The organism is Iamia sp. SCSIO 61187 (genome assembly GCF_019443745.1).
Lineage (GTDB): Bacteria > Actinomycetota > Acidimicrobiia > Acidimicrobiales > Iamiaceae > Iamia.
On the sequence record NZ_CP050948.1, the window covers coordinates 1,585,781 to 1,643,451 of the forward strand.

Genomic DNA, 57,671 nt, shown 5'->3' on the forward strand with positions numbered 1-57,671 from the left:
CTCGTCATCAAGCAGATCATGGGCGAGCCCTGCGTGCCGGTGGACTACGGCCGGGTGCCGTGGTGCATCTACAGCCACCCCGAGGTCGCCTTCGTGGGCCTCACCGAGGAGGCGGCCAAGGCCGCCGGCCACGACGTGGTCGTCTCCAAGCACCGGTGGGCCGGCAACGGCCGGGCCATGATCCTGGGCGAGACCGAGGGCCTGGTGAAGATCATCGCGGCCAAGAACGACGACGGCACCGGCGGCCAGGTCCTCGGTGTCCACATGGCCGGGCCGTGGGTCACCGAGCAGCTCGGCATGGGCTACCTCTCGGTCAACTGGGAGGCCACGATCGACGAGATCGCCCAGTTCATCCAGCCCCACCCGAGCCTGTCGGAGAACTTCGGCGAGACCGTGCTCACCCTCACCGGGCGCGGCCTGCACGGGTAGAGGTTCCCCGGCCACGACCGGCCTGCGGAGCCGATACGGTCGAGCGAGGAACCGACCCGCACGAGGAGCCCCCCGCCCATGGCCGAGATCCAGATGCCCCAGCTCGGGGAGACCGTCACCGAGGGCACCATCACGAAGTGGCTGAAGTCCGTCGGCGACGAGATCACCGAGGACGAGGCCATCGTCGAGGTCTCCACCGACAAGGTCGACTCCGAGATCCCCTCGCCGGTCAGCGGCACCATCACCGAGATCAAGGTCGAGGAGGGCGACACCGTCGACGTGGGCACCGTCCTCGCCGTCGTCGGTGACGGCGCCGCCCCCTCCGGCGGCGACGGTGGCGGGGCCGAGGCCCCCGCCGACCAGGCCGAGGCCGACGAGCCCGAGGCGGCCGAGGCCCAGGAGGCCCAGGCCGAGGAGGAGGCCGGCGACCCGACCGAGCCCGAGGCCCCCGCCCCGGCCGCCGAGGCCGGCGGCGACGCCGACGGGTCCGCCGCCACCGGTGCGTCCGGTGACGAGCAGCCCGCCGAGCCCGAGCCGGCCCCCGAGCCCGCCCCCGAGCCGGAGAAGGCCGCCGAGAGCGCACCGAGCAGCACCGAGGGCATGGTGCTGTCGCCCGTCGTCCGCCGCCTGATCGCCGAGCACGACCTCGACCCGAGCTCGATCACCGGCACCGGCGCCGGTGGGCGCATCACCCGCAACGACGTCCTCGCCGCCGTCGAGGGCCCCGACGGTGGTGCCGCCCAGGCCCCCGCCGCCCCGGCCGCCAAGGAGGCGCCCGCCCCCGCCGCCAAGGCCGCGCCGGCCGCCGTCCAGCCCGCCGCCCCGGCGGCCAAGGCGGCCCCGGCCCCGCAGCGGGTCACGCCGTCGACCCCGGGCGAGACCGACTCGTCGGTCCCGTTCAACAACATCCGCCGCCGCACCGGCGAGCACATGGTCCGGTCCAAGGCGACCTCGCCCCACGTGCTGACCGTGATGGAGGTCGACCTCGAGGGGGTCGAGAAGGTCCGCCGGGCCCACAAGGAGCGGTTCAAGGCCGAGGCCGGCATCAGCCTCACCTACCTGCCGTTCATCGCCCGGGCGCTCGTCGACGCCATCGACGAGTTTCCCCACATGAACGCCAGCGTGGGCGAGGGCGAGCTGGTGGTGCACCACCAGGTGAACCTGGGCATCGCCGTCGACCTCGACTACGAGGGCCTGATCGTGCCGGTCATCCACGGTTCCCAGGACCTGCGCCTGCCGGCCATCGCCCGCTCGATCGCCGACCTGGCGGGCAAGGCCCGCACCCGGAAGCTCTCCGCCGACGACATCAGCGGGGGCACCTTCACCATCACCAACGCCGGGGCGTCGGGCACGTTCGTGCAGATGCCGGTCATCAACCAGCCCCAGGTCGCCATCCTCTCCACCGAGGGTGTGACCCGCCGGCCGGTGGTGGTCACCGACAGCGCCGGCAACGAGGCCATCGCCATCCGCTCGATCGCCAACCTGTCGCTGACCTGGGACCACCGGGCCTTCGACGGCGCCTACGCCGCCGCCTTCCTCCGCAAGGTCGTCGACATCCTCGAGCAGCGCGACTGGGAAGCAGAGCTGTAGTGGAGCGACCGCCTCTCCACATCAGGTGGCTGGGGCGGGTCCGCTACCGCGACGCGCTCGCCCTCCAGGACGGGCTCCACGCGACCCCGGGTCACGACCACCTGCTCCTCGTCGAGCACCCCAAGGTGTTCACCCTCGGCGTGCGGGCCGACATGGCCCACGTGCTCGTCCCCCCGGCCGAGGTGGGGGCCGAGCTGGAGCGGGCCGACCGGGGGGGCGACGTCACCTACCACGGGCCCGGGCAGCTGGTCGGCTACCCGATCCTCACCGTGCCCGGCGCCCGGGGCGGCTCGAAGCCCGACACCGTCGCCTTCGTGCGCTCGGTCGAGCAGCTGGTGATCGACACCCTGGCCGAGCTGGGCCTGCCCGCCGGCCGCCTGCCCGAGTACCCGGGGGTGTGGGTGGGGCTCGACACCCTGGAGCCCCGCAAGATCGCCGCCATCGGCGTCCGCCTCACCCGGGGCCGCTCGAAGCACGGCTTCGCCCTCAACGTCGATCCCGACATGGAGATGTTCCGGGGCATCGTGCCGTGCGGCATCGCCGATCGGCCCGTGACCTCGCTGCGGGCCGAGGGCGTCGACGCCACCATGCACGAGGTGGCCGACGTGGTGGCCCGCCTGGCCGCCGAGCGGTGGGGGAGCGGCGGGGTCGACCGGGCCGACGTGGTCTGGCGGGAGCGGGCCGACGACCTCGCTCCGTTCTCCCGCGGCGAGGGCCCGGGCGAACGCGTGCCTGAGGGCCACGAAGTGGCGGCGGCCGAGGGCACCTCGGTGCGGCTGCTCGGGCGGCTCGCCGAGGCCGGTGTGGGCCAGGGCGTGGCCATCGCCGAGCGCAAGCCCGAGTGGATGAAGGCCCGGGTCAAGATCACCGACGACTACGTCCGGCTCAAGCGCACGCTCCGCGACCTCGACCTGGTCACGGTGTGCGAGGAGGCGGGCTGCCCCAACATCTTCGAGTGCTGGGCCGACGGCACGGCCACGTTCATGATCAACGGCGAGCGCTGCACCCGGGCCTGCGGGTTCTGCCTGGTCGACACCCGCCACCCCCAGCCCCTCGACCCCGGCGAGCCGGCCCGGGTGGCCGAGGCGGTCGAGCGCATGGGCCTGGCCCACGCCGTCGTCACCGCCGTCGCCCGCGACGACCTGGCCGACGGTGGGGCCGAGGCCTTCGCCGCCACCATCCGGGCCATCCGCACCCGCCGGCCGGGCACGGCGGTCGAGGTCCTGATCCCCGACTGCAAGGGCGACCCCGACGCCCTGGGCATCATCTTCGACGCCCGCCCCGACGTGCTGAACCACAACCTGGAGACGGTGGCCCGCCTCCAGCGGGCGGTGCGCCCGTCGGCGTCGTACGCCCGCAGCCTCTCGGTCCTGGCCCGGGCCAAGGCCGACGGCCTGACCACCAAGTCGAGCCTGATCGTGGGCCTGGGCGAGACGATCGACGAGCTGGTCGAGTCCCTGGCCGACCTGGCCGCCATCGGCACCGACATCGTCACCATCGGCCAGTACCTGCGGCCCACCACGCACCACCTGCCGGTGGCCCGCTGGTGGACCCCCGCCGAGCTCGACGAGGTCGCCGCCCGGGGCGAGGCCATGGGCATCGGCCACGTCGAGGCCAGCCCCCTCACCCGCAGCAGCTACCACGCCCGCGACGCGCTCGAGCACTCGCGCACCGGCCGGGCGACCGGGTCCCTCCCCGAGACCCCGGTCGCCCTGGGCTGAGGGCGCTCAGCCCGCCGCGCCGGCCATCTGCGACCCTGCCGCCCGGGAGCCGGGTGCGTGGGTCCAGTCGGTCCAGCCCATGTTCTTGCCGGTCGAGGTGGCCGGGGACGTGGCGAAGCTGGTGCCCCGGATGCTGTTCATGAGCCACGGCTGCCAGGTGTCGTCGCCCTCGGCCGGGTTGGCGTTGGGGCCCGAGAGCCACCGGAAGGCGCGCAGCAGGGCGTCGTCGCCGGCGGTGAAGGGGACCTCGCCGGCCCGGTCGAGGAGGACGGCGGTGACCATGGCGCCCTGGAGGGCCTCCCACGGGTAGCTGCCCTGCGGGGCGGGCCAGGTGAGCTCGGCGGTGCGCCGCTGGTCCTCGGGGATGATGCCGTCGGCCGAGCGTCCGGCGAGGACGACGTCGCGGCGGTTGATGCCGGCCTGGTCGTCGGCGTCGCCGTGCCAGGTCGTCGAGCTGTACACCAGCTGGTTGGGGACGTCCTCGCCCAGGTAGGCGCGGTGGGCGTTGGCCACGGTGGTCAGCTGGGTGCGGTCGTCGATGTAGATGTCGATGGCCACGAGGGCGGCCCGGGCCATGGTCCCCCAGTTGCCCGGCGAGCGCAGGGCCGTGCCGACGAGGCTGTTGCCGCCGGAGTGCCCCTGCAGGGGCTTGGTCCGCACCTCGGAGAGGAACCGGCGGAAGCGGGCGTCGTCCGTGCTGGGGAGGCCGACGAGGTCGGCGGCGATGACGTAGGAGGGGATGTTGCGGCTCATCTCCAGGACCCGGGCGAAGCGGGTCGTCGTCGCCACCTCGTTCAGGGCGGTGCGGACCCGGGCGGTCAGGCGGGCGTCGCCGGTCCGGACGGCGACGAGGGCACCGGCCAGGACCGAGGTGTCGTGGCGGCTGTTGTTGTCCACAGTTCGACCTGGCCCCAGTCGGCGTGGGCGGTGGCGCGCACCCTGTCCCACGCCGCCCCGGACATCGGCAGCGCCATCACCTCGGAGGGGTCGAGCCACATCCCGGAGCGGGTGGTGGGGGTGGCGGGGGCGGGCGGGGGCGTGGGGGCGGGGATGCAGGCGGCCGTGGTCGCGGCTAGGGCCAGCATGATCGCCGCGACGAAGGAGGAGCGAAGTCGTCTCATGACGCTCTGTCGCCATCCTGCTACGGAGAGTAAGAGCATGGGGCCAGAGTGGGCCGTCTGGGGGAGGCGGCCTCACCCCCGGCCGACGGCGAGGACAGGGAGCTGCTCATCGGCCCAGCGGGCAGGTCGGGTGACGGCCGACACCCCCGACCCCCGGGGCGTGTCATCGCAGGTCAGTGTGGTCGGCCAGGATGCTCCCGTGATCCGGTCGTCCGTGGCGAAGCGCTCCCGAGCGACGGGGGAGGGCCGTGGCTCCCGCTGAGGTCGTGGCCACCGCCCCCGTGCGGGTGGCCGACGTCGGCGGCTGGACCGACACCTGGTTCGCCGGCGGCGGGGCGGTGTGCAACGTGGCCGTCGGCCCCGGCGCCCGGGTCGAGGTCCGGCGGCGTGACGATGCCGAGGTGCGGCTCGTGCACCCGCAGGTCGGCGACGGTGCCCTGCTGCGCCACGCCGTGGCGGCCTGGGGCGGCGAGGGGGTGGACGTCCACGTCAGCGCGGCCGTGCCGCCAGGGTCGTCCCTGGGCACCTCAGCGGCGGTGCTGGTCGCACTGGTGGCGGCGCTGGCCGCCATCGACGGCGAGACGCTCGCGCCCGACGAGGCGGCGCGGAGGGCCCACGAGGTCGAGACGCAGGCCGCCGGGCGGGAGAGCGGGGTCCAGGACCACGTTGCCGCCGCCCACGGGGGCGTGTCGTGGATCGAGGTGGGCCCGTTCCCGCAGTGGCGGCGGTCGGCGGTCGCGGCCCCCGCCGGGCTGGCCGAGCGCCTGGTCACCGTCCACCTCGGCGGCGCCCACGACAGCTCGGCCCGCCACCGGGTGGTCATCGCCCGGGCCGAGGCCGGCGACGGCCACGTCCACCGGGTCCTCGCCGACCTGACGGCCCTGGCCGGCAACGCCCGCGACGCCCTGACCGCCGGGGACCTCGACGCCTGGGGCGCAGTCCTCACCGAGGCCACCGAGGCCCAGGCCCGCCTCCACCCCGACCTGGTCAGCGCCGACGCCCGAGCTGTCGGCGCCGCCGCCCTGGCCCACGGAGCGGCCGGCTGGAAGGTCAACGGCGCCGGCGGCACCGGCGGCAGCGTGACGATCGTCGGACCGGGTGACGGCAGAGCTCGTGAACGGCTGGTCGCTGCGCTGCCCTTGGGCCCGACCGTGCTCCCGCTCGCTCCCGCCGTGGGTCTCGCAGTGCGGGTCTAGGGAGCGGCGATCAGCTGCGGTAGACGTCCTCTTCGCTCGAGGGGAGCGGTGCGGCGGCGACCTCGGCGGCGGAGGCATGCGATCGGACCCCGCGACGGCGACTGAACAGGCCCCGTCCGGCCGAGTGGTCGGGGCTGCCGTTGGCCTGGCCGTAGTAGCCGTACCCGTAGGCGTAGGCGTAGGCGTCCTCGGCCTCGAGGCCGTTGAGGACCACCCCCACGAGGGGGGCGTCGACCTGGTCGAGCAGCTCGAGGGAGCGGCGGAGGTTGCGCTTGGTCGTGCTGCCGACGGTGGTGACGAGGACGGTGGCGTCGACGGTCCGGGCGATGATCACCGAGTCGGCCACGGGCAGCAGCGGCGGGGAGTCGATCAGCACGTAGTCGGCGTGGTCGGCGAGCGAGCCGAGCAGGGCCTGGGCGCTGCGGGTGGACAGCAGCTCGGAGGGGTTGGGCGGCGGCGGGCCCGACGCCAGGACCGCGAGGCGGGGCACCTCGGGCACGGGCTGGATGGCGTGCTCGAAGTCCCGCTCACCGAGGATGATCGAGGTCAGCCCGACGTGGTTGTCTAGCCCGAAGAACTGGTGCAGCCGGGGCCGGCGCAGGTCGCAGTCGACCACGATGACGCGGTGGCCCGCCCGGGCGAGGGCCACGCCGAGGTTGGCCAGGGTGGTGGTCTTGCCCTCCGACGCCGAGGCGCTGGTGACCTGGATCAGCCGGAGCGGCCGGTCCACGCCGATGAACTGGAGAGACGTGCGCAGTGCCCGGTAAGCCTCGGCGACAGACGACTTCGGCGCCGACATCGAGACCAGCTGCGTCTCGCTCCGGTTCCGCCAGGTCTCGACCTTGGGGATCAGGCCGAGGACGTCGGTCCCACCGGTGGTGGCGTCGACGTCGTCCTTGGAGCGGATCCGGTCGTCGAGGTACTCCCGGAGGAAGGCCAGGCCGGCGCCGAGGAGCAGACCGAGCACGAGGGCGACTGCTGCGTTGCGGAAGGGGTCGGGGGCGAAGGGCGAACCGGGCACGGTGGCCTCGGAGACGACCTCGCCACCGCCGGTGCGGGCGGCGTTGAGCGAGAGCTGGAGCTGGCCCAGCTGCTCGGCGTAGCCCGCCCGCTGGGTCTGCAGCGAGAGCCGGGCGGCGTCGCGCTCGGCGATGGCCTGGTCCCGCTGGCGGGTGAGGGCGTCGACGTCGACGAACGCCGGGTCGGCGGTCGCGATCTGGGCGTCGAGCTCCTCGACCACGGCGTCGGCCTCGTCGAGCTGTGTGTCGAGGGAGCTGACCTGCTCGGTCAGGATGGCGATCGCCTCCTCGAGCGTGCTCACGTTGGCGTTGCGCCGCAGGTCGATAAAGGTGCTGGCGAAGACGTTCACCTCTTCGGCCGCCCGCTCGGGCTCGGTGTCGGTGGCGCTGAGGCTGACGACCGCCGTCTCGCCCTTCTGCGAGATAGACACCGACGGGACGTAGCCGAGCTCGTCGCGCACGGCGTCGCGGACCGAGCGGGACCGCATGACCTCGATCTCGGTGAGCACCCGGCTCTGCAGCGTCTGGCTGTTGGCCGCCTGGTTCTCCGATCCGCTGAGCAGGTCCTCGGCGTTCTCGCCCTGGAGCAGGACCTCCGCCGTCGCCCGGTAGGTGGGCGTCTGGAGGAACGAGTACACCAGGGCGAGGACCACGACGATGAGCGTCGTGAGCGCGATGGTGAGTCGCCGGCGGTTGAGGACGGCCAGGTAGTCGCGGAGCTCGAGCTCGTCGGGCTCACGCGGGTCGATCATCGGTTGCATGGTAGAGGGCAGGTCCTTGCGGTCATGGGTCGGCGGCGCGCTGTCGAGCGGCCGAGCTCGGTGAGAGGTCCCCCCGAACGCGAGTCGACCCGGTGCCGGGAGGGCACCGGGTCGACTCAGCGGGTTCTGGGTGTTCAGGCGGTGGCGGTGCGCCGCTTGGTGGCGAGCAGGGTGGCCGCTGCGCCGGCGACGAGTAGGCCGCCACCGACCTTCAGGAGGCCGTCGATGCCGGTGCCGGTGCGGGCCAGGGCATCATCGCCGGTGGAGCCGGGCCCCATGGCGCCGGGGCCGCCAGGCCCGGGAGTGACGCCTGCAGCCGAGACCGTGATCTCGATCGAGAGCACGGTCTCGCCACAGATCGCCTCGAGCGTGTAGGTGCCCGGGTCGGTATCGGAGGGGATGGTCACGGCGCCGCCGAAGGTGCCGTCGTCGGCAACGGGCAGGCTGCCGATCTGCTCGCCCTCGAGGAGGACGGGCACGCTGTCGGTGTCGAAGCAGTTGTCACCGGTGATGTTCACGACGCCACCGGCGAGGACGCTGGTGGAGTCGATGACGGCCGTCGGGGCGTCGGGGTACTGCGCCGAGGCGGGCCCGGCGAAGAAGGCCAAGACACCGACCACGAGGGTGGTGAGGAGCAGAAGCTTCTTGGTCATAGGAGTGAAGAGTCCTTCCGGGACAGCCCGCCGAGCGCTCGCCCGGGTCAAGGGGACAGTGTGGTGTGCGGAGGGGTGCTGTGTCCAGCACCCTCGAGTTGGCGCCCCTGCCCTATCGGCTCCTGGTCACCCAGATGAAGGTCGGATGCGGAGGCTGCCGCGACCGAGCACGTCGATGGGCCCTTCGGTCTCGACCTCGCCGGAGCCCGGGTCGAGGTTCACCGTGAGCTCGTCCGAGGTGACGGTGGGCTGCGGGGCGAGGTCCAGGATGTACTCGCCACCACGGCCTGTGCCCGGGGCGCCGCTGAGGGTGAGTTCGAGGGTGGTTTCGCCGCCCGGGGGGACGACGACCTCGGCGGTGTAGACCCGGTACCCGCCCTCGGAGTGGGACTGGATCCCGACAGGCGAACCGTCGACGGTGGCCCCCTTCAGCAGGTGGGGCGTGTGCACCGACAGGAGCATCCGGTTGGTTCCGATCGGGTCCCCTTGGCTGTTGCCGACGACGTAGTCCGGGACCGACCCGTCGAGCGGCGGGTCGTTCCGCACCGTCACCGCAGCGGTGGCCTCTAGCCCTCCGTCGTCGTCGAGGCTCACCGAGTAGTCGATCGAGCGGCTCTGGTAGACGTCGATCTTGTTGTTGCCCGAGTTCTGGCTCGAGACGGCGAGGAAGTCGTGATCGGAACGAGGCTCGGGGAACGCACCGGTCGCGCCGACACGCGCCAACAGCCCCTGCTCCGCAGGATTAGGCGACCACATCCGGAGCCGGCCCTCGCGGGTGACAGGGGAGAGGACGTCTGCGATCCGGCGGGGACCAGGGAGGTCGCCGGTCGTGAGCTGATCGAAGGTGGTCTCCACCAGCTGGGCGAGAGCGTCGTTCTGGGTGTCGCTGTCCGGGAACAACCGGTAGTTGTCTCGGAGGAGGAAGTCGGCGGCATTGTCGGCGTCGAGAGGCTGGCCGAAGCCATCCACCGTGACGGGCCCGGTGAACTCGAGGAGGGCGGCGAGGGCGATGGGGTCGATGCTGATGACGGCGTCCACCTCCGGACCTCCCACCTGCGGGTAGGTCTGGGCCATCACCTCGGCGGAGTTGGGGAAGTGGGCGGCGTAGCCGAAGTCGCCGATGAAGAGCGGTCCATCCTCCACGTAGGGGCCGAAGCGGGACAGGTAGTCCTCCGGCCCGGTGAGCTGGATGCCATCGGGTGGGTAGCGGTCGTACAGCTCACGTACAGGACCGGAGTTGGTGAGCCGCAGCTGCCCACCGTCGGCGGTGACCTCGGCCCAGCTGCCCATGAAGCCGCCCGACCCACGCAGCTCGGCCGGGGTCACGAAGGCGATGAAATAGTGCCGGGGACCGTCGGCCCCCAGCATCCCCGGCGCCACCTCGATGGCCTGGCTGGCCAGCTCGCCCTCGTCCTGGGCGTCGCGCAGCTCGGCGTCGAGCTCGGCGAGGGCGTCGTCCAGCGGGGGGAGGAGCCACGGCGAGTCGTCGTCGGCAAGAGAGCCTCGCGCCGACGTCAGGGACGCGAGCGTGCGGGAGAGGGGCTCCTGGACCGACTCGATGCGGGCCAGGTCGAAGCGGCCGCTGGCGTAGCGGAGATTCTCATAGTCGGCCGCGACCAAGGTTTCGTCGGCGGTGACGGAGAGTTCCCGGCCTTCTGATGCTGCGCCGCCAAGCGCGCGGGCGTGCTGCGAGAGAATAGGAACGGCACGAGTAGGGGCAGCCCACCAGGCGTTGAGCAGCGAGTCAGCGTTATCGAAGTCAGTGGCTGCTCGCCGAAAGGCAGCCCGGGCCTTGCCGGTCTCGCCTTCCCGGGTGGCCGTGAGCCCCTGGCGGGCGTCGGCGGTGGCCCGATCGACGTCCCCAACCACAAATGCGACCAGCCCCCCGTACGCCAGGCAGACCAGGGCCGTTGCACCGGCGACGCCGAAGGCGATGCGGCGGTAACGGCGGCGAGTCGACGGCTGAGAGATCTGGTAGGCCGAAATGACAACCGGGGTGACGGCGAGAGCCACGATCATCGTCGGCAAGCCGAAGGGGCCGAGCTCGCCGCTGCGCAGCATGGACTGGAGGGCCAACGCCGCGGTGGCTGCGCCCCACACCCGCTCCCGGCGCTTGCGGCTGCCGCCGACAATCGCGGTGGCCGCCGACGCAAGAGCCGGCACGACGGTCCACCCCGAAGCCAGGACCACGGCTGCGACCGGAAGGGAAAGGACGGGCCAGCGGCGCGCCTTTCCGGCAGCGAGGGTCACGACAGCGGCGAAGGCAGCGGTAAGAAGCGGGTCGATCCCAGCAGTGCCGGTTGGCGCCGCACCGGCAAGAACTGCCCCCACAGCGGCCAAGGCCGCGATAAGCCTAGCGGTCCAGCGCTGCTGGCGCCGTGATCGACTCCTCTTTCGAGGACCTGCCTCTACGGCGACCCCGCCGTCAAATGTGGTCATGCAACTTGAAACCTCGAGATGATCCCCGGTGGGCAGAGAGCCGCCGACGTTATCGCCAATGCCACCCGGAGCAATGCTCGCCCCCGGTTGCCGACCTTTGTGATCATTCGGGTGGCACCGGCACGTGGGGTAGCGCACGGCGCTCGATTCGACCGTTGGAGTCCCGCCGGAGAAGCGCCTCGCCGACGGCCATCGACACTCCATAGGAAGCGGCTGCGCTAAAGGAGACGGCGAGTAGCGATGCATGGAACACGGTGACGCCGAGCACCAGGGCGGCTGCACCGCTTGCCTGCGCCAAGGCGGCCGCCGAGGGGCGGGCAGCTCCGAGCAGTCGGCCGTTCGCCGCCGCGCTGCCATAGCCAAGGACCCCGCCCAAGAGAAGGACGCGAGCGATCGGGACAGAATCGGCGAAATCGGCCCCAAAGACCAGCGGGACAGCCACCGGTGCAATAGCTGCTCCGATCAGAGCGATCACGCACACTGCGAGAATGCCCGCGATGTCGAAGCGCTTAGCAGCTCCGGCGAGCCCTCTGGCGATCCCGGCCGACCCCATGAAAACGAGGGCCTGACCGGCCGCGGCACCAACGGCGTAGATCCCGACATCTCGTTGGTTGAACAGAACTGCAACAAGGAGAACGTCTAGCCGGGCGTTGAGGTACTGAAAGACAGTGCTCGCATGTACGGTCGCACCAAAACGCAGGACTGAACGCCGGAGTGAGCGCGAGGGAATAGGTCTGTCCCAGAGGCGCCGTCCTGCAGCAATATAGGCCGCCCCAATCGACGCTGCGGCTGCGAGTCCGCACACGACCACACGAAGCTGAACCGGCGCCGAGGCCGTCAGAAGCAGTGCCGCGACGGTAAACGCAAGATAGGTGATCGGCTGGACGATCCGCAGCAGCGAGTAACGGGCAAGGTTCCCGTCGGTGAGCGGCTGGCTCAATCGCATTTCATATCCCGCCCCGGCGGCGCCGCCAAGCGCAAGGGCAAGTGCGAGAAGCGCTTCGCCAGTCCAGAGTGCGAATCCGACTGTCGCCACAGGGAGTAGCACCGCGGACACCGCCCGAGCCGACGAAGATGCGGTCGCGTAATAGAGGCGCTTGTCTCTGCCTGTAGTTCGGGAGAGGATCGGAACGGCTTTGTCAAGCGAGAACGACATTGTCCAACCCAGAAGCTGGGTGCATAGCATCAAGACAACAAGGGCCCCCCTTCCCTCGGGACCTAAGGCGCGGGCGAGGATGACGCTGACGACGACGCTGGTTGCTTGGGTCAGGACGAGGGACGCCTCCAGCAATCGGGTCTTAGTTCCCCTGCCGACTATGGCCGCAATCTTCACCACCGCGTAGGTCGCTGCCGTGCTGTCTGTGCTATACGGTCTACGCAGGAGTACACCGGAATACCCAGTTGGTGCCGAAGCGGTGGCCGAGCCCGGGCACTCGCATCAAGGTCTCGAGGTAGCCCTCGAGACGAAGCCGCCCTGCCCCCGGCAGCGCACCGATGCGGCCGGGAGCGTTGTTGAGGGTCCACCCGCTGCTGTCGACGAGCGTAGCCACGGCTCTGGCGGTGAACCCACGTACGTGCGTGGGGTCGTCCCATACGACTCGCGGGATCGCACGCGGGACAGTTGCGACCAATAGGCAATTGTCTTGTGCTACGCGTCGAAGTTCGCGCATGGCCCCGATGGGGTCGCTGACGTGTTCCAACACGTCTTTGGCCAGAATCATTGAGCAGATCCCACTCTTCAATGGAGTGGAATTGACCTCGCCCACTACAAACCGCGTCGACCGATTGGAGGGCACCACTAGGTCGAAGTCCACTACGCACTGCCCGGGGCGCTGGGCAGAAACTAAGTCGACGCCAGCGCCAACGTTAAGTATCAAGCCGTCAGGACCCTCCGCGATGAGCCGCTCAATTATTGACCGACCTCCCGGCCGAGCCGTGGACACCTGGCCGACATGCCCTTGAGCTTCCATCGCCGATTCTCCTCAACCTCCGCTGACCGTGGCTCAGTCAACTAACGTTCACCCTTGCGCACCGGGGGCCGGCCCTCCAAAGCACGGGGCCGGAGGCTGGCCGGACGAGAGGCCCGAGGTGTGCACGATGGCACGCCGTCGGCCAGGTCAAGCCGTGCGTTGGGGTTGCGCCGGTCCCTTCAGTCGAGTCGGCGGCGCCTCGAAGGTGGGCAGTGCATCAGGCAACGGACGGCAGGTCATGGAGGCCTCAGCGCTCAACTCGCACCGCCAGCGTCGCACCACCGGCGGCTTATGGACAACGTTTGGCCGAGCGATCTCCCCGGTCCACCTGCTCAGGGGGAACTCACACGAAATAGGGCGTGATCCATCGTTCATAGACGGGACCGTGCTACGACGGGCAGTGGATGCGGCGTCGACGTCATGCGGGCGCTTCGGCGATCCCGGCCGTGGCTCGAGCTGGCGAAACATCGCATGACCTGGATCGGGGACACGGTGACCCCTGCGCGGTCTGCTCTAGCAGGCGGGTGCCGAAGCCACGTCTAGCAGGCGGGTGCCGAAGCCACGACTCGAGAACGCCAAATCCGGCTCGAGAACGCCAACTCCTCGGCGAGCGCCCAGGAAGTAGCCGAGCAACGACGAGGTGGCCGTTCAGCACCCTCCGGAGGCACATGCATGCTTTCGTACAAGCGCTTGAGCGGACTCGAGACAACTGAAACTTGACCCAAGGCGGTCGGGTGACGCATGCTTCCGTCCATCGTTCAAGATAGCGCCGCTACATGACGCCTTGGCCTAGCGCATTGTTCGCATTGCCCTATTTCAGCCAGGGTGTGCGTCTGGCAGACGTTCTCGCGCCCCTTCTCTTCATCGTAATGCTTCCAGCAATGGCCGCACGACTGACACGATGGACAGTACCCGCCCGCCTCTTCGCAATTGCGCTTCTATTGCTTTTCTTGGGCTCGACGATAACCGCAATCGCCAGTACCGCCCTGCTAGACGTGTCGGTGACAACGACTCCGAACAACCGGTACTCCGCTGCACTAGGATATATGCGCGTTCTGTCGATCTTTTGTGTGTCCTACTTCATCTTAGTGAGGTCTAGGGATAGCCGCATGCGGGGACTATCGCTAGCAAGCGGCTGCGTACATCTGCTCGCGGTCAACTCAGCAATAGCAGTCCTTCAATCCGTCCTAGGCTTCAACGACTTCTTATCAAAATGGTTCTGGAGTGGGGCAGTAGAGGATAACGTCGCAAGCCGGGCGGCGGCTCAGGGCCGCTACAGTGGCATCTTCAATCAACCGCTCGAAGCCGGATTTGCCTACGGGCTGGGAGCAATCGTAATAGTATGGCTGTTGCAGCGTGGCTCATACTCCTCGTGGCGGGCCTCGCTACTAATGGCGGCCATGGCAGTTGGAAGTGCATTGTCGTTGACGAAGACTGGATTTCTCGGCATTGGAGTCGCAATTGCGTGGCTCAGTTGGAGTCGATTGCGAAGCCGACGCCACCCACTCAGCGCACTTAGTTGGTTGCGGTTCGTAGGGCTGCTTGCGTTTCTAGCCTGGGGGGCAGTGGTCCTCTTGGACCCAAGCGGCGTGGCCCAGCTCCAATCTTGGGCAATCGGAGTGGTCCGCGGTGACACAGGCACCCTCACTGCGGGTCGAGGGGCCGTCGGGTCTGAGTCGCTGCCTCGTCTGGCGATTGACTCGATCAGCGCGTCGGCAGGCCTTGTCGGAGGAGGGGTTCACAACACTACTCAGGCACTCGACAATGGATACATGGACGTTGCCATCGCTAGCGGTCTATTGTGGGGGCTGGGCGCTGCCGCATGTGTCTTTGGTAGTTGGCGCTCGATCCCGAGGTCGTGTGAGCGGTCTGGGGTTGGTGCAGTACTCCTGTTTGTGGCGATAGGAAGCTTCGGTGGGCCACTCCTGCGTTCGGCACGTGCTGGTGACGTTTTCGCTCTAGCCGTCGCCTGCATGTTTGCGGCGGCCGTAAAGGAGGTGAGTTCGCTCCACCGGCCGTCGTCTGCATCTAGAGCCTTGTCGATGGGTCCTGACGAGGCGACTTCAACGGTCGTCGGACCAAGCGCGCCCACTCGACAAGAAGGTGGAACCCATCCGTCGCTGCGGCGAAAGTGGTCCATCTCGCATACGAGAGGTCCGATTCAGGCTACGCCGCAACGATGACGAACGGGAGATCCGAACACGGCGAGGCAAATGTCGATAGCTGCCCTCCGAGCATTCAAGTCGCCGTTGTGATGCGTCGTCCACTGCCGGGCCAAGTCAGCATCGAGCGCTCGTTCGAGGCGATGTTTCCTCCGTTACGAGAGCTTGTCCGGCTGGAGGTGGAGGTGGCACCTCACCACAGCAGCGGTGTCATTGCGCGGTTGCGGAACATACTCTTTGTGGCGCGACTCGATGCCCAGGTCGTTCACGTCGCTGGCGACATCCAGTACTGTGCCATTGGTGTTCGAAAGCGCCGCTGCTTGCTTACCGTCCTAGACCTAGCCTCCTTGCATCGGTTGTCCGGAGTTCGCCGGAAGGTCGTGTCTGCGATTTGGTACCGCTGGCCGCTCCGACAAGCGGCTCGGGTGACGGTACTCTCAGAGTCGGTATCTAATGAGATTGGTCGCGAGTATCCGGCGTCCCTGAAGAAGGTCGCCGTCGTGCCCTGCGCAGTCCCGCGGCTCAATATCGATAGAGAGGGCACCGGAGAGCAGGCCGAAATCGATAGGGACGAAGCGCACTCGCCGACGGTCCTCATAGTGGGGACCGCACCGAACAAGAACGTCGCCGCCATGTTGCGAGCGATATCTGACGTCGGCGTGCGTGTGCGCATTGTAGGCAAACTCTCGGAGAGTGATGCAGCGCTCCTACGCAGTTTGGAGCTCGACGCCACGGTCGTCTCCGACTTAACTGACTCGGAGATCGTTAACGAGTATCTGGGTACTGATGCTCTGCTGTTTGCGTCGACGTACGAGGGCTTCGGTTTGCCGATAGTCGAAGCTCAGCAGTTGGGCCTTCCTGTGGTGACCTCAAGACGCGCCCCGATGGATTCCATCGCAGGTACCGGCGCAGTGCTGGTGGATCCGGATGACGTCGCCAGCATCGCCGAAGGCCTGCGATTGGCACTCTATGACGAGGACGAACGGCTACGACTTGTTGCTGAAGGTCGAAAGAACGCACAGCGCTATTCTCCCGCGAACGTTGCACAGCAGTATGCCAACCTCTACCGGGCGGTCGCGGCTCGATCAAGGGTGTAGAGAATGCGCTGAGCGATCTCATCCCATCGGAAGGTATCGGATCTCTTGATGCCCTGACTACCCAGCGCCTCTAATGACGGTAACGCATTTGCCATCTCCGTGGCAGCCGACCGCGCCGAACCTTCGGCGTATCTAACGGCGACATCGCCGCACAGTTCTTCAACCAGGTCGCAGGCCGGGGCCCAGACGGCTCGTCCTGCTCTCATTCCTTCTACGAGGGGCAAGCAGAAGCTCTCGTAGCTACTTCCGATGGCGACAACATCCGCAGCTCCGAGAATCTCGGACCGGCGATCGAGTGGTGCTGGCCCCGCGATTGCGTCGTATCCGAGCACGGCTTGTGATTGCGCACGCAATGAGACGGCAAGGCTCTTGTCGGGGACCGGCCCATAAATGGCGAGTTCGGCGGACACGCCGTGTTCCGTTCTCAGGAGAGCGATCGCATCAATAATACACGCTATACCCTTATGCGGAGCAACGGTGGCAAGCATCACTACACGGAGCACTCCGCTGCGAGGCCATTGGACAGGCTTACCCGCGGGCAGATCGCATCCGTGGGGTATCACCTCGGGGGAGGCGGAGCCGGCGGGGAGGTAGTTGGCGATAGCACGGGATACAGCGATGACTCGGGCAGCACGCCGGGCCGATCGATGGGCCGACCTGCGCATCAGCCACAACGTCAATCGGTGCTCGGAGTCTGCGGGAGGGGGCAACCAAGCGTATAGGTTGCGGGCCATTACGACGAAAGGCACGGTCAAGCGAGGCGCGAACTCTCGGGGCAAAAACACGATATCAGCACGTGTCTCACGACACGCTGCGCGCAGGAGACGCCCGCGGCCAGCTCGCGCCCGCCAAGTGCCTGGCGGAGCTACGTGGCGGGCAATAACGTTGAAACCTCGCGAATTGGCCTGGGCGAACAACACCTCGTTCTGCTCAGCCCAGTCTTCGTCGTACAGGAGGGATACCCGCGACGCATCGTCAAGTGGACTGTCCAGGAGGCCCTTTGTGAATCCGTCCACGAAGGCTCTGGCACCGCCGGCAGGGGCGACGGACAAGTCTATGAGGAGGCGCGGTCCACCCGTCACCGGACGCCGATCCAGGACGACACGTATTGACCGTGCAGCCATGAGTCGATGAAGCGAACTGCGCGGTCAGAGTAATAGGGCACCTTGTACTCCGGGACTCGTGAACCGACCGTCATCGTACTCGGCGGTGTAGTCCGAACGAAGAATCCGCACATCAAGGCTTCCAACGCAGGGCCTTAGCGCTCGCAACCGGCTCCACCGCTGAGCTTCCGGTGATCGCTTCTGCCGTTGGGCTTGCGAAGGCAGCCGACCCTCGCCTTAGCCAGACTGGAGGTTTGCGTAGGGCGCATAACCCCGGTCGCCCCTGCGGTGCCTGTTCCCGCAACACCCGAAGGATGGTCAACGCAGGCCTGGCGAGGTAGTGGTATGGGGAAGGGCTAACGCACGACGAGGTAGCGTCCCGGCCGTGCTATGGTCATGCGAGCTTGGAGGTGGGAGCAGTGAAAGACCGCACTGTGGTAGTTCTGCGAGACCCTTCGACGACGTACCCTGACGAGCCGCCATATAGTCCTGATACCGCCTACCCGGAGTATCCGTGGAGTGATGTGGGGCCGCTCAACTCGACTTACGATCTAGTCCGACGCGCGCTCCTTCTTGCCCGTCTTGATGCGGCGAGGAACGGGACCCACCTATGGAACCCGTTGGGTGATTTGATTGCTACTGGCGAATCGGTTCTTCTGAAGCCGAACCTAGTCAAGGCTGAGCACCCTCGATTCGGCCGCGCTCACAACGTAACCATGACGCATGGTTCAGTGATTCGTGCGGTCGCTGACTATGTATTTAAAGCGGTCGGTCCCGAAGGCGAAATTATCGTGGCTGACGCCCCGCAGACGGACTCGAGTTGGACAACTATTCTTGAGGACACAGGTCTTGCCGCGATCGAACGCTTTTATCGCGATCGCGGACTTAGATTTCGCTATCTCGACCTTCGAAACGAAGAATGGATCTCGGAGGGGGGCGCAGTTGTCGAGCGCAGGCGATTGAGCGGCGACCCCGCCGGGGGAGTGCGCTTCGATCTAGGTAGCCAAAGCGAGTTCGTTGGTCATCGGGGTGAAGGTAGCTACTACGGTGCTGACTACGACAGTAGGGAAGTCAACCGCCATCATTCGGGCGGTCGACATGAGTACCTGATCGCGAAGACGGTCATGCAAGCGGACGTAGTCTTTAGCCTGCCGAAGTTGAAGTCGCACAAGAAGGCGGGCATGACCGGGGCATTGAAGAATCTCGTTGGTGTGAATGGGGACAAGAACTGGCTTCCGCACCACACCGAGGGTCCCTCGGCACGTGGAGGTGATGAGAGTCCCGATCGCGGCGTGCTCCATAGGGTCGAGAGGGCAGGCGCTGCCGTACTACGCCGGCTTGCTACGGTTGCGCCGCGTGGCGGGGTGCGGCTGCTCCAAATGAGCCGTCGCGGCGGAGAGAGCGTCTTCGGCGGTGCAGCTGAAACGATTAGGAGCGGCAACTGGTGGGGCAACGACACGGTGTGGCGAATGTGTCTCGACCTAAATAAGGTGCTCGTGTACGGCGACGATGCTGGCGGTTTACGCACAGCATCGCGTCGTAGGCATTTCGTGTTGTTTGATGGGATCATCGCTGGCGAAGCCGCCGGCCCGCTCGATCCGGACCCCGTGGAGCTTGGGGCGGTCATCTTTGGTACTAATGCCCCATCGGCTGACGCAGCTGCTTGTTGTCTTCTCGGGTTTGACCCTGATCTGGTCCCGATAGTGGCGCGGTCATTTTCTGTCAGGCATCTTCCGCTAGCGCACCACCCCTGGCGAGATGTCGAGGTGGTATCCAATCTCTTCGATGGCGAGTTGCGTCTAGGCGCAGCATCTGAGCACATTCGCACATCCGTGGCACCACATTATGCCTGGGCGGGTCACATCGAACTACAGGCAAGCCACCAACCGACATGAGAGCCGCTGACGGTCGTGTGGGGAGGATTTCGCTTGAAGCCCTCCTGCGTTCTCCCATCGCACACCAGCGACGGCAAGCAATATCAGCTCTGGAGAGTGCAGCACCTGACGAAGTAGTTGCAGCGGCCAGGCGTCACGCAGAACGGCTCCTCGATCGATCGAGGAGGCGCGTGCGAGCTTATGCATCACATCCTGGCGACTTCACAGCCTGTCCAGTGATTGCGCGTACTGACGTGGCCGACGATCCCTCCGCCTTTGTGGATAAGCGGGTGCCCGCCCGATCCGTCTCAACCGGTGGTACCGGCGGCCGACCTACTTCAATTCGGGTCTCGTTGAGCTCGATCTTGACTGAGTGGTTGTTCATCGAGCGGGTGTGGTCGGCCGGTGGCGTGGGTGTAACGTCGCCGAAGATCTCCTTTCGCGGCTCTAGCTTCGGCAGAGGGCCTGCGAGCCCGCCCGTCTCATTCGGCCCCACGTACAATCAACTGGCGGTCTCTCCGTTTGCGTTGAGTGACAGTACTTTCTTCGAGGTGGCTCGGCAGGCCCGCGAGCTGAAGCCACGTGCCATCTGGGGGTATCCCTCAGCTATGGGCGTGTTTGCGAGATGGGTGCAGCGCACCGGCCCTCACGAGGGTCTTAGTAGGGTGCGCGCCCTGCTGCTGGCTTCCGAGGCGGCTTTTGGCTGGCAGGTTGAGCTATTTCGAGAAGTCTTTCCCAACGCTGCGATTATCCGCTGGTATGGTCAGTCTGAGAAGGTGATCTTCGGCGAGATGTGCTCTGACAATTCTTCGTATCACTATTACCCGACCTATGGTATGACGGAATCGGTGGGCGGCTCGTTGATCGGAACAGGCTTCACTAGCGCGGCCATGCCACTCATTCGGTATGACACAGCGGATGCCGCGGACCTTCGATCGGGACCCTGTCCGTGCGGCTTACCCTATGCGTACTCGATGCAACTGACGGGGAGGTGGGACCAGGCTAGCCTCTGGGGGCACTCGTGGGAGCCAATTTCGACGACGGCCCTGAACTTCCACAACCCGTTGTTCGGCAAATTCGTCGCTGTCCAGTTTCAACAAGTCCGTCAAGGCGATGTAAAGCTTCTTGCTGTGGCAGACGGCGTAGAGGACTGGGATCTGCTTCGTCGGGCTGTGGAAGATGTTCAAAGCAGAGTGGGTTCCACTTTGACAGTTGCAGGCGAGTTCGTGTCGCGCGAGGCGCTGTTATCTAGTCGGGGGAAGGTCGTGACGGTTGACCAGCGCCTCGCTGGCCCGGCATAGGGTCTAGTCACGCGCTCTGCTGCTCGGGTGAAGGCGCTTCCGGGAGCGCAGGTCCTCATTGTGGCCCCGGCATAGTTCAGATCGATTGATTGCCGTCGGACCGGTAGCGGGAAGGCGGTGCGTAGACCGTGGCTGGGCGCCTCTTTTCGGCTGCGTTTTGTGGGCCATCCCTTCCGTGGTCAAAGATGTGTCATGAGGTTCCTGCAGCAGAGTCTGGATGACGGTACGGCCGCACTCGTCGAAGGCGCTGCTCCGAGCGGCGAGGCCGAGCACGTGCTCGTTCGTTCCCTTGCGTCGGTCGTCTCTTCGGGGACGGAGCGGATGCTGGCCGACTTTGGGCGAGCATCGTATCTGGGCAAGGCGCGGCAGCAGCCCGAGCGGGTGCGCGACGTCGTGGACAAGGCGCGGACCGATGGGCTGCTTCCGACCGTCGACGCTGTGCGGTCGAAGCTTGCTTCGCCTTTGGTGCTCGGGTATGCAAACTGCGGAGTCATCGTCGACGCAGGAGGCTGTCCTGACCTCAGTGTGGGGCAGCTCGTCGCCTCTAACGGGAGCCATGCAGAGGTTGTGGCCGTCCCAAAGACTTTGTGCGCCGCTGTGCCTGACGGGGTGCCGCCTGATCATGCCGCTCTGGCGAGCATCGCCAGCGTCGGGCTGCAGGGTATTCGACTGGCGCAGGCCGAAGTCGGCGAGCGGTTCGTCGTCACGGGGTTGGGACTGATTGGTCTCCTGACGACACAGCTGCTTCGAGCGCAAGGTGTACAAGTGCTGGGCATCGATGTCGACCCCACTCGGCTTGAACTGGCGGCGGCTCTTGGGGCCGAGGTGGTCGAGGCTGGCGAAGGCGTTCTGGCGGCGGCATCGAGGTTTGGTCGTGGCCGCGGCGTAGATGGTGTGATCATCACTGCTTCGACGAAGTCGAGCGAACCGGTGCGTCAAGCCGCTCAGATGTCTCGTCAGAAGGGCCGAGTGGTGCTCGTCGGAGTGACGGGGCTGGACCTCCAGCGAGCGGACTTCTACGAGAAGGAGCTGTCGTTTCAGGTCTCGTGCTCGTACGGGCCCGGCCGCTACGACCCTGTGTACGAAGGTGGGCGCGACTACCCGTACGGGCACGTGCGCTGGACCGCCGGGAGGAACATGGAGGCGGTGCTCGACCTGATGTCGAGTGGCGCGCTTGATGTCGGTCCGCTGCTCACTCACGAGTACCCCTTTGACGATGCTGTAAAGGCTTACGACACACTGGTGGACGACCCCACTGCTTTGGGTATCGTTCTGCGATACCCGACAGAGGAGGAAGCTCCAACAGGTCGGTTGCTGGCCCGCACCACTATTCCCACGCGCCCAGCGGCCCCCGGTAGTGCGCGAGTGGCCTTTGTGGGGGCCGGGAGCTACTCGACGCAGGTCTTGATTCCGGCAGTTCGCGAGGCAGGCGCAGAACTAGATCTCATTGCGAGCCGGGGCCCTTCCGCTGCTCAGGCTGCATCCCGCTTCAGTGCTCGGCGGTCAACCACTGATCTCGATGTGGTGTTCGAAGACCAGGGCATCGACACAGTTGTGGTTGCTACTCGGCACGACAGTCATGCAAACTTGGTTGAGCGATCTCTGCGCAGCGGAAAGCACGTCTTCGTCGAGAAGCCCTTGGCCATCACCGGCGACCAGCTGGACAGAGTGGTCGCCGCAGCGGTGCAGATGACCAGTTCGGCGGGGGGAATCCCACTTCTCGGAATCGGCTTCAACCGGCGCTTCGCACCGGTCACCAAGCGCATGCGTGAACTGCTTGCGACCATCGCGGCGCCTAAGGCGGTCCTCATCACGGTTAACGCTGGCTCCATTCCCGCAACTCACTGGACCCAGGATCCGGCCGTCGGCGGCGGGCGTATCGTGGGCGAGGCCTGCCACTTCATCGATCTGGCGCGCCATCTGACCGGGTCGCCGATCGTCGGAGTCGAGACCACTTACATCGACTCTGCGACCCGGGACAGCGCCATGATCGTGCTGGCCTTCGAGGACGGGTCATCGGCGACCATCGCCTACCTGGCTGAGGGGTCCAAGAGGTTCCCGAAGGAACGAGTCGAGGTTTTCGCCGCAGGGAGGGTTCTTGTCAACGACAACTTCAGGACGCTCCACGCCTACGGCTGGCCCGGGGTGCGGACCATGCGGCTCCGCCGGCAGGACAAGGGCCACACTGCGGGGATGGCAGCCTTCATCGAGGCCGTCCGCACTGGAGGGTCACCTCCGATCCCGTTCGACGAGGTGGTAGAAGTTAGTCGTGCGGCGCTCCAGGCGGCCGGATCCACCTGACGGAACTCGAGTAGTGCGGAGTCGTGCGCGCGCCCCTCTAAAGTGATCGCCTGCGGGTCAAGGACAGGAGGGGCACGTGAAGGTCTGCGTGGTCGCGGGAGCGCGGCCGAACTTCATGAAATTGGCGCCTGTGGTGAAGGCACTCGAGGGCCGAGGCGCCGAGGTGGTCATCGTCCACAGCGGCCAGCACTACGACCCCATGATGAGCGACATCTTCTTCGAGGAACTCGCTCTTCGGGTGCCAGACCACCACCTTGGGGTCGGCTCGGGGAGCCATGCCGTGCAGACCGGCTCCGTCATGGTGGCCTTCGAGCCGTTGCTGCATGAGCTGAAGACGGACACGGTCGTCGTTGTGGGCGACGTCAACTCGACTGTCGCATGCGCTCTGGTGGCGGCCAAGGCGGGCGTTGAGGTCGCTCACGTCGAAGCCGGCCTTCGGAGCCGAGACTGGTCGATGCCCGAGGAGATCAATCGCGTGGTCGTCGACAGGTTGGCGGACACGCTGCTCGCGCCTTCGCCGGATGGGGTAGAGAATCTCTTGGCGGAGGGATGCCCGGCGGAGCGCATCCACCTCGTCGGCAACGTGATGATCGACACTTTGTTGACCCATCTCGACCAAGCTCGCAGCCGCCCCATCCGCGACCAGCTCGACATCGAGGACGGAGAGTACGGTCTCGTCACGCTTCACCGCCCTGCGAACGTCGACGATCCTTCGGTGTTGGCTGGGATTGCACGAGCGCTCGTGGCCATTTCGGAGAGCTGTCGGCTCATCTTCCCTGCTCACCCTCGGGTGGCCGGCCGGCTTGCGGAAATGGACCTGGGTCCTCGCGTCACGGTGATCGGCCCCATCGGCTACATGGATTCGATCGCGCTCCAGAGCGGCGCGCGACTCGTCCTCACCGACTCAGGTGGGATCCAGGAGGAGACGACGGTACTCGGCGTGCCCTGCTTGACGCTGCGAGACAACACCGAGCGGCCGATCACAATCTCTGAGGGAACGAACCTCCTGGTGGGGCGAGACCCCGAGCGGATCATCACGTCTGCGGAACTGGTGTTAGCCGAGGGCGTCGAGCGTCGCCGACCCGCGCTATGGGATGGACGCGCGGCAGAACGCATCGCCGACGCTCTTCTCGGATCCTAATGTCGCGTTCATGGTGCAGGCTCGTTCCGCTGTGAACGTCGCCGCCGCCGTCACGGCGCTGCTCGTCTGCATCGCATCAGCTCCCGGCGTCATCAGGTGGCTCGAACGACGAGCCGTGCTCGATGTTCCTGTGGCCCGGTCGTCGCACGCGGTGCCGACCCTGCGTGGTGGCGGCATCTCGCCGGCGGTGGGCTGCCTGTCGGCGACAGCGCTCCTCGTGTTGCTGGGCACCGGCGCGCCTGTTGTCGCTGTGGCGGCTGTCGCTTCGGCCTTCGGCCTCGTCGGGCTCGCTGATGACCTCTACAACGTCCCAGCGCGCAGTCGCCTGGCAGCGCAGGTCGCAATCGCGTTGCTCGCCAGTGGAGCTGCCGTCCTCATCACTGAGCCCGGTGGAACGCTCTTGGGTCTGCTCATCGTCGGCATCGGCGCCATCTGGTTGGTCGGCTATGTCAACGGGTTCAACTTCATGGACGGGATCAATGGGATCTCGTCGGTCCAAGCCTTGGTTGCTGGTCTGAGCTGGGTGGCCGTGGGCCGATGGGAAGATGAGCCCGCCGTCACGGCTGCGGGAGTCGTGGTTGCGGCTGGCGCCGCCGGTTTTCTGCCCTTCAACTTCCCTCGGGCGCGCATGTTCCTTGGTGACGTCGGGAGTTACTTCCTTGGGGCTTGGCTTGCGATGTCAGCGCTAATCGGAGTTTCCCTGGGAATCTCACCAGTCGCGATGGGGGCACCGCTAGCCCTCTACTTGGCGGACACGAGCATCACTCTTGCGAGGCGTGCGTTGCGACGCGAGCCGCTGACCGAAGCGCACCGGAGCCATGCCTACCAGCGTCTCGTGGTTCACGGCTGGAGCCACGCCCGAGTGACGGTCACAGTTGGCGCGGTGATAGGTGCTTGCTCCCTGGTCGGACTTGCAGCCGTTGGCCGAGACTGGCTCGGGCAGCTTGTTGGCGGTGCCATGATCGCGGCCATGGCCGGCGCTTTCATCTTCCTGCCTACCGTCCTGAGGGGTTCACAGGTGCCTTCTCGGCCAACGTCGCATGAGGGGCAATGATGCGGGTCCTCGTTGTGACGCACTACTTTCCCCCTGAGATCGGGGCGCCGCAGGCCCGGCTTAGCGACTTGGCGCGCTTCTGGGCCCTAGACGGCGACGATGTCACCGTCCTCACCGGCATGCCGAACCACCCGACGGGGGTCATCCCCAAGGAGTATCGAGGGAAGCGGCGTCTCGTCGAGCGGGTCGATGGCCACCGGGTTGTGCGTACCTGGGTCTACGCCACCCCTAACGAAGGGATCGTCAAGAAGACCTTGGGGCACCTGTCATTCATGGCGTCGGGGGTGCTCCTCGGTGCCCGACGCACCGGGCCGGCTGACATCGTCGTCGTGTCATCGCCGACGTTCTTCTCGATCTTCTCCGCATGGCTTCTGACCAAGACGAAGCGAGCCCGGCTCGTGGTCGAGGTCCGCGATCTCTGGCCGGCCATCTTCGTCGAGCTCGGCGTCCTCACGAACAAGCCCGTCATCTGGCTCCTCGAACGGTTGGAGCTGTGGGCCTATCGCACCGCCGACGACGTCGTGGTTGTGAGCGCCGGATTCCGCGACGATCTCATCCGCCGGGGCATCGACCCGGCCAAGGTGCACACCATCCGCAATGGCGTCGACCTCGACCGATTCACCCCGGCGGGAGACCCACTGCCGGGACGGGAAGCGCTCGGAGTGGAAGAGGGCACGAGCCTCGTCCTGTACATCGGGGCCCATGGCATCTCTCACGGGCTCGAGAGCGTCGCTGAGGCGGCTGCGCTTCTCCGCGATCGTCCCATCCACTTCGCATTCGTGGGTGAGGGCGCGGCCAAGGCAGAACTGCAGGCTCGAGTTGATGAGCTCGCTCTCACCAACGTGTCGCTTCACGGGGGAGTGGCTCGTGACGCGGTGGCCGGGTTGCTCGCTGCTGCAGACATCTGCCTCGTCCCGCTCCGAGACGTGCCTCTGTTCAGCACCTTCATCCCATCGAAGATCTTCGAGTTCTTCGGCACGGGCAAAGCTGTCGTCGGGGCCGTCCGGGGCGAGCCCGCCGAGATCCTGCGCGAAGGAGGCGCACTCGTCGTGAACCCGGGGGATCCCCGGGCTCTGGCGGCGGCGATCTCCGACCTGGCCGAAGACCCCGAGAGGCGCTCAGCGATGGGGGAACAGGGACGGCGCCACGTCGAGGCCCACTTCGACCGACGCGAGCTCGCCTCTCGTTATCGAAGCCTCCTCCTCGCAGCGGTCGATCGTAAGGGCAGACGATGACCGAGGAGCGGTCGCGATCAGTTCACGTGACCGGCGGAAGCGGGTTCCTGGGTGGGTTCGTGATCCCCCTCCTGGTCGAGGGCGGCTACGAGGTATCGGCGCTCGCGCGGACCGATGCGGCTGCCGATCGTCTTCAGACCCTCGGGGCGAACCCGATCGAGGGAGATCTCGACTCCGCCTCGTCGATCCGCGACGCCTTTTCGTCCTCCCGTGCCAGCAACCTGGTGAACCTGGCATCGCTCGGGTTCGGCCACGCGGCCCCGATCGTCGCGGCAGCGGAAGAAGCCGGGCTGCATCGTGCCCTCTTCGTCTCCACAACAGCAATCTTCACTCGTCTCAACGCACCGTCGAAGGCTGTGCGGACTGAGGCGGAGCGGACGATACGTGCCAGCAACCTCCAGTGGACGATCATCCGGCCGACCATGATCTACGGGACTCCCGGCGACCGGAACATGTGGCGCCTGCTGCGCCTGGTCAGTCGGGTGCCGGTGGTGCCGATGCCGGGCGGCGGGCACAACCTGCAGCAGCCGGTTCACGTCGCCGACCTCGCTGATGCGATCGTCGTCGCGCTCGGCACCGACAGGGCCATCGACCGGGCCTACGACGTGGGGGGCCCGGAGCCGATCAGCTTCCGTCGCATCCTCGATGATACGGGTGACGCCGTCGGCCGATCGGTGAAGGGCATCCCCATCCCGCACCAGCCCATAGTCCGCTTCCTCACCGCAGTCGAACGTCGAGGAAAGCCGTTGCCGCTCAAGGCCGAGCAGATCGAGCGCCTCGTGGAGGACAAGGCGTTCGACATCTCCGCGGCGAGGGCCGATCTGGGCTACTCCCCGCGCTCGTTCGCAGCCGGCATCGCCGCAGAGTCCCGGATGCACGCCACCTGATGCGTGTGGACCCGGCCGCCCTCGGGCGCTATCGACGAACGATCGCTCACCTCCGCCCGGAACAGGTTGTCCACCGGGTTCGACTGCGAGCTCAGCGAACGGCGCTGTCGCGTTGGCCAGCTCCGTTCGAGAGGCGGTGGTCCGGAACGCCCAGCGCGAGCAGCTGGCCTACGTCCTTCACCGCGATCGACCTGGTTGCCCCCCCGAGCTGCGGCACGCTCGACGAGCTCGCAGCCGGCACCTTCACCTTCCTCGACGACAGGCGCGCACTGGGTTCGCCCGTGCGATGGGACCCCGCAGACGCGCCTCAGCTCTGGCTCTACCACCACCACTACTGGGAATGGGCGTGGACTCTGCTCCAGGCCGAAGACCGCCCGATGGCCCAGCATGTCTTCGAGCGCCAGTTCCGCAGTTGGGTCGAGGGGACCCGGCTTGGACGCTGGAACGCGTGGGCGCCGTACCCCACCGCTCTCCGCGCGTGGGTCTTCGTCAACGTCGAACCTGCTCTGGTCACGAGTTCCATCGCCCAGGAGTTCGGTCACCAGCTAGTACTTCATGCGCGCTTCCTCGAGCGCAACCTCGAGCTCGATGTGGGCGGGAACCATCTGGTCAAGAACCTCAAGGCGCTCGTGGGGCTGGGCATCCGACTCGACGATCTGAAGATGGTCGACCGCGGTCTGGAGCTGCTCCGACAGCAGATCGACGTACAGGTCCTGGCAGATGGAGGCCACTTCGAGCTGTCGCCCTCCTACCACTGCCAAGTCCTGGCCGACCTGCTCGACATCGCGAATCTCCTCGAGGTGGCAGGACGGCCCAAGGTTGACGGCCTCCTTGACGTCATCACTCGCATGCGTGCCTGGCTGGGTTCGATGCTGATGCCCGACGGCGACGTGCCGCTCCTCAACGACTGCGAGCGCGTCGGCGTCGCCCGCATCGCAGCCCTCGAGCCGACTGCGCCACCCCACACACCCCTTGTCGTTCTCCCCGACTCTGGGTACGTGGTCGCCAAGCCGGGCAGCAGGATCCACCTCATAGCCGACGTCGGACAGCCCTGCCCGCCCGATCTGCCAGCGCACGCCCAGGCCGACTGCCTCACCTTCGAGCTCGCCGTCGACGGCGAACGGATCATCGTGGATCCGGGCACGTCTGAGTACGGCTCGGGCCCCCAGCGCCGGTGGGAGCGCAGTACTGCGGCGCACAACACCGTCGCCATCGATGGCCAGGATCAGACCGAGGTCTGGGGGAGCTTTCGCGCCGGTCGACGGGCCCAGGCCACGCTGCGCCGAGCCGCGGTTGTTGACGGCGTCGTCCAGGTTGTGGCCTCCCACGACGGATTTGCCCACCTCGAAGGTGGTCCCGTCCACCAGCGTCAGTGGCTCGTCGACGCCGCATCGGTCGTGATCAGGGACCAGGTCAGCGGCTCGGGACGTCATCGAGTGCGTTTGCGTCTCCTGTTCGACTCGGCCCAGATGGACTCGCGGTCGCATGCGCGGGTGGAGGACGGCACCCTGGATGGCAGTGGCTTCTCCGTCGAGATGACGGCGCAGATGGCTGGTGTCTCTGCGAGAGCCCATCCCTTGCGTGCCTCGGCCGGCGCGTCCCATTACGCGTCTGGTTTCGGGTGTCGACACGATGCCACAGCGATCGTCGTCGAGGAGGACGTGGACCTTCCGATCACCTGGCAGACCACCATGTCGCTCGGCTGATCGGAGCAAGCATGCACCATCGGTTCTGCCCACCGTGAGAGGGTGAGTCATACTGCGAGGCAACTGAGGAGTGTGTGCATGAGCAAGGTCGTCGTCGTCGGCCAGGGCTACGTGGGGCTTCCCGTGGCCGTGCGAGCGGCAGAGGCGGGGTTCTCTGTCATCGGGTTCGACATCAGCGATGAGAAGGTCCAGCGGCTCGCCGCTGGTGACTCGTTCATCGAGGACATCTCCGACGATCGCCTCGGCGGTGTGCTGTCCACGAAGACCTACCGTCCGTCTGCCGATCCCGCCGACATCGAGGGCTTCGACATCGCCGTGATCTCGGTGCCGACGCCGCTCTCCGAGGGCATTCCGGACCTCAGCTACATCGAGTCAGCCGCCGCTGCGCTCGCCCCGTACGTGCGCGCCGGATGCACCGTCATCCTCGAATCGACGACGTACCCCGGCTCGACCGAGGAACTCGTGGGGCCGATCTTAGAGGAGGCTTCGGGCTTGACCGCAGGGGTCGATTTCCACCTGGGTTACAGCCCCGAGCGGATCGACCCCGGGAACAGGGAGTGGACCTTCGAGCGGACACCGAAGGTCGTCTCCGGCGTGACGCCAGCGTCGTTGGAGGCGGTCCAGGGATTCTTCGACCAGCTCGTGGACAAGACGATTGCGGTCTCGTCGCCCAAGGAGGCCGAGCTCACCAAGCTCATCGAGAACACCTTCCGCCATGTCAACGTGGCCTTGGTCAACGAGCTGGCCATGTTCGCCAATGACCTCGGCATCGACGTGTGGGAGGCCATCGAGGCAGCCGACACCAAGCCCTTCGGGTTCATGAAGTTCACCCCCGGACCGGGTGTCGGTGGTCACTGCTTGCCCATCGACCCGTCGTACCTCTCCTGGCGGGTCCGTCGATCGCTGGGTCACACCTTCCGGTTCGTCGAGCTGGCCAACGACATCAACGAGCACATGCCCGACTACGTCGTGCAGCGCGTCGTCGCCGCCCTCAACCGCCGCAGCCTGGCCGTGCGTGGGCAGCGAATCCTGATGCTCGGCTTGTCCTACAAGAAGAACACCGGCGATGCCCGCGAGGCCCCCTCGCGCGAGATCGCCAAGCGGCTGCTGGCTCTCGGCGCGGACCTTCGTGCGGTCGACCCGTACGTCGACCCGGCCCAGGCGCCAGCCGGCGTCGAGCTCGTCGATCTCAGCGCGGAGGAGATCGCAGACGCTGATCTGGTCCTGCTCGTCGTCGACCACGACGCCTTCGACCGCGACCTCCTGGGCTCATCCGCCGTGCACGTGCTCGACTGCCGGAACGTGCTCGCCGGGCCCAACGTCGAGGTCCTCTGAGCGGCCTTCCGGTGTCTGATCGGGCCGTCACCCGTTCGCAGGATTTCACCGACGATCACTGAACCTTCCCGCATGGTGGGTTAGCGTGTCGGCGGGAGTTGGTGGGAGGGGACAAGCACACATGGAACGACCACGTCTAGTCGGGTACGTCGCCCTGCCTGAGGAGCGCACCCGGCACATCATCCAGGCGGCCACGGATCCACTCATCGCCATGGGTGCGGTCGTGGTCGCCCTGTGGATGCGGTTCGAGACGGCGATGCCGTCGGAGAACGTCTCCCAGCTCTGGTGGGTGCTGCCGTTCGTCGGTGTCGTCCAGCTCCTAGCGGGGTGGTCGCAGGGGCTCTACCGGGGCCGCTGGCGCTTCGGCGGGTTCGAGGAGGTCCTCGCCCTCGCTCGAGCTGTCAGCCTCACCAGTCTGGCTCTCCTCGCCGCATCGCTGTTGGCGAGCGACCGCCCGGTCCCCGTGGCCGCATGCGTCGCCCAGGGCTTCATCACCCTGCTCGTGGCGTCGTCGTTCCGGTGGTCGTGGCGGCTGGTGCTCGAGCGCTCGATGCGGCCCACAGGCGAGGACCTCACTCGTGTGGTGATCGTCGGAGCGGGCGAGGCGGGCGGGCAGCTCGTGCGGTCGATGATGCGGAACCCCGACGGTCCGTACCTCCCCGTCGGCCTCGTGGACGACGACCCCATGAAGCGGAGCCTCCGTCTGCAGGGGGTGCCGGTGCTGGGCACCAGCTCTCAGGTGTGCGACGTGGCGACGCGTGTCGAGGCGGACACTGTCGTCATCGCTCTCCCCAGCGCCGATGGTGCCGTCATCCGCGACATCGCAGGGCGTGCCGGCGCGTGCGGACTCCACGTGTTGGTCCTCCCCCCGGTGAACGAGCTCCTCGGCGGGCAGATCGCCAGCTCCGACGTCCGTCCCCTGACGGAGTCGGACCTCCTCGGCCGGCGCCGGATCGAGACGGACCTCGACGCCATCGCTGGCTACGTCACCGGCGCCCGAGTGCTCGTCACCGGAGCCGGCGGGTCGATCGGGTCCGAGCTGTGCCGTCAGATCTACCGCTTCGCCCCCGCGGAGCTCGTCATGCTCGATCGTGACGAGTCGCTGCTGCACGAGGTGCAGATGTCGATCGAGGGCCGGGCCATGCTCGACTCGCGCAACCTGGTGGTCGCCGACATCCGCGAGGCGGATCGCATGGCCGAGGTGTTCGACGAGCACCGCCCCCAGGTCGTCTTCCACGCCGCCGCCCTCAAGCACCTGCCCCTGCTCGAGATGCACCCCCGGGAGGCGGTGAAGTCTAACTGCCGGGGCACCCAGAACATGCTCGACCAGGCCCTCCGTCACGACGTCGGCCTGTTCGTCAACATCTCCACCGACAAGGCCGCCGATCCCACCAGCGTCCTGGGCTGCTCGAAGCGGGTCGCCGAGCGGCTCACGGCCCATGCTGCCGGCCAGAGCAAGGGTTCGTTCGTCAGCGTCCGGTTCGGCAACGTCCTCGGCAGCCGTGGCTCGGTGCTCACCGCCTTCCGGACCCAGATCGAGGCCGGGGGCCCGGTGACGGTCACCCACCCGGATGTGACGCGGTACTTCATGACCGTCGAGGAGGCCGTGGAGCTCGTCATCCAGGCCGGCGCCATCGGCCGCGACGGCGAGGCCATGGTCCTCGACATGGGCGAGCCGGTGCGCATCGCCGAGGTGGCCCGGCGCCTCGTCGAGCAGTCGGAACGCACCGTCGACATCGTCTACACCGGCCTCCGGCCGGGCGAGAAGATGCACGAGGTCCTCCTCAGCGCGGCGGAGGAGCCTCAGCCCTCCGCCCACGAGCTGATCTCGCGGGTGTGCGTCGAGCCCCTCGAGCCCGGCGTCCTCGCCGACCTCGAGTCCGGGCCGACGAGCGAGGTGGCTGATGCGCTGCGGCAGGTCGCCGCCGTGCCTGCTCACGACCACACCGACGCTCCTGGCCGACCCTGATCGGGCCGGCCGTGCGCGAGCTCGTGCTGGCGCGCGCCGACTGGATGGTGGTCGCCGACCCGCTCGGCGTCGACAAGGCCCTGCACGTGGTCATGTCGGGCGGCCTCGTGGTCATCCTGGCCGGGCGGCTTGGCGCACGGCGGGCGGCCGCTGTGGTCCTGAGCGTCGGTCTCGTCCTCGAGCTGGTGCATGGCACCCTGGGCACCCTCGGCCTGGAGCTGCCGTCACCGCTCGGCGGGACCGCCGAGCTGGCGGACGTGGTCGCCAACCTGGTCGGGATCGGTCTCGGGCTCCTGGCGGTGCGCACCCTGGGCCGCCGGGACGGCGCCCGCACGCCGGGCCGAGACCCTGGCCGATTCGCTGCCGGGCGGTGACGGCGGGTCGGGCAGGCTGTGGTGATGGGCCGCACCTACGACGCCATCACCGACGAGCTGGCCACCTGGATCGCCGACCAGCCGGTCTTCTTCGTGGCCACGGCGCCGCTCGACGCTGACGGGCACGTGAACGTCTCGCCCAAGGGCGGGGACACCTTCCGGGTGGTGTCGCCCCACGAGGTCGCCTACCTCGACCTCACCGGCAGCGGCGCCGAGACCATCGCCCACATCCGAGACAACGGCCGGCTCACCGTCATGTTCTGCTCGTTCGACGCCAAGCCGCTGATCCTCCGCCTCTACGGCCAGGCGACGTATGTGCGACCGGGCGACCCGGGCTGGGACGACCTGGCGCCCCGGTTCCCCGACCACCCCGGTGCCCGCGCCGTGATCCACCTGGCCGTCGACCGGGTGGCGTCGGCCTGCGGGTACGCCGTCCCCCAGATGGAGCTGGTCGGGCCCCGCACCCGCCTCGACGAGTGGGCTGCCAAGCGGGGCGACGACGGGCTGGTCGCCTACCGGGCCGAGAAGAACCGCACCAGCATCGACGGGCTGCCGGCGTTCGATGCCGCGCCCAGCCCCACCCCGTAGCCTGCCCCGCATGCACCAGGAGCGGATGGAGCGCGTGCGAGGGACCATGAGGGCCCAGGGCGTCGACGCCCTCCTGCTGTCGGTCGGGCCCGACCTCCCGTGGCTCACCGGCTACGAGGCCATGCCCCTCGAGCGGCTCACCATGCTGGTCGTCCCCCGTGAGGGGGAGGCCACCTTGGTCGTGCCCCGGCTCGAGGCCCCCCGGGTGGTCGAGCGGCCCGACGTGTTCGGCCTGCGGCCGTGGGGCGAGCTCGAGGACCCCATCGCCCTCGTGGCCGACCTGGTCGGCCCGGCCGGCACCGTCGGTGTCGGCGATCGCACCTGGTCCCGCTTCCTGCTCGAGCTGCAGGGCGCCGTGGGCGGCGCCACCCGCTGGCAGCGGGCCGCGCCGGTCGTCGGGCCCCTCCGGGCCCGGAAGGACCCCGGCGAGGTCACAGCCCTCCGTGAGGCGGCCCGGGCCGCCGACCGGGTGGCGGCCCAGCTCCAGGGCGGCGAGATCCGGCTGGCGGGTCGCACCGAGGCCGAGGTCTCGGCCGAGATCGGTCGCCGGCTCGTCGACGAGGGCCACCAGCGGGTCAACTTCGCCATCGTCGCCACCGGCCCCAACGCCGCCAGCCCCCACCACGAGGCGGGGTCGGACATCATCACCCCGGGGCAGGTCCTGCTCTGCGACTTCGGGGGCCTGTGGCCCACCGAGTCGGGCGCCGGGTACTGCTCCGACATCACCCGATGCGTCGCCGTCGGCCCGCCCGCCGCCGAGGTGGTCGAGGCCTACTCCGTGCTGCAGGAGGCCCAGGCCGCCTCGGTCGCCTCGGCCAAGGTGGGGGTCACCTGCGAGGACGTCGACGCCGCCGCTCGCAGCCCGATCGCCTCGGCCGGCTACGGAGACCGCTTCATCCACCGCACCGGGCACGGCATCGGGGTGGAGGAGCACGAGGACCCCTACATCGTCGAGGGCAACCGCACCCGGCTCGAGCCGGGTCACGCCTTCTCCGTCGAGCCCGGGATCTACACGCCCGGCGCGTGGGGGCTGCGCATCGAGGACATCGTCGTCGCCACCGAGGCCGGGCCCCTCGCCCTCAACCGGGCCGACCACGACCTGATCGTCGTCGACGTCTGAACCAGCCCTGACCGTCGCCCGTCGGGCTCAGGCCGCGCCACGCCGGAGGAGGACCACCGGCAGGGTCTTGGCCAGGATGGCGAGGTCGATGAGCAGGGACCAGTTGTCGACGTAGTACAGGTCGAGGCGGGTGTAGTCCTCGAAGCTCGACTCGCTGCGGCCGTTGACCTGCCACATGCCGGTGATGCCGGGGGTGACCCGGAGGCGCTGGGTGAGCAGGGGGTCCCAGGCCTCGGTCTCGTGGGGGAGGGCGGGGCGGGGGCCGACGAGGCTCATCTCGCCCCGGACCACGTTCCACAGCTGGGGGAGCTCGTCGATGGAGCTCTTGCGAAGGAACCGGCCGGCCCGGGTGACGCGGGGGTCGTGGCGCATCTTGAACAGGGGGCCGTCGGCCTCGTTGGCCTCTAGCAGCTCGTCGCGGCGGGCCTCGGCGTCCTGCACCATGGTGCGCAGCTTCAGGACCTGGAACGGGCGGCCGTTGCGGCCGACGCGGACCTGGCGGAACAGCACCGGGCCGGGGGAGTCGAGGCGGATGGCCACCATGGCCAGGGCCACCAGGGGGCTGGTGACGATGATGGCGGCCACGGCGAGGGTGACGTCGAAGGCCCGCTTGGCCGTCTTGCGCCAGCCGTCGCGCTGGATGGGCTCGACGTAGACCACCGGGAACCGCCCGAGGGGGCGGACCACGAGGCGCTGGGAGGCGATGTCGCGGAGCGTCGACGACAGCTCGACGTGCACGCCCCGGTCGAGCAGGTCGCGGGCCAGGCGGTTGGTGGTCGAGCTCTCGATGGCCGAGGCGGCCACGATGACCGAGGCCCCGGGGCGGGCCCGCAGGATCTCGCCGGCTTCGGACACGGTGCCGAGCAGCGGCACCCCGGGCACGGGCTCGGGATCGGTGTCGGGGTCGTCGTCGACGAACCCCAGCACCTGGTAGCCCAGCCACGAGTCGGTGCGCAGCATGGCCGCCAGCTCGCGGCCCTCGGGGTTGGCGCCGGCGATCACGACGGTGCGGATCAGCTTGCCGTTGGTCCGCATGGCGCTGAAGATCTGGCGGGCCACCTCCCGCTCGACCGAGACGAGGAGGGTGACGACGACGAAGAGGACGACGATGCGCGACCGGGGCACGTCGATGTCGGCGAAGAACCCGGCCAGGGCGACCGCCATCGAGCCCAGGAAGGTGGCGTTGACGATGCGGCGGACCTCGTCGATGCGGCGGCCGATGAAGCGCACGTTGTAGAGCCGCTGGCTCGACATGATCGCCAGCCACATCGGCAGCGTCGCCGCCCCGAGGGCGAGGAAGCGCAGGCTGCTGGGCCCGCCATCAACCGTCATGGGGCCTGACACGACCGCGCTGAGCGCGAGGGCGAGGACCACCGTGCCCATGTCGGCCAGGCCCATCACCCGCTTGGGATCGATGCGGGGCCGGGACGTCGCCGTGTCGGCGCGACCGAGGGCAACGCTGGCCAGGGTTTCGACGTCGGTCTGGGCGTGGGCGAGGGTCATGGCGACCCGGGGTCTCCGTTCAGAGGTGCGGTCACAGAGAGTAGTCCCTCTCGGGGCTCGGGGCACGCTGGGGCGTGGTACGTCTCCTGTCGGCGGCGACCGGACCACTGTGAGCGAGGCGCCCCCGATCGGCCGCCGCCCCTGGGCGCTACCGGGTCGGGAACCTGGCGCGCAGCCGGCGCGTGACCTCGTCGGCGTCGAAGGCCTCGGGGTCGAAGGGGCCGCCGAGCCAGTCCCGCAGCTCGTCGTGGTCCGGGTGGGAGGGGTCGGCCAGGGCGTCGAGCAGGCGCTCGTAGCCCCACGGGCCGCCCACGTCGTCGGGCGGCCCGGCCCGGCGGCCGCCGGTGCAGCGGGGGAGGGGCGCGTGGTCGGTGGCCGGTTCGATCGCCTCGACCTCGATGCGGTGCTCCCACCCGTCGCCGAAGTCGTAGGCGTAGGCGCCGGTGGCCCCGGGTTCGGGCAGGACCTCGGCGATCGTCACGGTGGACTCGTCGATCGACGGTGCCCCCAGCGGCTCCCACTCGTCGAGCATCGCTGCCGGGACGTGCTCACGCCCGGCGACGGTGAAGGCGTGGAGGTGCCCACCGGCCCACCCGAAGGCGACCTGGAGCACCTCGTGGAGGTCGGCCAGGGTGGCGGTGCTGGCGACCTCGAGGCGGCGCCACACCGGGGGGCGGATCTCCTCGAGGGTCACCTTCAACCGGTGCTGCATGCCCTCTGCCGCCGCCCTCGTCCGCGCCGCCTGGCCGGGATCGTCGAGCGAACCCGCCTCGGCCAGGAGGGAGCGGTAGCGCGCTGCGTCGGCGCGCATCGTCCGCCGGGCTGTCGCCACCATGAGCTCGGGCGGGAGGCCGGTGTCGGTCGATCCGTCGCGCTCCAGCCCGGCGGCCCGCAGCAGCGTGCCGGCACGGGTCGAGACGCTGCCGCCGGCGATCCCGAGGCGGGCGAGCAGCGCCTTGGCCGTCACCTTGGTCCTCGCCGTGCCCAGCAGATCGCTGTCACGGGCCACCGCCCAGCACAGCGCCGCCGCGGCGGTGTCGGCCCGGCCCCGGAGGAGCACCTCTGGTGCCTCGCGCGCCACCCGGGCCAGCAGCCGACGGAAGGCGGTACGGGCCTCGATCCCGAGCAGGGCCGCACAGGCCTCGTCGCCCAGGTCGGCCACCTCGTGGACCCGGTCGAGCGCACCGTCGGGCACGCCGGAGAGGTCGAGCGCCTCGTCGGGCAGGGGGTCGGTGTCCAGGGAGGCCAGGGCCTCGGGTCCGCCGGCCCGGGCCTCGACCCGGGCCAGGCCGTCCTCCCACACCTCCCGCAGCAGCGGTGAGGTCGCGCCGGCCAGCCCGAGGGTCCGAGCGGCGATGGCCTCGGCGCCCCGCGGCCGGTCCTCGTCGGCGATGAGGTCGAGGAACTCCGGCACCACCTCGTCGATGACGGCGAGGGTCTCGGCCGTCAGCTCGGCGGGGATGCCCCGCTCGCGGTGGCCGAAAGTGACCAGGGCCCGCAGCAGGTCCGGCACCTTCGCCAGCTGGTCCGCCGGGGCCATGAGCTTCCGGGGCACCAGGTCGAGCAGGAGGTGGGCGGCCCGGTCCGGGCTCCAGCGCAGCGGGTCGCCCGACCAGTAGCCGGTGCCCAGCCACAGGAACATGCCCATCAGGTCCCGGTGGTCCTCGTCGTCGAGGGGGCGCCCCTCGTCGGAGGCGAAGAGCCGCTCGATCAGGGCGTCCTCCTCCTCGTCGCTCCACTCGTGGCGCTCGGGCACCTCGCCGCCCGCCGGGAGGAGGCCGACGGCCCACCGCAGGAGGGGCTTGCTGGCCGGCCAGGTCTCGGTCTCGTACGGGGGGACGATCATGTCCCCGAGGCGGATGGCGTCCTCCACCCGGGCGCGGGCGTCGGCCGGGTCGAGCTCGGCCCGGAACAGGTGGGGGTCGGTGGCCGACCCGGTGGAGGCGAGCACGGCATCGATGCGGTCGGGCAGGACGAAGGCATCGGCCACCGCCGCGCCGCCGCTGTGGTCGAGGTGGGCCACCACGGTCATGACCTGGCCGTCGGCCACGCGGACCTCGACCATCACGTTGCTGGCGTCGCCCAGGACGTCGCCGATCTCGAGCACCGGCCCGGCCTCGGCCCGGTCCAGCCCGGCCAGCCACGCCGGCAGGGCATCGTCGCGGTGGGCCAGCTCGCGCCGGGCGGCCCGGGCGACCAGCTCGTCGGGGACCATCGGCGCCAGCGCGGCCAGCAGGGCCGTGCTCTCCGGGCCCGGCACCTCGACGAAGGAGCGGACCACCTCGGCCAGCGGCGGCAGGTCCGGGGGCGGCGCCTCGAACGGCGACGGCTTCCTCGTCAGCAGCTCGACGAAGGTGCTCGCCAGCCCCAGCAGCGCCACGGGCTCGCCCGTGGCCAGCGCACCGGCGACTTCGTCCAGCAGGCTGGGCTCCCGGGGCTCGGAGCGGGCGGCCGACCGGGGCTGGCGGGCCGAGCCCGGCCGGGTCCCCTTCGGGGTCACCCGACCCCCGCGAGCCTTCCGTCGACGCTTCTTGCTCATGCGGGACGACCCTAGGACGACACCGTTACGATCGGGGCGTGGCCCTGGCCGAGACCTTCGTGTGGGACGAGGCGTCCTACATCCGGGCCTGGGAGGCGGGCGTCTTCGGCGAGCAGAGGGTCGAGCTGGTCGAGGGCCAGGTGATCCGGGTGGTGATCGGCGACTGGCACGGCCAGGTGACGGCTCGTGTGATCCGTCGGCTACCCGAGGACGGCTGGCGGGTCACCAACGCCACGCTCCCCGCAGCTGGCTCGTTGCCCGACCCGGATGCGTTCGTGTGCCGGCGCGGAGCGGAGCCGGTCGCCCGTCTCGGGACCGAGCGCACCATCAGCCGGCTGAACCCCGGTGACGTCGGTCTGGTCGTCGAGGTGGCGGACGCCTCGTTCGTCTTCGACACCGAGGTCAAGACCGTCGCCTACGGGCGGGCCGGGTTCGGTTGGTACTGGGTCGTGCACCGAGAGGGCGTCGAGGTGTTCACCGACCCCGACGAGGGCGGCTACCGGGAGCGCCGCCACGTCGGTCCCGACGGTGAGATCGAGGTGCCCTACGCGCCGGGCACCACGATCCCGGTGGCGGAGCTCCTCGACGTCGACCAGCCCTGAACCGGACGACACCGCCCGACATGGTGCGCCAGGGCTGGTTGGCGCAGGTCACTAGGACGACACCGTTGCTTGGCATGGCGCGCCGAACGCTGGTTGGCGCAGGTCACGTGGTGCCAGGCACCAAGTGGCCGGGGATCGTTGCGCTCACGGGGGTGGGCAGGGCCACGTGGAGCCTGGCACCAAGATGACCGTCGGTCCCGGTCCCGACGCCCCTAGGACGGGGCCTATCGGTTCTGGACGCCGTAGGCGGCGGCGCTGGCCGAGCGCCGGCTGCTGTCGGTGTCGTTGTTCAGCGCCGCGCCGAGGACGTTGGCCCCGGCCAGGGTGAGCTCGGTGCCGGCCTCGGAGACCTGGGCGGTGCTGGCCTGCGCCAGCGACACCACGAGGAGCGTGGTGTCGAGGCGGGGGGCGAGGACCAGCACGTCGGCCACGGCCAGCACCGGGGGCGTGTCGAAGATGACGAGGTCGAACCCGTGGGCCAGGGCGGTGACGGCGTCGGCGGTCGACTCCGAGCCGAGCAGGTCGGTCGGGTTCTCGACGGGGGAGCCCCGGGTGATGACGACCAGGTCGCCCACCTTGCGCTCGACCTCGTCGAGGGTGGCGTCGCCGCGGAGCACGTCGGTGAGGCCCGGCGCCGTGGGCAGGTCGAAGAGCTCCTCGACGCCCGCCCGGCGCAGGTCGGCCGAGACGAGCAACACCCGCCGGCCACCCTGGGCCATGGCCACGGCCAGGTTGGCGGCCACGGTGGTCTTGCCCTCGTCGGCCACCGAGCTGGTGACGGCGAGGGTCCGGACGCCGGCGTCGCGCACGGCGAGGAGCACCGAGGTGCGCAGCCGGCGGAAGGCGTCGGCCTCGGGCCCGTTGGGGGCGTGCACGGTGACGAGGGCCGTCCCCGGCCGGCGGTGGCGCTCGGGGAATACCGGGATGCTCCCGAGCGACTGGACGCCCAGCACCTGCCGGAGGTCGGCGGCGCCCCGCACCCGGGTGTCGAGCCGGTCGAGGACGAAGGCGGCGCCCAGGCCCAGCACCAGCCCGGCGGCGATGGCGGCCGCCAGGGTCCGGCCCAGCCCCTTGGCCTGGGGCTGGCGGGGGAGGCGGGCCGGGGTGATGATCGTGCCGCCGTCGACGGGCTGGCTCTGCACCGCGGCCAGCTCCAGCTCGAGGTCGGCCTTGTTGCTGGCCAGGTCGTCCCGGTTGCGCTCGGCCGAGCGGAACTCGTTCGAGTCCTCGTCGGCCCGGGACAGGATGGCGTCCTGGGCGGCGATGCCCTCGTCGAGGCTGGCGATGCGCTCGGTGTAGCGCTCGACCTGCTGGTCGATGGCCGCCTGCTGCTCGGCCTCCTTGAGGGCGATGTAGCCGTCGGCGAAGGCCTTGGCCCCCTCCTGGGCCTTCTCGGCGCTCGAGGCGCGGTAGACGACCACCAGCACCCGGGCGTCGGGCGGGGCCTCGACGGTGAGGTTGGCGAGCAGGTCGCGGGGGTCGTCGACGTCGCCGATGGCCTCGGCGGCCCGCTCGGCCACCAGGTCCGAGCGGATCACCGCCAGCTCGGTCTGGACGTCCTCGGTGACCTCGATGGCGGTCTGGGTCGCGGCCGGGGCGGGCAGGGCGATCTCGGACTGGGACCGGAACACGTCGGGCCGGGTGACCCCGTAGCCCGCCCCCAGCACGAGGCACACCAGCACGGCGAGGCCGACGATGACGTACCGCCGGCGGATGATGCCGAGGTAGTCGCCGAGCTCGACCGCGGACGGTTCAGCAGCAGGCATCAGGGGTCCTTGGGGCGTCGTCGGATGGGTGGGGCTGGTCGGCGCGGGTCACGTGGTGCCAGGCACCAAGTGACCGGTGGTCGCGGTCGTTCACCGGGCTGGGCAAGGTCACGTGGTGCCAGGCACCAAGTGATGGTCGGTCGTGGACATCTCTTCTCATCGGGCCGGCCTCCGGAGGACCTGGTCGACGCCGAGGTGGTCGGGGCTGGACCAGATGCCGGCCAGCAGGACGGCCCCGCCCAGCGCCAGCCCGAGGGCGAGCCCGCCGATGGTGGGGCCCAGCAGGGCCCGGGCGGCGACGAGGGCGGCGGCCACCCCGGCGGCGAGGGCCATGGTGCGCACGGTGCGGGCGCCGAAGGGGTGCACGCCGAGCATCTTCCACATCTGCGCAAGGGGCAGGCCGTTGGCGACCATCAGGCTGATCGTCCAGGCCAGGGCCGCGCCCTTGATGCCGTAGGGCGGGATGAGCAGCAGGTTGGCGCCGATGTTCACCACCAGGGCCACGCCGGTGTTGATCAGGCTGAGGCGGCTGCGCCCGGCCATGAGCAGGAGCATGTCGATGGGGCCGGCGGCGCTGGCGAGGAGGAAGCCGACGCCGGTGATGGCGATCACCGCGGCGCCGCCGCTGAAGCCGTCGCCGAAGGTGGTGAGGAGGATGGGGGCGAAGACCATGGCCACGGCGTAGGCGGGCCAGGCCAGCAGCACCAGCAGGGCCGAGGCCTCCTGGAAGAGCGGCTTGGCGTCGTCGGGGTCGGCGGCCATGACCCGGGCGATCTGGGGGGCGAAGGCCATGGTGACGGCGTTGCCGGCCACGTTGCCCACGATCAGCCAGCGGATGGCCGAGCTGTAGACGCCGACGGCGCCGGTGCCCTCCATGGCCCCGAGCAGCAGGCTGTCGACCCACGTGATGGTGAGGGCGAACACGCCGGCGAAGGAGCGGGGCAGGGCGAAGGACCAGAACCGGCGGGCCAGCTCCGGCGGGGCCAGCGGCTCGGGCGGGGCGACGGCGGCGTCGGCCGGGGCCCGGGCGACCCGGTCCCGCAGCGACTGCTCGGCCCGGCGCAGCAGGCGCGCCGTCCACAGCGCCATGGGCACCAGGGCCACGGCGAAGGGGGCCGCCCAGGCCGCACCGATCAGAGCCGCCCCGCCGCCGGCGCTGATGGCCAGCAGGACGAGCGGGGGCAGCGCCGCCGACCGACCGATCCGCTCCACCACCACGCTGGGCAGCATCGAGCCGAACCCCCGGGTCGCGCCGTCGACGGCCTGGTACACGGCGGCGACGGGGAGGAACGGGGCCAGGACCCGCAGGTAGGTCGACAGGGTGTCGCTGCTGTGGCCCGAGGTGAGGAGCCGGCCCAGCGGGTCGGCCCCCACGAACAGGGCCATCCCGGCGAGCGACGACAGGACCAGGACCGGGACCAGGGCGACGGCGTAGAGGCGGCGGACCTCGGCGGCCCGGTCCCGGGTCAGGAACCGGCTGGTGAAGCGGACGAGGCCGACGTCGGTCCCGGCCATGGTCGACCGGGACACGATGCTGAACACGGCGATGGCCTCGAGCAGCGCGCCGGCGCCGCGGGTGCCGAGCCGGCGGGTGATGACGACGATCAGCAGGAACCCGGTGACCCCGTAGACCAGCGAGCCGACCAGGTTGATCAGGGAGGCGCGCGCCATCCCCGACCCCTCCGGGGCGCGCGGGAGGACGGCGTCGGTCGCCTCGGCCTCGGGGGGCCCGGCGTCGGTCACGGTCGCACCGGTCACCCGGTCTCCGTCGGGGCGGCGGCGGGCACGAGCCAGGGCGGGGGCGTGGGGAGCTCGGCGGCGAGCCAGGCGTCGGACGCGGCGGTGGCGGCCCGGATGCGGGCCACGTGCTCGTCGGGGATCGACCCCTGGCTGCGGGGGTTCCAGCGGCCGGGCTCGACCTGGCGCCGGCTGATGCCGAGGAAGTCGTGGAGGGCGTCGAGCGTCGGGCCCGGGTCGCGCTCGAGCTCCTCGGTGTAGAGCACCAGGACCCGGTCGCGGCCGACGGCGGCCCACAGGCGGCGGATCTGCTCGTCGTAGCGGCCCCGGGCCACGTACGACTGGTGCTGGTGGGCGAGGTGGTGGCCGGGTCGGCCGGCCAGGACCTCCTCGGCCCCGGCCAGGCGGCTCTCCTCGGCGTCGAGGGCGGCGCCGAAGTCGGCCAGCGGCTCGTAGCCCCGGGCCCGCTCGTGGTGGAACTGCGACCACGCCCGGGTCACCGGGTCGCGCAGGATCATCACCAGCCGCACCTCGGGCAGGTGCTCGGCGATGCGGGCCGGAGCGAAGGGGTGGAAGCCGTAGTAGGGCGCGGCCTCGCCCACCACCACGCCCTCGCCCAGCTCGCGGGTGGCCTTCTCCACCGAGGCGCGGAGCGGGAACCCGGACCGGTACCAGCTCGGCCCCCGGTGGTACTCGACGTCGAACCAGTGGACGCCCTTGGTGAGCCGGGGGAAGCGCACCGCCGGGTGGTCGGCCAGCAGCCGGTAGAGCGTGGTCGTGCCCGAGCGCTGGGCCCCGACGATGAGGAAGTCGGGCGTGGCCCGCCACGGGGCCGTGGGCCGGGCGACCTGCTGGGTGGTGTGCAGCCAGGCCAGGAACAGCCGGTAGCGGGCCATGTCGGACAGGGGCAGCTTCACGAGACGGCCTCCCGACCGAGCGTGGGGTCGGCGTCGAGGCCGGCCGCGATGGACGTGCCCGGCCCGAGGGGGCCGTGCTGGGCGTCGGCCGCGTACCGGGCCCGGAGGGTCGCGGCGTAGGCGCCGGCGACGAGCGGGGCGTCGTCGGCGGCGTAGCCGAGGGCGACGAGGGTGGCCCGCTCGGCCGTGGCCGCCCGGGTCAGGGCCTCGGCGACGGGGACGCCCTCGCCGAGGACGGCGACCTGGAACCGGTTGTGGATCAGGTCGAGGCCGAGGGGCACGGGGGTGTGCGAGCGCTCCCAGTCCCAGGCGATCAGGTGGTCGCCGTCCCACGTGGCGTTCCACGGGGCCAGGTCGCCGTGCCAGCGGCCGAAGGCCCAGCGCCGGCCGGCGAGGGCGGGGCGGAGGGCGTCGAGCAGGGCGGCCACGGCGCCGTCGGGGTCGGGCCCGGCCTCGAGCCGGCGCCACCACGTGCTGGCGACGACGTCCTCGTCGACGGTGGGGCCGGCGATGGCCCGGATGGCCGCCGGTGGCAGGTCGAGGGCGGCGGCGCTCTCCCGCATGGTGATGTGGCCCAGGGCGAGGAGCGGGTGGCCCTGCCAGGTCCCGGAGGCGAGCACCGGTGGCGTGACGACCGACGGGTCGGCGCCGGCGACGGCCCGCAGGGCGTCGATCTCGTGGGCGACGAGGGCGTCGGTGTGGTCGTCGACGCCGAGCTTCACCCAGGCGACGGTGACCCCGTCGGCGCCGATGGCCTGCACCACCGGCTTGCGGTTGGGGCGGGGGGCGCCGAGGGCGACGGCCAGGTCGACGTCGTCGCGGTCGAGCAGGGCGGCGAGGTGGCGGCGGAGGCCGGGGTGGTCGGCGTCGCCGTCGTCGACGACCAGGCGGTCGGGCAGGACCTTGCCGATCCCGCTGCGCAGGGCGGCCCGCAGGGCGACTCGGGTGACGGCCTGGGCCGCGCCCGCTCCGGGGCGGATGTGGGCTCCGCGAGCGTGGCGCCCGTCGACCGGCACGAGGTACCGCGGCCGGGCCCGCCGAGGCAGCACGGCGTAGGCCCGCTCGGTGGCCGCGGTGTCGCCGGCCCGGCGGGGGGCGTCATCAGGCCCGAGCAGCGCAGCGACCGCGTCGAGCGCCGTGGCATCAGACCGCAACGCGGCGGTCATGAGGTTGCTCCCATCGGCCCGGCGGTCGCCGACCAGCCGGGGTCAGATACCTTCCGACCGTGCCCACCCGGCCCGACCGTCCCCAGGCGGTCGGATGGTGTCTGACCCCCCGTGACCCGCGAAGCACCTGACGCGGAGTCGGGTGTCTGACCCCCCGTGACCCGCGAAGCACCTGACGCGAGGCCGTCGCGGCGCGCGGCGCGGAAACCCAGGGCGGCGGCGATGAACACCACGTGCAGCGACGACGGGATCATGTCGTACACGAGGATCTGCACCAGCCCGATGATCAGGACCACGTGGCACCAGAACGTGACCGACGGCCCCGCCCGCGTCTCCCAGATCCACCGCAGCCAGGCGGCCAGGAACAGGCCGAGGCCGACGTACCCGGTGCTCACCAGGACGGTCCAGAACATGCCCTGGGTGCCCACGTTGGGGATGATCTTGTTGCCCTCGTAGGGGCGGGGCCCGCCCAGCCCGATGATGGGGCTCTCGGTGGTGATGCGGAAGGCCTCGCCGTAGAGGAGCGACCGCCCCGCCGAGCTGTGGTCGTTCTCGGCCCGGCCCTCGACCAGCGTCCCCACCGGGGTGAACACGATCAACAGCAGCCCGATGGTGAGCAGCGCGAACAGGGCCCGCCGGGCCAGGCGGGCCAGATCCCCGGACCGGCTGGCGGCGTAGACCATCGCCACGCCCAGGCTCAGCCACAGGCCCCGGTTGAGCGACACGAACACCGGGATCAGCGAGGCGACGAGCAGCAGGTACGCCCACGACCGCCGGCGGATGTCGGCCGACTGGAGCCACGACAGGAAGAAGAACGGCAGCAGCAGGGCGTAGGCCGAGCCCCAGTCGTTGGTGTAGACGAACGGCGCCTTGGGCCGCCCCAGGGGGTAGCCGAGGATGTCGTGGACCTGGGCGAACTCGGGGCGGACCAGCACCTGCATGAACTCGTTGGTCGCGACCGACGCCGGCAGCACCCGCTCGGTGAGGCTGGGGATGCTGCCGTCGGGCAGGAGGACGCCGAGCCACCCGCCCACGACGGTGACGATCCAGAACCCCGCCAGCAGGCGGACGATGCGGTCGGCGGGGATCTCGTCGTCGTCGGCGGCGCAGATGGCCAGGAAGAACACGGTGCACGACAGGTAGTTCGCCAGCCGCCAGATCCACGCGAACGGCAGGGCGCTGCTCTCCAGGGCGGTGAACGACAGCACCACGAAGGCCAGGTAGAGGAGCCAGGCCCCGAACCCGAGCGGCACCACGATCCGCCGCCGGCGGGTGATCAGCCGCAGCCCCAGGGGGATGGCGAACACCGGCCAGACGAGGGCCCCCAGCCCGAGGGCCCACCAGATCGGGAACCCGGCGATGCAGACGGTGATGGGCCAGTGGGGCGGCAGCTGGCGCAGCCGTTCGCGGGTGCCGCGGCCGACCACGCTGGCGCCGAGCGCCCGCCACGACGGGCGCGGTCGGAGCGGGGCGACGCGGCCGGGGTCGCCCGCTCCGCTCCCTCCGTAGGCGACCGCCATCAGATCCCTCGGCCCCCCGCCTGGAGGGCGCGCAGCACCCACTCGGAGCGGACGGCGCCGGAGGCGACGAGCAGGGCCAGGTAGGCGCGCGGCTCGCGCCGGTTGTGGCCGAGGGCGCGGCGGGCCGTGCTCCACGCCCCTCGGCGGTCGCCCATCGAGGCGTGGGCGAAGGCCTGCTGGCCCTCGATGCGGGCCAGCCCGGCGGGCTCGGTCGCCAGCTCGGGGTGGGCGGCGACCAGGTGGTCGAGGGCCTCGATGATCGTCTTCCAGCGCTCGGCGAAGAACGACGAGCGGTGCCAGAACACCTTCGCCAGCGGGAGGCGGACGACCCCGATGTCGGCCCGGCGGGCGGCGCGGAGCAGGAGGTCGTAGTCCTCGGCGTAGCTGCCGGGCAGGACCTCGTCGACCAGGCCGATGCCGTCGACCAGGGCGGCCCGCCGGAACAGGAAGGTCGACGGGTGCGCCTCCGAGACGCGGGACCGGAGCAGCTCGGCGTGGGTGATCCGGTCCCGCTCGAGGACCCGGGTCGACACCTTGCCGCGCGCCTCGACGAGCACGCCGGTGGTCACGACCTCCAGGTGCGGCTCGGCCGCCAGCAGGGCCACCTGGGCGTCGAGCTTGCCCGGCAGCCACAGGTCGTCGTCGTCGCAGAAGGCGACCAGGTCCGCGGTGGCGGCGGTGATGCCGGTGTTGCGGGCGCCGGCCAGGCCGGGGATCCGCTCGTTGCGGAGGACCCGGACGCGGCGGTGGCCGCCCCCGGGGGCGACACCGTCGTGGGCCAGGTCGGGCTCGGGCTCGGACTGGTCGAACACGGCCAGGACCTCGACGTCGCCCGGGTAGCGCTGGTCGAGGACGGCCTCCACCGCCCGCCGCAGCAGCGCCGGGCGGTCGCGCGTGGCGATCACGACGGCGACCGTGGGGTGGCTCGTCGGGGTCATGTCGGTGTCGGCGCGCGGGTCATCCACGACCTTCTCATCGGTCAGCGGTCCCGCCCCATGTAGCCATAGGCGGCGAGGAACGGCGAGGTCAGGGCGGTGACGACCCGTCGGTCGGCGACCGGGAGGGCCTGGCGCCAGGCCTCGTCGCGGCGCAGCGGGATGATCCCGGTGCGGAAGCGCATCGGGTTGCCGGCGATCGAGTGGCTCGGCCCCAGCTCGGCACCGGCCGGGGTGAGGAAGGAGTCCCAGCCCGGCTCCAGGGCCAGCCCGGTGGGGGCGAGGATGCGCCGGAGGGCGGTGGCCGGGTCGGCCAGCACGTCCTCGTAGCGCAGCCGGTCGACCGGCGCGCCGGTGGCCCGCAGGGCCGTCAGCATCAGGTTGAAGGCGTCCCACCAGCCGGCGGCCGAGGCGGGGGAGTAGGTCGGCATGAGCTCGTCCTGCGTCTCGGGCCGGGCCACCTCCTTGGTCCACGAGTAGGCGACGCCCCGGCTGTCGCGGACCAGGTGGACGAAGGTGACGTCGACGCCGCGCAGGTGGCGCAGGGCGAAGGCGGTGGAGGCGTGCTTGGACGAGTCGACCAGGACCGACGCCCCGCTGACCGTGGCCGCCGCCCGGTAGAGGCGCTCGAGGCGGTCGACGTGCTCGGCCAGGTCCCGGCGGAACGCGGCGGAGGCGGGGACGGCCAGCAGCGGCAGGTGGCGGTTGCGGTCGACCCGGCCCTGGACCTCGACCCACCGGCGGCCGTCGACCCGGTCCCAGCCGCCGAAGGCCTCCTCGCCCACCGGCCCCCAGAACGGGCAGCTCGTCAGGGGCTGGCCGCAGCCGCACGTGTCGCCGTCGATCAGGCTGCGCTGGGGCAGGTGCACGACCTCGCCCAGCGTCGCCACCCCGGGCACCGCGCCCAGCAGCCGCTCGAGCAGCGTGCTCCCGCTCCGCCCCGATCCACCGATGTAGATGAGTCTCGTCACTCGTTCGCTGACGCTCACTCCGTTCCTCGAACTGACGGTGCCTCGCTGCGCTCGGCGCTGAGACCTTCCCAGCGGCGGAGGCCTCGTTCCTCGGCCACACGCCGCTTCGTCTGGGGGGGACCCCCAGACCCCCAGCGGCTGCGCCGGGCCGGACCGCGTTGCAACGGCTCGTCTCGTCGCTCCGAGCTGGTGGGGCCTGGCTGGTGGCGGCTCACCTCGGTCGGCGGGGTCATCTCGTGAGGATGCCGTCGATGAGGTCGCCGAGGAGGGTGACCGCGGGGGGTGGGGTGGCGTCGTCCACGACGACGGCGTAGGGGGCCGGGTCGGCGAGGGCGGCGTCGAGGTGCGCCCGCAGCCCGGCCTCGTCGTCGACGCACAGGGCCATGCCGCGCCCCTCCATCCACCGCCCGAAGGTCACCTGGTGGTCGTCGACGACCTCGCCGTGGCGGGCCAGGCGGGGGACCACCACGGGCAGCCGGCCGGCGGCGCGGGCGTCGAGGACGGTGCCCGGACCGGCGTGGCCCACGACCACCGCGGCCCGCCCCATCAGGGCCGGGATGTCGGCCGGGTCGAGCATGGCGTGGCCCTCGGCGTGGCGGGGGGCGGGGGCGGTGCCGTGCTGGACGACGCAGCGCAGGTCGGGGTGCTCGCCGGCCCACCGGTCGACCCAGTCGACCAGCCGGGCGAAGGGGTGGTGGTCGGTCCCGAGGGTGACCACCAGGTGCAGCGGCCGGTCGTCCTCGTCGCTCACAGCAACGGGCCGATCACGACGCTGCCCTTGTAGTGCTGCTGCTGCTCGGCCCACTGCACGCAGAACAGGTCGGTGACGGGCCGGCACATGCGCCCGGTCATGGTCGAGCTCTCGACCCGGTCGAACACCTCGACGTAGACGGTGGCGATGCCCATCCGGCGACCGAGCCAGAAGAACGGCACGGCCACGCCGGCCCCGTCGCTCACGATGACGTCGGGGCGCTCGTCGCGCAGCACCTTGCGGGCCAGGACCAGGTTGCGCAGGGCGTTCGGGATGTTGCGGGTCGTCGGGTGGTGGGCCCACACCGTCCGCTCGCCGGCCAGGTGGGAGCGGGCGTCGGCCTTGTCGAAGGTGACCCACGTGCGGTCGTGGTGCTCCCACCACGGGCGCAGCTGGAGCAGCTGGGTCAGGTGGCCGCCCGCGGAGCACACGAGGAGCACCCGGCGGCGCGCGGGGTCGGGCGCCTCGTTCACCGGCGGGACTGTACCGGGGGCCCTCTCGGGTCCCGGGTCAGGCACGGGTCGGTCCGGTGCGCCGGGCTGGTCGGCGCGGAGGCTGGTCGGCGCGGGTCACGTGGTGCCAGGCACCAAGTGGCCGGGGGTCGCTGCGCGCACCGGGGTGGGCATGGCCACGTGGAGCCTGGCACCAAGGTGACCGGCGGTTCCGCGGGGTCACAGCGGGATGAAGCCGAGGCGGGGGTGCCACTCGTTGCCCAGGCCGCCGGAGTCGCTGCCGATCCACAGCCCGGCCGGGGTCGGCGTGAGCGTCCCGACCTGGAGGCCCCGATCCCGCTGGGTCGTCCAGGGCAGGACGGCCCCGGTGGCCGGGTCGTAGGCGGCGATGCCGGCCCGGTCGACGGCGCCGGGGCCCTTCACGTCGCCGCGGGGCGCGTTCTCGTTGTTGGCCCAGCGCTGGTGGCCGGCGGCGTAGACGGCGGCGCCGGTGATGGCCACGGCCGACAGCGAGTCGCCACCGGTCCAGTCGGCCCACGTCTGGCGCTGGTTCGGGCCGGTGCGGCCCATCTCCCAGCGGGCCACCGTGTCGCACAGGCCGGCCAGGCCGTTGCCCCAGGTGCCGGTGGTCACGACGGCGAAGTAGCGGTCGTCGGGCGAGATGTCGACGTCCTTGACGTAGTAGTCGTAGCTCGCCGAGCACGCACCCGTGCGGTAGCCGGTGGTGCTCCACGAGCTGACCGCGCTGGACGAGGCGCCCACGTCGATGATGGCGACCTGGTCGCGGGGCTGGCCGCCCACCCGGCGGAAGTTGCCGGTGATGACCAGCTTGGACCCGTTGCGGGTGGCGTCGAGCCGGTTCACCACCACACCGCCGCGCACCGTGGTGTCGACCGCGACGTTCAGGCCCCGATCGACGGCGCCGGTCCGGGCGTTCACCGCGGCCAGGCGGGAGCGGGCGTTGCCGCTGATGGTGGTGAAGGTCCCGCCGACGAAGAGGCGGTCGCCCCGGAGGGCCATGGTGTTCACCCAGCCGTTGGCGCGGGCGGTGAAGGCGGCGTCCACGGCCCCGCTGACGGCGTCGATCTTCGCCAGCCCGACCCGGGTCTGGCCGTTCACCTTCTGGAAGCTGCCCCCGAGGATCAGGGTGCTGTTCGGGCCGACGACCATGTCGCGGACGCCGCCACGGTCGAGGACCGGGTTGAAGGCCTCGATGGCCCCGGTCGCCTTGACGTAGGAGAAGATGCCCCGGCGGGCGTACTCGGTCGGCCGGTTGAAGGCCTTCACCCGGGTGAACTCGCCGCCCACGACGACCCGCGTCCCGAGGTCGAGCACGGCGTAGACCTGGCCGTCGAGGACGTGCGGGGTGCGGTCGTCGGGGTTGGTCCCGACCGTGCGGGTGTGGGTGGCGTTGGGGTTCGGGGCGGGGATCGGTGGCGGCGTCGGCTGGCAGGCGGCGGCCAGCAGCAGCAGCGGCAGGGCGACGGCGACCAGGAGCGGCAGCCGGCGGCGTGGTGCGGTCATCGGTTCTCCCCCGGGGCGGGCCGACGGGCGTCGGCGGCGGTGCCCGCCCATGCTGCCACGCTCAGTGGCCGAACATCAAGGTAATCACCACGGAACGTGAGGCGCGATGGTGGCGGGAGCGCGGGGCGGAGCATGGGTTCGATGTCGGCACCGACTCCCCCGACGCTTAGGTTCGGGCCGTGATCCGCCTCGACGCCGCCACCGTGCTGCTCCAGTGGGGCACCGGCGGGCTGGCCTTCCTGTGGCTCACCACCCGGCGGCGCGAGGTCGGGCTCGGCTACGGCTGGCTGCTGCGCGGCATCTACGGCCTGATGGCCCTCGCCGGGGCCTTCATCGGCTTCCGCATCGGGCCGGTGTGGGTGCGGGACCTCGCCGCCGTCGGCGTGGGGCTGGCGGCCGGCGGCGCCCTGGCCGTGTCGGTCGTCCGCCGGGCGGCCGGCGTGTCCGGCCAGCGCGAGCGGGTCGAGAAGCGCAGCGCCCGGGTCGCGGCCATGACCGGCATCGACCGCGAGGAGCAGCGCTTCGACGCCGACGCCCCCGAGTTCCCCCCCGTGCTCGACCTGGTGCCGGTGGCCATCGGCCTCGTCGGCCTCGTCGCCGCCGGCATCGACGCCGGCTCGCCGGTGTGGCTCTCGGTCGCCCGCACCGTCGTCGGTGCCCTCTTCCTCGGCGCCGTCAGCGACGCCATGCTCCTCGGCCACTGGTACCTGGTGCAGCCGGGCCTGGCCCGGGGGCCGCTGCTCGAGCTGGTCCGGGCCACGGCGATCGTGCTGCCCGTCGAGGTCGCGCTCCTCCTCGTGCCCACCGGCATGGTGTCGGTCCTCGACGGGTCGATCGACGACGGCTACGGCGGGATCCTCGGGTGGACGTGGGTCACCTGCGCGGTGACGACCCTCGGCCTGCTCGCCGTGACCCGGGCCGCCCTCAAGGAGCGCCAGTACAGCGCCGTCATGGCCGCCACCGGCCTGCTCTACCTGGCCATCCTCACCGCCTTCGGCACCGACCTGGTGGCCCGAGCCCTCCTGTCCTGAGCGCGTCTCCCGACGAGACGTCGTCCGGAACCGCGCCGCATGCGCGAGCTTCCGGACGAGGTTGGGGTGACGACGGGGTCAGGGCTTCTCGTGGACGGTGACGACCGAGACGCCGAGGTGCCGGGCCGGGGTGCGCTCCAGGCCGTGGATGGCCGGGCGGAGGTGGCGACCCGGGCCCCACCGCTCGAGCGGCGGCATCATGAACGTGGTCCCGACCTCGGTGAAGCCCACGCCCTCGAGCAGGGCCCGCAGGTCGGCCGGCCGGTAGTTGCGGGCGGTGGAGATGCGCCGGTGCAGCGGGCGGATCCACGGCACGAACGGGTACCACTTCGACCGGCGCTCGGTGCCCCGGATCATGAACGAGTGGGTCTCGAACGGGAACCCGCGGTTGGGGACGGTGATGTAGAGGGCCCCGCCCGGGCGCAGGAGCCGGAAGGCCTCGGCCGCCGCCCTCTCGTGGTCGACCACGTGCTCGAGGGTCTCGATGGCGATCACCGCGTCGTAGGAGCCGTCGGGGTCGCTGACGGCCTCGGCGCTCTCGAGCCGGAGGTCGAAGCGGTCGGCGTCGGGCCGGTCGGCGATGCGCCGGCGGAACTCCTCGAGGCGGACCTCCTCGACCTCGACGCCGGTGACCCGGGCGAACCCGTCGAGCAGCCGCTCGGTGTAGGAGCCGTTCCCGCACCCCATGTCCAAGATGCGCTCGCCGCGCAGCGGGCGGATGGCGTCGAGGAGCTCGAGCCGGCGGGTGATCCCCAGCGAGTCCAGGGGCTCGGGCCAGCCCAGGCTGAGGGCGCGCCCGTCGCCCCAGGCGGGCTCATCCGGCGTGGTCACGTGCTCGGACATGCGGTGATCCTCGCACAGGCCCTCCCGACGCTCGGCGTCGCCGGGGCGGGTGGTAGAACACGGCCCGGAGGATCGGCGGCGGCCTCCCGAGATCGAGAGGGAGACGGCGTGGTGCGACGGGTGGTGGGGGCAGCGCTGGCCGCCATCGTGGCGTGCGGGACCGTCGTGGCCGGGGCGCTCCCGGCCCCCGCGGCGCCGGCGTCGCCCCCGGCGGTCACCTGCCCCACGCCGCTGCCGGGCCCCCGGGCGGTCGTCCAGCTGGCCTACGTCGTCCTGCTCCGGCGCTGCCCCGAGCCCGCCGGCGCCGCCGCCTGGGAGGCGAGCCTCCGCGACGGGCTGCCCGCCGAGGCCTTCGCCCGACGCATCACCGCCACCGCCGAGGCCCGGGGCGTGGTGGTCGACGACGCCTACGCCCGGGTCCTGGACCGGCCGGCCTCGGCCATCGACCGCGCCTTCTGGGCCGGGTGGCTGCGGCCCGAGGCCACCGTCGCCCGCCGCCACGACCACCTCCTCGCCGCCCTGGCCGCCTCGGCCGAGGTGTTCGCCACCGCCGGCGGGGACCACGGCCGCTACGTCGACCTCCTGTACCAGCGCATCCTCGGTCGCCCCGCCGAGCCCGCGGGCCGGGCCCACTGGGTCGCCCGCCTCGACGGCGGCGAGCGCCGGTCGGTCGTGGCCCGGACCCTGCTCCGCCTGGGCGAGCCCCTCGGGGTGACGGTGGACGGGGCGTGGGCCGAGGTCCTCGACGCCGTCCCGCCGCCCGACCAGCGGGCCGCCGACGTCGACCGCCTCCGCGCCGACGGCGACCGGCTCGGCCTGTCGGCCCGCCTGGTCGGATCGTCGGCGTTCGCGGTCCGGGCCGACGGGCGGGCGCTGGTGCGCGACGGCCGCTACGTCGCCCTCGGCGACTCCTACGTGGTGGGGGAGGGCAACCCGCCGTTCGTCGTCGAGCCCGACCGCTGCGGCTGGTCGGCCGCCGGCTACCCCGAGGTGGCCCGGACCAGCAGCGAGCACGTGCCCGGCACGCTCGACATGGTGGCCTGCAGCGGGGCGACCCTCGCCAGCCTGTACCCCTCCGGTCCGCAGGGCGAGGCCGTCCCGGGCCAGATCGACCGGCTGGCCGAGGGCGACGCGCCCGCCCTGGTGACGCTCACCATCGGCGGCAACGACATCGGGTTCACCCCGATCCTCACCACCTGCCTCCAGGTCCTCGTCGGCAGCAGCCAGCTCAACGGCTCCTACAGCCGGGCGGGGTGCGACGCCTGGCTCGACGGAGCGGTCGCGGCCATCGCCGAGCTGCGCACCGGTCAGACCGACGGGGCCGGCGGCCTCCGCAGCTGCGGCGGCCACGCCTGCACCCTCGCTCTAGCCGTGGCCGACGTCGTGGCCGCCGCCCCCGGGGCCCGGGTGGTGGTCGTCGGCTACCCGCCGCTGGTGCACGCGACCGACGCCGCCTGCTCGGGCCCGGTGCGCTGGGACGACGGCGCACCGTTCGCCGAGGCGCGGTGGCTCTTCGCCGGCAGCGACGTCCGGCGCGGCCGGGCCGTCGTCGCCGCCCTCAACGCCGCCCTGGCCGACGCCGCGGCCGCATCCGGCGCCACCTTCGTCGACCCGGCGACGGCCTTCGCCGGCCACGCCGCCTGCAGCGCCGATCCGTGGGTCCACGGCCTCGTCCTGTCCCGGTCCGGGTCCCCCGCCAGCGCCTCGTTCCACCCCACCCGGCGGGGCGGCGTCGCCCTGGCCGCCGCCCTCACCGCCACCCTGGAGCCCTGACCCCGCCATCGTGGGCCCGCACGTGGCCCGCCAGGCCTTGGGTCTGGGGGGGTGGGCGCGCTGTCAGCGGGGGAGGCGGAGCGTGGCTCGCAGGCCGCGGTGGTCGCTCCCGGGGAGGGCCAGCCGCTCGAGGGCCACGACCTCGACGCCGGCGCTGACCACCACGTGGTCGAGCGTCAGGAACGGCGGCAGCGGCAGGCGGTAGACCGGCTGGTCGACCGGCCAGGTGGGGTACCACCGGTGGCCCAGCACGGCGCTGGCGTCGACCAGGTCGTGGCGGGAGAGCGCCCGCCGGAAGGCGCCGTGGCCGCCGGTGGCGTTCCAGTCGCCGGCCAGGATCACCGGTCCCGGGGCGTCGTCGCCGATGCCGGTGTTGGCCACCAGACCGTCGTGCCAGGTCACCACGTCACGGTCGTGCACCGGCGCCTGGGTGTGCACCGGCACCAGACGCACCGGGATCCCGGCCACGTCGATGTCGACGACCTGCCCCGGGCGGCCACCGAGGTCCCGCCGATCGGCGGCGAGGAGGGGCCGACGCGACGCGACCAGGCTCCCGAAGTACCACTCGCTGGGGTCGTCGGCCTGGTGGGGGAACGTCGACGCCAGCCCGGCCTCCTCCAGGGCGGCCCGGGTCGCAGCGGCGTGCTCGGTCAGCAGGAGGACGTCGGCGTCGAGCGCGGCGAGGGCCTCGGCCTGGGCCACGGGGTCGCGCTGGCCCCGCTCGAGGTTGGCCGCCACCACCGTGAACGTGACCCCGTCGCCCACCCGGGTCGGGGGCGACGGCGACCGGGGCAGGAGAGGGAGGGCCGATGAGAGCGTGATCCACGCCCGCCGGGCCGTGACGCGCGTCGGCCACGGCCGCTCCGGGTCGGGCGACGGGAGGGACGGCGGGGGCGACCGGCGCGGCACTGCGTCAGGGGCGCGCCGCCCGCGCTGCTCGGCGGGCACCGGCTTCAGCGGACGACGAAGTACTTGGCGGCCGGGTGGTGGAGGATGATCGCCGAGGTGGTCTGCTCGGGCTGGTACTGGTAGCCGGTGTCCTCGCTGACCTCGATGCCGATGCGCTCGGCGCCGAGCAGCCGGGCCACCCGCTCGTTGTCCTCGAGGTCCGGGCACGCCGGGTAGCCCCACGAGTAGCGCCCGCCCCGGTACTGCTGGCGGAACAGGCCGGCCAGCGACGGGCCGTCCTCGTCGGCGAAGCCCCACTCCTCGCGGATGCGGCGGTGCCACATCTCGGCCAGGGCCTCGGCCATCTCCACGCCCAGGCCGTGCAGCAGCAGGTAGTCCTGGTACTTGTCGGCGGCGAAGAGCTCGGCCGTCCGCTCCGAGATGGCGGCGCCCATGGTGACGATGTGGAAGGCGACGTAGTCGGGCTCGTCGGACTTCATCGGCTTCACCAGGTCGGTGATGCACTGGTACGGGTCGACCCGCGAGCGGGGGAACCGGAACCGGGTCAGCTCGTCGGTGCGGGAGTCGTCGGCCCAGATCACGATGTCCTGGCCGTCGCTGTTGGCCGGGTAGTAGCCGTAGACGACCGCCGGGTTGAGCAGGCCCTCGGTGGTGGCCTGGGCCAGCTGCGAGCGCAGCAGGGGCCGCATCCGCTCCCGGAACTCGTCGTTGGTCTCCTTGGACCCGTCGACCTTGGCCTCGGGGCGGAACTGCCACTGGTTCCGGAAGATCGCCGTCTCGTTGATGTACTTGGTGATCTGGTCGAGGGCGATGCCCTTGACGACCTTCGAGCCGGTGAAGGGCGGGGCGAACACCTCGTTGTCGGCGTCGAGGCCGACCCAGCGGTCGGGGAGGTCCTCGTCGGACGTGCTGGCGTCGCGGCCGCCGAAGCGACCCGACAGCTGGACCTCGGAGTCGCTCGGGACCAGGCCCCACTCGGGGTCGTCGGGCTCCTCGGCGTGCTTGATCGCCCCGAGCCGGTCCATGACGTGGAGGCCCTCGAAGGCGTCCTTGCCGTAGAAGAGGCGGCCGCCGTAGACGTTGCGGAGGTCGCGCTCGACGTAGGTGCGGGTGAGGGCGGCCCCGCCGAGCAGGACGGGCAGGTCGAGCTCGCGGGTGTTCAGCTCCTCGAGGTTGTCGCGCATGATCAGCGTCGACTTCACCAGCAGGCCGCTCATCCCGATGGCGTCGGCCTCGACCTCGAGGGCCTTCTCGATCATGTCGCCGATGCCGACCTTGATCCCGATGTTGAAGACCTCGTAGCCGTTGTTGGTGAGGATGATGTCGACGAGGTTCTTGCCGATGTCGTGGACGTCGCCCTTCACCGTGGCCAGGACGATGCGCCCCTTGCGGGCCTCGCCCTCGACCTTCTCCATGTGGGGCTCGAGGTGCGCCACGGCGGCCTTCATGGTCTCGGCCGACTGGAGCACGAACGGCAGCTGCATCTCGCCCTTGCCGAACAGGTCGCCCACGACGCGCATGCCGGCGAGGAGCACGTCGTTGACGATCTGGAGGGCGGTGAGCCCGCCGGCCATGGCCGCGTCGAGCTCGTCCTGCAGGCCGTCGCGGTCGCCGTCGATGATGCGCTGGCTGAGCCGCTTCTCGATGGGCCAGTCGGAGCGGTCCTCGCGCACGACCTCCTGCACCTTCACGTCGGCGAAGATGTCGAGCAGCTTGTGCAGCGGGTCGTAGTCGGCGTCGCCGTCGGCCAGCAGCCCCTCGGTGCCGCGGCGGTCGTAGATCAGGTCGAGGCAGACGTCGCGCTGCTCGTCGGGGATCCGCGAGATGGGGAGGATCTTCGAGGCGTGGACGATGGCCGAGTCGAGCCCGTGCTTGGTCGCCTCGTGGATGAAGATCGAGTTGAGGACGTGGCGGGCCGCCGGGTTGATGCCGAAGCTGACGTTGGAGACGCCGAGGGTGGTGTGGCAGCCCGGGAACTCCTCCTTGATCTGCTTGATGGCGTCCATGGTGGCCATGGCGTCCTTGCGCAGGTCCTCGTCGCCCGTCGTGAGCGGGAAGGTGAGGGCGTCGAAGATGAGGTCCGACTCCTCCAGCCCGTAGCTGTCGCGGGCGAGGTCGACGATGCGCCGGGCCACGCGCAGCTTCCACTCGGCGGTGCGGGCCTGGCCCTCCTCGTCGATGAGCAGGCAGATCACGGCGGCGCCGTAGTCGCGGGCCAGGGAGAAGACCCGGTCGAGCCGGCTGCCCTCGGCGAAGCCGTCCTCGAGGTTGGCCGAGTTGAGGATGGCCCGGCCGCCGACGTGCTGGAGACCGGCCTCCATCACCTCGGGCTCGGTGGAGTCGAGCACCAGGGGGGCGTTGGCCTGGGTGGCGAAGCGGCTGGCCACCTCGTCCATGTCGCCGGTGCCGTCGCGGCCGACGTAGTCGACGCACACGTCGAGGACGTGGGCGCCCTCCTTGATCTGGGCGTTGGCCATGGCGACGGTGGTGTCCCAGTCGCCCTCGAGCAGCGCCTCCCGGAACTTCTTGGAGCCGTTGGCGTTGGTGCGCTCGCCGATCATCAGGAAGCTGGCGTCCTGCTCGAGC

At 70.4% G+C, this 57,671-nt stretch carries 44 protein-coding genes and 1 pseudogene (2 of these 45 running past the window's edge); 22 read left to right on the top strand and 23 right to left on the bottom strand.

Annotated features, from left to right (window positions below; genetic code table 11):
* From lpdA to lipA, 4 genes and pseudogenes are all read left to right on the top strand, one after another.
* A protein-coding gene (gene lpdA / locus HC251_RS07725) for a dihydrolipoyl dehydrogenase (RefSeq protein WP_219944721.1) crosses the window boundary here: on the top strand, positions 1 to 429 show its final stretch. 975 nt of this gene lie to the left of the window's left edge; 429 of the gene's 1,404 nt are visible here — the last part of the coding sequence; its start codon lies off the left edge, out of view; the stop codon is at positions 427 to 429.
* Positions 430 to 507: 78 nt separating this feature from the next.
* Positions 508 to 2,019, top strand: a complete 1,512-nt coding sequence (locus tag HC251_RS07730) for a dihydrolipoamide acetyltransferase family protein (RefSeq protein ID WP_219944722.1) — start codon at positions 508 to 510, stop codon at positions 2,017 to 2,019.
* Positions 2,019 to 2,624, top strand: a pseudogene (gene lipB / locus HC251_RS26195) (lipoyl(octanoyl) transferase LipB); the annotation flags it as partial. The gene HC251_RS07730 and the pseudogene lipB, both read left to right, overlap by 1 nt.
* A 171-nt stretch (positions 2,625 to 2,795) precedes the next feature.
* Positions 2,796 to 3,740: a lipoyl synthase gene (gene lipA, locus HC251_RS26200; RefSeq protein ID WP_370651284.1), complete on the top strand. Its 945-nt coding sequence runs from the start codon at positions 2,796 to 2,798 to the stop codon at positions 3,738 to 3,740.
* Positions 3,741 to 3,746: 6 nt separating this feature from the next.
* On the opposite strand, the gene HC251_RS07740 is transcribed toward lipA, so the two are convergent.
* The gene (locus HC251_RS07740; RefSeq protein WP_219944724.1) at positions 3,747 to 4,637 is read right to left on the bottom strand and encodes a hypothetical protein; all 891 of its coding nucleotides are present in this window, start codon (positions 4,635 to 4,637) and stop codon (positions 3,747 to 3,749) included.
* On the bottom strand, positions 4,559 to 4,861 hold the full coding sequence (locus HC251_RS07745; protein ID WP_219944725.1) for a hypothetical protein: 303 nt from the start codon (positions 4,859 to 4,861) through the stop codon (positions 4,559 to 4,561). Before HC251_RS07745 ends, HC251_RS07740 begins: the two co-directional genes overlap by 79 nt.
* Positions 4,862 to 5,109: 248 nt before the next feature.
* On the opposite strand from HC251_RS07745, the gene HC251_RS07750 reads away from it, so the two are divergent.
* Positions 5,110 to 6,057 carry a hypothetical protein gene (locus tag HC251_RS07750; RefSeq protein WP_219944726.1) on the top strand — a complete coding sequence of 316 codons (948 nt, stop codon included), beginning with the start codon at positions 5,110 to 5,112 and terminating at the stop codon, positions 6,055 to 6,057.
* 10 nt (positions 6,058 to 6,067) lie between these two features.
* On the opposite strand, the gene HC251_RS07755 is transcribed toward HC251_RS07750, so the two are convergent.
* From HC251_RS07755 to HC251_RS26205, 5 genes are all read right to left on the bottom strand, one after another.
* Positions 6,068 to 7,828: a polysaccharide biosynthesis tyrosine autokinase gene (locus HC251_RS07755; RefSeq protein WP_219944727.1), complete on the bottom strand. Its 1,761-nt coding sequence runs from the start codon at positions 7,826 to 7,828 to the stop codon at positions 6,068 to 6,070.
* Between the two features lie 143 nt (positions 7,829 to 7,971).
* Positions 7,972 to 8,490 carry a hypothetical protein gene (locus HC251_RS07760; RefSeq protein ID WP_219944728.1) on the bottom strand — a complete coding sequence of 173 codons (519 nt, stop codon included), beginning with the start codon at positions 8,488 to 8,490 and terminating at the stop codon, positions 7,972 to 7,974.
* A gap of 126 nt (positions 8,491 to 8,616) precedes the next feature.
* The gene (locus HC251_RS07765; protein WP_219944729.1) at positions 8,617 to 10,740 is read right to left on the bottom strand and encodes a DUF4012 domain-containing protein; all 2,124 of its coding nucleotides are present in this window, start codon (positions 10,738 to 10,740) and stop codon (positions 8,617 to 8,619) included.
* 292 nt (positions 10,741 to 11,032) lie between these two features.
* Positions 11,033 to 12,262: an oligosaccharide flippase family protein gene (locus HC251_RS07770; RefSeq protein ID WP_219944730.1), complete on the bottom strand. Its 1,230-nt coding sequence runs from the start codon at positions 12,260 to 12,262 to the stop codon at positions 11,033 to 11,035.
* 40 nt (positions 12,263 to 12,302) lie between these two features.
* Entirely contained in the window at positions 12,303 to 12,899 is a 597-nt protein-coding gene (locus tag HC251_RS26205) for a class I SAM-dependent methyltransferase (protein WP_370651276.1), read from the bottom strand.
* Between the two features lie 2,179 nt (positions 12,900 to 15,078).
* On the opposite strand from HC251_RS26205, the gene HC251_RS07780 reads away from it, so the two are divergent.
* Positions 15,079 to 16,158, top strand: a complete 1,080-nt coding sequence (locus tag HC251_RS07780; protein ID WP_219944732.1) for a glycosyltransferase — start codon at positions 15,079 to 15,081, stop codon at positions 16,156 to 16,158.
* Here the strand turns inward: HC251_RS07780 and HC251_RS26210 are convergent.
* Complete coding sequence (locus HC251_RS26210) at positions 16,125 to 17,282, bottom strand: glycosyltransferase (RefSeq protein WP_370651277.1); 1,158 nt, start codon at positions 17,280 to 17,282, stop codon at positions 16,125 to 16,127. The two genes, HC251_RS07780 and HC251_RS26210, sit on opposite strands and share 34 nt — an antisense overlap.
* Positions 17,283 to 17,881: 599 nt before the next feature.
* Between HC251_RS26210 and HC251_RS07790 the strand changes: the two genes are divergently transcribed.
* The 13 genes from HC251_RS07790 to HC251_RS07850 all read left to right on the top strand — a co-directional run bounded on the left by HC251_RS07790 (position 17,882) and on the right by HC251_RS07850 (position 34,146).
* A complete protein-coding gene (locus HC251_RS07790) occupies positions 17,882 to 19,156 on the top strand; it encodes a DUF362 domain-containing protein (RefSeq protein ID WP_219944734.1) in 1,275 nt (424 codons plus the stop codon).
* A 644-nt stretch (positions 19,157 to 19,800) separates the two neighbouring features.
* Positions 19,801 to 20,436, top strand: a complete 636-nt coding sequence (locus HC251_RS07795) for a hypothetical protein (RefSeq protein ID WP_219944735.1) — start codon at positions 19,801 to 19,803, stop codon at positions 20,434 to 20,436.
* Positions 20,437 to 20,628: 192 nt separating this feature from the next.
* The gene (locus tag HC251_RS07800; RefSeq protein ID WP_219944736.1) at positions 20,629 to 22,737 is read left to right on the top strand and encodes a bi-domain-containing oxidoreductase; all 2,109 of its coding nucleotides are present in this window, start codon (positions 20,629 to 20,631) and stop codon (positions 22,735 to 22,737) included.
* Positions 22,738 to 22,813: 76 nt separating this feature from the next.
* Positions 22,814 to 23,878: a non-hydrolyzing UDP-N-acetylglucosamine 2-epimerase gene (gene wecB / locus HC251_RS07805; protein ID WP_219944737.1), complete on the top strand. Its 1,065-nt coding sequence runs from the start codon at positions 22,814 to 22,816 to the stop codon at positions 23,876 to 23,878.
* Complete coding sequence (locus HC251_RS07810) at positions 23,832 to 24,932, top strand: glycosyltransferase family 4 protein (protein WP_219944738.1); 1,101 nt, start codon at positions 23,832 to 23,834, stop codon at positions 24,930 to 24,932. Before wecB ends, HC251_RS07810 begins: the two co-directional genes overlap by 47 nt.
* Complete coding sequence (locus tag HC251_RS07815; RefSeq protein WP_219944739.1) at positions 24,929 to 26,167, top strand: glycosyltransferase family 4 protein; 1,239 nt, start codon at positions 24,929 to 24,931, stop codon at positions 26,165 to 26,167. Before HC251_RS07810 ends, HC251_RS07815 begins: the two co-directional genes overlap by 4 nt.
* The gene (locus HC251_RS07820) at positions 26,164 to 27,054 is read left to right on the top strand and encodes an NAD(P)H-binding protein (protein ID WP_219944740.1); all 891 of its coding nucleotides are present in this window, start codon (positions 26,164 to 26,166) and stop codon (positions 27,052 to 27,054) included. The genes HC251_RS07815 and HC251_RS07820 overlap by 4 nt, the downstream gene beginning before the upstream one ends.
* 5 nt (positions 27,055 to 27,059) lie before the next feature.
* A complete protein-coding gene (locus HC251_RS07825; RefSeq protein WP_219944741.1) occupies positions 27,060 to 28,760 on the top strand; it encodes an alginate lyase family protein in 1,701 nt (566 codons plus the stop codon).
* 78 nt (positions 28,761 to 28,838) lie between these two features.
* A complete protein-coding gene (locus tag HC251_RS07830; RefSeq protein WP_219944742.1) occupies positions 28,839 to 30,095 on the top strand; it encodes a nucleotide sugar dehydrogenase in 1,257 nt (418 codons plus the stop codon).
* A 121-nt stretch (positions 30,096 to 30,216) separates the two neighbouring features.
* Positions 30,217 to 32,064 (top strand): nucleoside-diphosphate sugar epimerase/dehydratase, encoded by a 1,848-nt coding sequence (locus HC251_RS07835; protein WP_219944743.1) that lies wholly within the window; start codon positions 30,217 to 30,219, stop codon positions 32,062 to 32,064.
* Between the two features lie 11 nt (positions 32,065 to 32,075).
* Positions 32,076 to 32,438, top strand: a complete 363-nt coding sequence (locus HC251_RS07840; protein ID WP_219944744.1) for a hypothetical protein — start codon at positions 32,076 to 32,078, stop codon at positions 32,436 to 32,438.
* Between the two features lie 24 nt (positions 32,439 to 32,462).
* The gene (locus HC251_RS07845; protein WP_219944745.1) at positions 32,463 to 33,026 is read left to right on the top strand and encodes a pyridoxamine 5'-phosphate oxidase family protein; all 564 of its coding nucleotides are present in this window, start codon (positions 32,463 to 32,465) and stop codon (positions 33,024 to 33,026) included.
* A gap of 10 nt (positions 33,027 to 33,036) precedes the next feature.
* Positions 33,037 to 34,146, top strand: coding sequence for a Xaa-Pro peptidase family protein (locus HC251_RS07850; protein ID WP_219944746.1), 1,110 nt, complete (start codon positions 33,037 to 33,039; stop codon positions 34,144 to 34,146).
* A gap of 27 nt (positions 34,147 to 34,173) precedes the next feature.
* Here HC251_RS07850 and HC251_RS07855 read toward each other — a convergent pair whose 3' ends face one another.
* Positions 34,174 to 35,649, bottom strand: a complete 1,476-nt coding sequence (locus tag HC251_RS07855) for a sugar transferase (protein WP_219944747.1) — start codon at positions 35,647 to 35,649, stop codon at positions 34,174 to 34,176.
* Positions 35,650 to 35,797: 148 nt separating this feature from the next.
* Positions 35,798 to 38,188, bottom strand: a complete 2,391-nt coding sequence (locus HC251_RS07860; protein ID WP_219944748.1) for a plasmid pRiA4b ORF-3 family protein — start codon at positions 38,186 to 38,188, stop codon at positions 35,798 to 35,800.
* A 38-nt stretch (positions 38,189 to 38,226) separates the two neighbouring features.
* Here HC251_RS07860 and HC251_RS07865 point away from each other — a divergent pair, with 38 nt between their 5' ends.
* A complete protein-coding gene (locus HC251_RS07865; protein ID WP_219944749.1) occupies positions 38,227 to 38,790 on the top strand; it encodes a Uma2 family endonuclease in 564 nt (187 codons plus the stop codon).
* 224 nt (positions 38,791 to 39,014) lie between these two features.
* Here the strand turns inward: HC251_RS07865 and HC251_RS07870 are convergent, their stop codons facing one another.
* From HC251_RS07870 to HC251_RS07915, 10 genes are all read right to left on the bottom strand, one after another.
* Positions 39,015 to 40,556, bottom strand: a complete 1,542-nt coding sequence (locus HC251_RS07870; RefSeq protein WP_219944750.1) for a tyrosine-protein kinase family protein — start codon at positions 40,554 to 40,556, stop codon at positions 39,015 to 39,017.
* A 156-nt stretch (positions 40,557 to 40,712) separates the two neighbouring features.
* Entirely contained in the window at positions 40,713 to 42,314 is a 1,602-nt protein-coding gene (locus HC251_RS07875) for a polysaccharide biosynthesis C-terminal domain-containing protein (protein ID WP_219944751.1), read from the bottom strand.
* Positions 42,311 to 43,210, bottom strand: coding sequence for a sulfotransferase (locus HC251_RS07880; protein WP_219944752.1), 900 nt, complete (start codon positions 43,208 to 43,210; stop codon positions 42,311 to 42,313). Before HC251_RS07880 ends, HC251_RS07875 begins: the two co-directional genes overlap by 4 nt.
* Positions 43,207 to 44,376, bottom strand: a complete 1,170-nt coding sequence (locus tag HC251_RS07885; protein ID WP_219944753.1) for a hypothetical protein — start codon at positions 44,374 to 44,376, stop codon at positions 43,207 to 43,209. The genes HC251_RS07880 and HC251_RS07885 overlap by 4 nt, the downstream gene beginning before the upstream one ends.
* Positions 44,373 to 45,896 carry an O-antigen ligase gene (locus HC251_RS07890; protein WP_219944754.1) on the bottom strand — a complete coding sequence of 508 codons (1,524 nt, stop codon included), beginning with the start codon at positions 45,894 to 45,896 and terminating at the stop codon, positions 44,373 to 44,375. The genes HC251_RS07885 and HC251_RS07890 overlap by 4 nt, the downstream gene beginning before the upstream one ends.
* The gene (locus HC251_RS07895; RefSeq protein ID WP_370651285.1) at positions 45,896 to 46,834 is read right to left on the bottom strand and encodes a glycosyltransferase family 2 protein; all 939 of its coding nucleotides are present in this window, start codon (positions 46,832 to 46,834) and stop codon (positions 45,896 to 45,898) included. The genes HC251_RS07890 and HC251_RS07895 overlap by 1 nt, the downstream gene beginning before the upstream one ends.
* 41 nt (positions 46,835 to 46,875) lie before the next feature.
* A complete protein-coding gene (locus tag HC251_RS07900; protein ID WP_219944756.1) occupies positions 46,876 to 47,802 on the bottom strand; it encodes a sulfotransferase in 927 nt (308 codons plus the stop codon).
* A 229-nt stretch (positions 47,803 to 48,031) separates the two neighbouring features.
* Positions 48,032 to 48,553 (bottom strand): glycosyltransferase, encoded by a 522-nt coding sequence (locus HC251_RS07905; RefSeq protein WP_219944757.1) that lies wholly within the window; start codon positions 48,551 to 48,553, stop codon positions 48,032 to 48,034.
* Positions 48,550 to 49,026, bottom strand: coding sequence for a PssD/Cps14F family polysaccharide biosynthesis glycosyltransferase (pssD, locus tag HC251_RS07910; protein WP_219944758.1), 477 nt, complete (start codon positions 49,024 to 49,026; stop codon positions 48,550 to 48,552). Before pssD ends, HC251_RS07905 begins: the two co-directional genes overlap by 4 nt.
* Positions 49,027 to 49,224: 198 nt before the next feature.
* Complete coding sequence (locus HC251_RS07915) at positions 49,225 to 50,529, bottom strand: hypothetical protein (RefSeq protein ID WP_219944759.1); 1,305 nt, start codon at positions 50,527 to 50,529, stop codon at positions 49,225 to 49,227.
* Positions 50,530 to 50,708: 179 nt separating this feature from the next.
* Here HC251_RS07915 and HC251_RS07920 point away from each other — a divergent pair, with 179 nt between their 5' ends.
* A complete protein-coding gene (locus tag HC251_RS07920) occupies positions 50,709 to 51,560 on the top strand; it encodes a hypothetical protein (protein WP_219944760.1) in 852 nt (283 codons plus the stop codon).
* Positions 51,561 to 51,638: 78 nt separating this feature from the next.
* On the opposite strand, the gene HC251_RS07925 is transcribed toward HC251_RS07920, so the two are convergent.
* Positions 51,639 to 52,403 (bottom strand): class I SAM-dependent methyltransferase, encoded by a 765-nt coding sequence (locus HC251_RS07925; protein ID WP_219944761.1) that lies wholly within the window; start codon positions 52,401 to 52,403, stop codon positions 51,639 to 51,641.
* A 108-nt stretch (positions 52,404 to 52,511) separates the two neighbouring features.
* Between HC251_RS07925 and HC251_RS07930 the strand changes: the two genes are divergently transcribed.
* Positions 52,512 to 54,176, top strand: a complete 1,665-nt coding sequence (locus tag HC251_RS07930) for a GDSL-type esterase/lipase family protein (protein WP_219944762.1) — start codon at positions 52,512 to 52,514, stop codon at positions 54,174 to 54,176.
* 63 nt (positions 54,177 to 54,239) lie between these two features.
* Here the strand turns inward: HC251_RS07930 and HC251_RS07935 are convergent, their stop codons facing one another.
* On the bottom strand, positions 54,240 to 55,124 hold the full coding sequence (locus HC251_RS07935) for an endonuclease/exonuclease/phosphatase family protein (protein WP_219944763.1): 885 nt from the start codon (positions 55,122 to 55,124) through the stop codon (positions 54,240 to 54,242).
* Between the two features lie 5 nt (positions 55,125 to 55,129).
* Positions 55,130 to 57,671 carry the 3' portion of a methionine synthase gene (gene metH, locus HC251_RS07940; protein ID WP_219944764.1) on the bottom strand. Its footprint extends 995 nt past the window's final position, so the window shows 2,542 of its 3,537 coding nt (coding positions 996-3,537); its start codon lies beyond the right edge, outside the window; it ends in the stop codon at positions 55,130 to 55,132.

Excerpts from the sequence above, each read along its gene's own strand:
- HC251_RS07730 (WP_219944722.1), top strand. The coding sequence starts at position 508 with ATGGCCGAGATCCAGATGCCCCAGCTCGGGGAGACCGTCACCGAGGGC.
- HC251_RS07745 (WP_219944725.1), bottom strand. The coding sequence starts at position 4,861 with ATGAGACGACTTCGCTCCTCCTTCGTCGCGGCGATCATGCTGGCCCTA.
- HC251_RS07755 (WP_219944727.1), bottom strand. The coding sequence starts at position 7,828 with ATGATCGACCCGCGTGAGCCCGACGAGCTCGAGCTCCGCGACTACCTG.
- HC251_RS07760 (WP_219944728.1), bottom strand. The coding sequence starts at position 8,490 with ATGACCAAGAAGCTTCTGCTCCTCACCACCCTCGTGGTCGGTGTCTTG.
- HC251_RS26205 (WP_370651276.1), bottom strand. The coding sequence starts at position 12,899 with ATGGAAGCTCAAGGGCATGTCGGCCAGGTGTCCACGGCTCGGCCGGGA.
- HC251_RS07780 (WP_219944732.1), top strand. The coding sequence starts at position 15,079 with ATGACGAACGGGAGATCCGAACACGGCGAGGCAAATGTCGATAGCTGC.
- HC251_RS26210 (WP_370651277.1), bottom strand. The coding sequence starts at position 17,282 with ATGGCTGCACGGTCAATACGTGTCGTCCTGGATCGGCGTCCGGTGACG.
- HC251_RS07800 (WP_219944736.1), top strand. The coding sequence starts at position 20,629 with ATGAGGTTCCTGCAGCAGAGTCTGGATGACGGTACGGCCGCACTCGTC.
- HC251_RS07810 (WP_219944738.1), top strand. The coding sequence starts at position 23,832 with ATGGACGCGCGGCAGAACGCATCGCCGACGCTCTTCTCGGATCCTAAT.
- HC251_RS07815 (WP_219944739.1), top strand. The coding sequence starts at position 24,929 with ATGATGCGGGTCCTCGTTGTGACGCACTACTTTCCCCCTGAGATCGGG.
- HC251_RS07820 (WP_219944740.1), top strand. The coding sequence starts at position 26,164 with ATGACCGAGGAGCGGTCGCGATCAGTTCACGTGACCGGCGGAAGCGGG.
- HC251_RS07830 (WP_219944742.1), top strand. The coding sequence starts at position 28,839 with ATGAGCAAGGTCGTCGTCGTCGGCCAGGGCTACGTGGGGCTTCCCGTG.
- HC251_RS07835 (WP_219944743.1), top strand. The coding sequence starts at position 30,217 with ATGGAACGACCACGTCTAGTCGGGTACGTCGCCCTGCCTGAGGAGCGC.
- HC251_RS07845 (WP_219944745.1), top strand. The coding sequence starts at position 32,463 with ATGGGCCGCACCTACGACGCCATCACCGACGAGCTGGCCACCTGGATC.
- HC251_RS07850 (WP_219944746.1), top strand. The coding sequence starts at position 33,037 with ATGCACCAGGAGCGGATGGAGCGCGTGCGAGGGACCATGAGGGCCCAG.
- HC251_RS07855 (WP_219944747.1), bottom strand. The coding sequence starts at position 35,649 with ATGACCCTCGCCCACGCCCAGACCGACGTCGAAACCCTGGCCAGCGTT.
- HC251_RS07860 (WP_219944748.1), bottom strand. The coding sequence starts at position 38,188 with ATGAGCAAGAAGCGTCGACGGAAGGCTCGCGGGGGTCGGGTGACCCCG.
- HC251_RS07870 (WP_219944750.1), bottom strand. The coding sequence starts at position 40,556 with ATGCCTGCTGCTGAACCGTCCGCGGTCGAGCTCGGCGACTACCTCGGC.
- HC251_RS07885 (WP_219944753.1), bottom strand. The coding sequence starts at position 44,376 with ATGACCGCCGCGTTGCGGTCTGATGCCACGGCGCTCGACGCGGTCGCT.
- HC251_RS07890 (WP_219944754.1), bottom strand. The coding sequence starts at position 45,896 with ATGGCGGTCGCCTACGGAGGGAGCGGAGCGGGCGACCCCGGCCGCGTC.
- HC251_RS07895 (WP_370651285.1), bottom strand. The coding sequence starts at position 46,834 with ATGACCCCGACGAGCCACCCCACGGTCGCCGTCGTGATCGCCACGCGC.
- HC251_RS07915 (WP_219944759.1), bottom strand. The coding sequence starts at position 50,529 with ATGACCGCACCACGCCGCCGGCTGCCGCTCCTGGTCGCCGTCGCCCTG.
- HC251_RS07925 (WP_219944761.1), bottom strand. The coding sequence starts at position 52,403 with ATGTCCGAGCACGTGACCACGCCGGATGAGCCCGCCTGGGGCGACGGG.